At 63.8% G+C, this 54,079-nt stretch carries 66 protein-coding genes and 1 pseudogene (2 of these 67 running past the window's edge); 37 read left to right on the plus strand and 30 right to left on the minus strand.

Annotated features, from left to right (window positions below; genetic code table 11):
* Nucleotides 1–220 carry the 3' end of a DUF2867 domain-containing protein gene (locus AB4Z42_RS17015; protein ID WP_442010362.1) on the plus strand. The gene continues 368 nt to the left of window position 1, outside the view, so 220 of the gene's 588 nt are visible here — the last part of the coding sequence; its start codon lies off the left edge, out of view; it ends in the stop codon at nt 218–220.
* Nucleotides 220–690: a hypothetical protein gene (locus AB4Z42_RS17020; protein ID WP_442010363.1), complete on the plus strand. Its 471-nt coding sequence runs from the start codon at nt 220–222 to the stop codon at nt 688–690. Before AB4Z42_RS17015 ends, AB4Z42_RS17020 begins: the two co-directional genes overlap by 1 nt.
* Nucleotides 691–694: 4 nt before the next feature.
* Here the strand turns inward: AB4Z42_RS17020 and AB4Z42_RS17025 are convergent, their stop codons facing one another.
* On the minus strand, nt 695–1,330 hold the full coding sequence (locus AB4Z42_RS17025) for a hypothetical protein (RefSeq protein ID WP_442010364.1): 636 nt from the start codon (nt 1,328–1,330) through the stop codon (nt 695–697).
* A 223-nt stretch (nt 1,331–1,553) separates the two neighbouring features.
* Here AB4Z42_RS17025 and AB4Z42_RS17030 point away from each other — a divergent pair, with 223 nt between their 5' ends.
* A complete protein-coding gene (locus tag AB4Z42_RS17030; RefSeq protein WP_442010365.1) occupies nt 1,554–2,798 on the plus strand; it encodes a cytochrome P450 in 1,245 nt (414 codons plus the stop codon).
* Here the strand turns inward: AB4Z42_RS17030 and AB4Z42_RS17035 are convergent.
* The gene (locus tag AB4Z42_RS17035) at nt 2,791–3,090 is read right to left on the minus strand and encodes a hypothetical protein (RefSeq protein ID WP_442010366.1); all 300 of its coding nucleotides are present in this window, start codon (nt 3,088–3,090) and stop codon (nt 2,791–2,793) included. The two genes, AB4Z42_RS17030 and AB4Z42_RS17035, sit on opposite strands and share 8 nt — an antisense overlap.
* Nucleotides 3,091–3,244: 154 nt before the next feature.
* Between AB4Z42_RS17035 and AB4Z42_RS17040 the strand changes: the two genes are divergently transcribed.
* The 5 genes from AB4Z42_RS17040 to AB4Z42_RS17060 are packed head-to-tail and all read left to right on the plus strand — an operon-like array spanning nt 3,245 to nt 6,260.
* Nucleotides 3,245–3,979 (plus strand): helix-turn-helix domain-containing protein, encoded by a 735-nt coding sequence (locus tag AB4Z42_RS17040; protein ID WP_442010512.1) that lies wholly within the window; start codon nt 3,245–3,247, stop codon nt 3,977–3,979.
* Between the two features lie 42 nt (nt 3,980–4,021).
* Complete coding sequence (locus AB4Z42_RS17045; protein WP_442010367.1) at nt 4,022–4,441, plus strand: lipoprotein LpqH; 420 nt, start codon at nt 4,022–4,024, stop codon at nt 4,439–4,441.
* Between the two features lie 3 nt (nt 4,442–4,444).
* Entirely contained in the window at nt 4,445–4,819 is a 375-nt protein-coding gene (locus AB4Z42_RS17050; RefSeq protein ID WP_442010368.1) for a nuclear transport factor 2 family protein, read from the plus strand.
* A gap of 53 nt (nt 4,820–4,872) precedes the next feature.
* Complete coding sequence (locus AB4Z42_RS17055) at nt 4,873–5,595, plus strand: FadR/GntR family transcriptional regulator (protein WP_442010369.1); 723 nt, start codon at nt 4,873–4,875, stop codon at nt 5,593–5,595.
* Nucleotides 5,592–6,260, plus strand: coding sequence for a sterol desaturase family protein (locus tag AB4Z42_RS17060; RefSeq protein ID WP_442010370.1), 669 nt, complete (start codon nt 5,592–5,594; stop codon nt 6,258–6,260). Before AB4Z42_RS17055 ends, AB4Z42_RS17060 begins: the two co-directional genes overlap by 4 nt.
* A gap of 14 nt (nt 6,261–6,274) precedes the next feature.
* Here AB4Z42_RS17060 and AB4Z42_RS17065 read toward each other — a convergent pair whose 3' ends face one another.
* Entirely contained in the window at nt 6,275–7,012 is a 738-nt protein-coding gene (locus tag AB4Z42_RS17065) for a L,D-transpeptidase (protein ID WP_442010371.1), read from the minus strand.
* Between the two features lie 112 nt (nt 7,013–7,124).
* Nucleotides 7,125–7,619 (minus strand): annotated as a pseudogene (locus AB4Z42_RS17070) (Pr6Pr family membrane protein); the annotation flags it as partial.
* Nucleotides 7,620–7,657: 38 nt separating this feature from the next.
* Here AB4Z42_RS17070 and AB4Z42_RS17075 point away from each other — a divergent pair.
* From AB4Z42_RS17075 to AB4Z42_RS17090, 4 genes are all read left to right on the plus strand, one after another.
* The gene (locus AB4Z42_RS17075; protein WP_442010372.1) at nt 7,658–9,106 is read left to right on the plus strand and encodes a recombinase family protein; all 1,449 of its coding nucleotides are present in this window, start codon (nt 7,658–7,660) and stop codon (nt 9,104–9,106) included.
* Between the two features lie 369 nt (nt 9,107–9,475).
* Nucleotides 9,476–9,727: a hypothetical protein gene (locus tag AB4Z42_RS17080; protein WP_442010373.1), complete on the plus strand. Its 252-nt coding sequence runs from the start codon at nt 9,476–9,478 to the stop codon at nt 9,725–9,727.
* Nucleotides 9,728–9,879: 152 nt separating this feature from the next.
* Nucleotides 9,880–10,059, plus strand: a complete 180-nt coding sequence (locus tag AB4Z42_RS17085; RefSeq protein WP_442010374.1) for a hypothetical protein — start codon at nt 9,880–9,882, stop codon at nt 10,057–10,059.
* Complete coding sequence (locus AB4Z42_RS17090; RefSeq protein WP_442010375.1) at nt 10,056–11,459, plus strand: hypothetical protein; 1,404 nt, start codon at nt 10,056–10,058, stop codon at nt 11,457–11,459. The genes AB4Z42_RS17085 and AB4Z42_RS17090 overlap by 4 nt, the downstream gene beginning before the upstream one ends.
* Before the next feature lie 802 nt (nt 11,460–12,261).
* Here the strand turns inward: AB4Z42_RS17090 and AB4Z42_RS17095 are convergent.
* A complete protein-coding gene (locus AB4Z42_RS17095) occupies nt 12,262–12,738 on the minus strand; it encodes a hypothetical protein (protein WP_442010376.1) in 477 nt (158 codons plus the stop codon).
* Nucleotides 12,738–13,010 (minus strand): hypothetical protein, encoded by a 273-nt coding sequence (locus AB4Z42_RS17100; RefSeq protein WP_442010377.1) that lies wholly within the window; start codon nt 13,008–13,010, stop codon nt 12,738–12,740. Before AB4Z42_RS17100 ends, AB4Z42_RS17095 begins: the two co-directional genes overlap by 1 nt.
* A 295-nt stretch (nt 13,011–13,305) precedes the next feature.
* Here AB4Z42_RS17100 and AB4Z42_RS17105 point away from each other — a divergent pair, with 295 nt between their 5' ends.
* The 3 genes from AB4Z42_RS17105 (at nt 13,306) to AB4Z42_RS17115 (ending at nt 14,613) form a co-directional block, all read left to right on the plus strand.
* Nucleotides 13,306–14,058, plus strand: coding sequence for a hypothetical protein (locus AB4Z42_RS17105; protein WP_442010378.1), 753 nt, complete (start codon nt 13,306–13,308; stop codon nt 14,056–14,058).
* 125 nt (nt 14,059–14,183) lie between these two features.
* Complete coding sequence (locus AB4Z42_RS17110) at nt 14,184–14,381, plus strand: hypothetical protein (protein WP_442010379.1); 198 nt, start codon at nt 14,184–14,186, stop codon at nt 14,379–14,381.
* 4 nt (nt 14,382–14,385) lie between these two features.
* A complete protein-coding gene (locus AB4Z42_RS17115) occupies nt 14,386–14,613 on the plus strand; it encodes a hypothetical protein (RefSeq protein ID WP_442010380.1) in 228 nt (75 codons plus the stop codon).
* Nucleotides 14,614–14,632: 19 nt separating this feature from the next.
* Here the strand turns inward: AB4Z42_RS17115 and AB4Z42_RS17120 are convergent, their stop codons facing one another.
* Nucleotides 14,633–14,851 (minus strand): helix-turn-helix domain-containing protein, encoded by a 219-nt coding sequence (locus tag AB4Z42_RS17120; RefSeq protein WP_442010381.1) that lies wholly within the window; start codon nt 14,849–14,851, stop codon nt 14,633–14,635.
* 117 nt (nt 14,852–14,968) lie between these two features.
* Between AB4Z42_RS17120 and AB4Z42_RS17125 the strand changes: the two genes are divergently transcribed.
* The 6 genes from AB4Z42_RS17125 (at nt 14,969) to AB4Z42_RS17150 (ending at nt 18,935) form a co-directional block, all read left to right on the plus strand.
* Nucleotides 14,969–15,358, plus strand: coding sequence for a DUF2510 domain-containing protein (locus AB4Z42_RS17125; RefSeq protein WP_442010382.1), 390 nt, complete (start codon nt 14,969–14,971; stop codon nt 15,356–15,358).
* A complete protein-coding gene (locus AB4Z42_RS17130; protein ID WP_442010383.1) occupies nt 15,355–15,792 on the plus strand; it encodes a DUF2510 domain-containing protein in 438 nt (145 codons plus the stop codon). The genes AB4Z42_RS17125 and AB4Z42_RS17130 overlap by 4 nt, the downstream gene beginning before the upstream one ends.
* An 18-nt stretch (nt 15,793–15,810) precedes the next feature.
* Nucleotides 15,811–16,155 (plus strand): DUF732 domain-containing protein, encoded by a 345-nt coding sequence (locus AB4Z42_RS17135; RefSeq protein WP_442010384.1) that lies wholly within the window; start codon nt 15,811–15,813, stop codon nt 16,153–16,155.
* Between the two features lie 128 nt (nt 16,156–16,283).
* A complete protein-coding gene (locus AB4Z42_RS17140) occupies nt 16,284–16,604 on the plus strand; it encodes a DUF732 domain-containing protein (protein WP_442010385.1) in 321 nt (106 codons plus the stop codon).
* Nucleotides 16,605–16,651: 47 nt separating this feature from the next.
* Entirely contained in the window at nt 16,652–18,169 is a 1,518-nt protein-coding gene (locus tag AB4Z42_RS17145; protein WP_442010386.1) for a serine/threonine-protein kinase, read from the plus strand.
* Nucleotides 18,170–18,287: 118 nt separating this feature from the next.
* Nucleotides 18,288–18,935, plus strand: coding sequence for a DUF7255 family protein (locus AB4Z42_RS17150; protein WP_442010387.1), 648 nt, complete (start codon nt 18,288–18,290; stop codon nt 18,933–18,935).
* On the opposite strand, the gene AB4Z42_RS17155 is transcribed toward AB4Z42_RS17150, so the two are convergent.
* A complete protein-coding gene (locus AB4Z42_RS17155; protein WP_442010388.1) occupies nt 18,930–19,385 on the minus strand; it encodes a helix-turn-helix domain-containing protein in 456 nt (151 codons plus the stop codon). The genes AB4Z42_RS17150 and AB4Z42_RS17155 overlap by 6 nt on opposite strands.
* Before the next feature lie 1,329 nt (nt 19,386–20,714).
* Between AB4Z42_RS17155 and AB4Z42_RS17160 the strand changes: the two genes are divergently transcribed.
* Nucleotides 20,715–21,314 carry a recombinase family protein gene (locus tag AB4Z42_RS17160; protein WP_442010389.1) on the plus strand — a complete coding sequence of 200 codons (600 nt, stop codon included), beginning with the start codon at nt 20,715–20,717 and terminating at the stop codon, nt 21,312–21,314.
* A gap of 40 nt (nt 21,315–21,354) precedes the next feature.
* Here AB4Z42_RS17160 and AB4Z42_RS17165 read toward each other — a convergent pair whose 3' ends face one another.
* The 9 genes from AB4Z42_RS17165 to AB4Z42_RS17205 all read right to left on the minus strand — a co-directional run bounded on the left by AB4Z42_RS17165 (nt 21,355) and on the right by AB4Z42_RS17205 (nt 27,779).
* Nucleotides 21,355–22,527, minus strand: coding sequence for a TIR domain-containing protein (locus AB4Z42_RS17165; RefSeq protein ID WP_442010390.1), 1,173 nt, complete (start codon nt 22,525–22,527; stop codon nt 21,355–21,357).
* Between the two features lie 209 nt (nt 22,528–22,736).
* A complete protein-coding gene (locus AB4Z42_RS17170; RefSeq protein WP_442010391.1) occupies nt 22,737–23,030 on the minus strand; it encodes a hypothetical protein in 294 nt (97 codons plus the stop codon).
* Nucleotides 23,031–23,042: 12 nt separating this feature from the next.
* Nucleotides 23,043–23,696, minus strand: coding sequence for a DUF2510 domain-containing protein (locus tag AB4Z42_RS17175; RefSeq protein WP_442010392.1), 654 nt, complete (start codon nt 23,694–23,696; stop codon nt 23,043–23,045).
* Between the two features lie 101 nt (nt 23,697–23,797).
* Nucleotides 23,798–23,932, minus strand: coding sequence for a hypothetical protein (locus AB4Z42_RS17180; RefSeq protein ID WP_442010393.1), 135 nt, complete (start codon nt 23,930–23,932; stop codon nt 23,798–23,800).
* A complete protein-coding gene (locus AB4Z42_RS17185) occupies nt 23,929–24,183 on the minus strand; it encodes a hypothetical protein (protein WP_442010394.1) in 255 nt (84 codons plus the stop codon). Before AB4Z42_RS17185 ends, AB4Z42_RS17180 begins: the two co-directional genes overlap by 4 nt.
* A 111-nt stretch (nt 24,184–24,294) precedes the next feature.
* Nucleotides 24,295–24,573, minus strand: coding sequence for a hypothetical protein (locus AB4Z42_RS17190; protein WP_442010395.1), 279 nt, complete (start codon nt 24,571–24,573; stop codon nt 24,295–24,297).
* The gene (locus tag AB4Z42_RS17195; RefSeq protein ID WP_442010396.1) at nt 24,570–24,905 is read right to left on the minus strand and encodes a hypothetical protein; all 336 of its coding nucleotides are present in this window, start codon (nt 24,903–24,905) and stop codon (nt 24,570–24,572) included. The genes AB4Z42_RS17190 and AB4Z42_RS17195 overlap by 4 nt, the downstream gene beginning before the upstream one ends.
* Before the next feature lie 180 nt (nt 24,906–25,085).
* The gene (locus AB4Z42_RS17200; protein WP_442010397.1) at nt 25,086–26,414 is read right to left on the minus strand and encodes a DUF7159 family protein; all 1,329 of its coding nucleotides are present in this window, start codon (nt 26,412–26,414) and stop codon (nt 25,086–25,088) included.
* Nucleotides 26,415–26,825: 411 nt separating this feature from the next.
* Nucleotides 26,826–27,779 carry a threonine ammonia-lyase gene (locus AB4Z42_RS17205; protein ID WP_442010513.1) on the minus strand — a complete coding sequence of 318 codons (954 nt, stop codon included), beginning with the start codon at nt 27,777–27,779 and terminating at the stop codon, nt 26,826–26,828.
* 201 nt (nt 27,780–27,980) lie between these two features.
* Between AB4Z42_RS17205 and speB the strand changes: the two genes are divergently transcribed.
* Both speB and AB4Z42_RS17215 read left to right on the plus strand, forming a co-directional pair.
* Nucleotides 27,981–29,018, plus strand: coding sequence for an agmatinase (gene speB / locus AB4Z42_RS17210; RefSeq protein WP_442010398.1), 1,038 nt, complete (start codon nt 27,981–27,983; stop codon nt 29,016–29,018).
* 34 nt (nt 29,019–29,052) lie between these two features.
* Entirely contained in the window at nt 29,053–29,430 is a 378-nt protein-coding gene (locus AB4Z42_RS17215; protein WP_442010399.1) for a thiol-disulfide oxidoreductase DCC family protein, read from the plus strand.
* 95 nt (nt 29,431–29,525) lie between these two features.
* Here the strand turns inward: AB4Z42_RS17215 and AB4Z42_RS17220 are convergent, their stop codons facing one another.
* Nucleotides 29,526–30,065 carry a hypothetical protein gene (locus AB4Z42_RS17220; RefSeq protein ID WP_442010400.1) on the minus strand — a complete coding sequence of 180 codons (540 nt, stop codon included), beginning with the start codon at nt 30,063–30,065 and terminating at the stop codon, nt 29,526–29,528.
* An 8-nt stretch (nt 30,066–30,073) separates the two neighbouring features.
* On the minus strand, nt 30,074–30,697 hold the full coding sequence (locus AB4Z42_RS17225; RefSeq protein WP_442010401.1) for a TetR/AcrR family transcriptional regulator: 624 nt from the start codon (nt 30,695–30,697) through the stop codon (nt 30,074–30,076).
* Nucleotides 30,698–30,755: 58 nt separating this feature from the next.
* Here AB4Z42_RS17225 and AB4Z42_RS17230 point away from each other — a divergent pair, with 58 nt between their 5' ends.
* From AB4Z42_RS17230 to AB4Z42_RS17240, 3 genes are all read left to right on the plus strand, one after another.
* On the plus strand, nt 30,756–31,598 hold the full coding sequence (locus tag AB4Z42_RS17230) for an alpha/beta fold hydrolase (protein ID WP_442010402.1): 843 nt from the start codon (nt 30,756–30,758) through the stop codon (nt 31,596–31,598).
* 65 nt (nt 31,599–31,663) lie between these two features.
* On the plus strand, nt 31,664–33,121 hold the full coding sequence (locus AB4Z42_RS17235; RefSeq protein WP_442010403.1) for an MFS transporter: 1,458 nt from the start codon (nt 31,664–31,666) through the stop codon (nt 33,119–33,121).
* Nucleotides 33,118–33,357 (plus strand): hypothetical protein, encoded by a 240-nt coding sequence (locus tag AB4Z42_RS17240; RefSeq protein WP_442010404.1) that lies wholly within the window; start codon nt 33,118–33,120, stop codon nt 33,355–33,357. The genes AB4Z42_RS17235 and AB4Z42_RS17240 overlap by 4 nt, the downstream gene beginning before the upstream one ends.
* On the opposite strand, the gene AB4Z42_RS17245 is transcribed toward AB4Z42_RS17240, so the two are convergent.
* The 5 genes from AB4Z42_RS17245 to AB4Z42_RS17265 all read right to left on the minus strand — a co-directional run bounded on the left by AB4Z42_RS17245 (nt 33,354) and on the right by AB4Z42_RS17265 (nt 37,650).
* Complete coding sequence (locus AB4Z42_RS17245) at nt 33,354–34,238, minus strand: cyclopropane mycolic acid synthase family methyltransferase (RefSeq protein WP_442010405.1); 885 nt, start codon at nt 34,236–34,238, stop codon at nt 33,354–33,356. The two genes, AB4Z42_RS17240 and AB4Z42_RS17245, sit on opposite strands and share 4 nt — an antisense overlap.
* Before the next feature lie 431 nt (nt 34,239–34,669).
* Nucleotides 34,670–34,957: a putative quinol monooxygenase gene (locus tag AB4Z42_RS17250; RefSeq protein ID WP_442010406.1), complete on the minus strand. Its 288-nt coding sequence runs from the start codon at nt 34,955–34,957 to the stop codon at nt 34,670–34,672.
* Nucleotides 34,958–35,249: 292 nt separating this feature from the next.
* Nucleotides 35,250–36,146 (minus strand): cytochrome c biogenesis CcdA family protein, encoded by an 897-nt coding sequence (locus AB4Z42_RS17255; protein ID WP_442010407.1) that lies wholly within the window; start codon nt 36,144–36,146, stop codon nt 35,250–35,252.
* A gap of 13 nt (nt 36,147–36,159) precedes the next feature.
* Nucleotides 36,160–36,663, minus strand: a complete 504-nt coding sequence (locus AB4Z42_RS17260) for a protein disulfide oxidoreductase (protein ID WP_442010408.1) — start codon at nt 36,661–36,663, stop codon at nt 36,160–36,162.
* Nucleotides 36,664–36,771: 108 nt separating this feature from the next.
* Nucleotides 36,772–37,650: a TIGR03854 family LLM class F420-dependent oxidoreductase gene (locus tag AB4Z42_RS17265; protein ID WP_442010409.1), complete on the minus strand. Its 879-nt coding sequence runs from the start codon at nt 37,648–37,650 to the stop codon at nt 36,772–36,774.
* A 107-nt stretch (nt 37,651–37,757) separates the two neighbouring features.
* Between AB4Z42_RS17265 and AB4Z42_RS17270 the strand changes: the two genes are divergently transcribed.
* On the plus strand, nt 37,758–38,222 hold the full coding sequence (locus tag AB4Z42_RS17270; protein WP_442010410.1) for an SRPBCC family protein: 465 nt from the start codon (nt 37,758–37,760) through the stop codon (nt 38,220–38,222).
* Between the two features lie 3 nt (nt 38,223–38,225).
* Here the strand turns inward: AB4Z42_RS17270 and AB4Z42_RS17275 are convergent, their stop codons facing one another.
* Entirely contained in the window at nt 38,226–39,188 is a 963-nt protein-coding gene (locus tag AB4Z42_RS17275) for an alpha/beta hydrolase (RefSeq protein WP_442010411.1), read from the minus strand.
* Nucleotides 39,189–39,213: 25 nt separating this feature from the next.
* Here AB4Z42_RS17275 and AB4Z42_RS17280 point away from each other — a divergent pair, with 25 nt between their 5' ends.
* The 3 genes from AB4Z42_RS17280 to AB4Z42_RS17290 all read left to right on the plus strand — a co-directional run bounded on the left by AB4Z42_RS17280 (nt 39,214) and on the right by AB4Z42_RS17290 (nt 41,773).
* The gene (locus AB4Z42_RS17280) at nt 39,214–40,668 is read left to right on the plus strand and encodes a glycosyltransferase family 39 protein (protein WP_442010412.1); all 1,455 of its coding nucleotides are present in this window, start codon (nt 39,214–39,216) and stop codon (nt 40,666–40,668) included.
* Between the two features lie 71 nt (nt 40,669–40,739).
* The gene (locus AB4Z42_RS17285; protein ID WP_442010413.1) at nt 40,740–41,243 is read left to right on the plus strand and encodes a nuclear transport factor 2 family protein; all 504 of its coding nucleotides are present in this window, start codon (nt 40,740–40,742) and stop codon (nt 41,241–41,243) included.
* A 20-nt stretch (nt 41,244–41,263) separates the two neighbouring features.
* On the plus strand, nt 41,264–41,773 hold the full coding sequence (locus tag AB4Z42_RS17290) for a nuclear transport factor 2 family protein (protein ID WP_442010414.1): 510 nt from the start codon (nt 41,264–41,266) through the stop codon (nt 41,771–41,773).
* On the opposite strand, the gene AB4Z42_RS17295 is transcribed toward AB4Z42_RS17290, so the two are convergent.
* On the minus strand, nt 41,770–43,695 hold the full coding sequence (locus AB4Z42_RS17295) for a flavin-containing monooxygenase (RefSeq protein ID WP_442010415.1): 1,926 nt from the start codon (nt 43,693–43,695) through the stop codon (nt 41,770–41,772). The genes AB4Z42_RS17290 and AB4Z42_RS17295 overlap by 4 nt on opposite strands.
* Nucleotides 43,696–43,781: 86 nt before the next feature.
* Here AB4Z42_RS17295 and AB4Z42_RS17300 point away from each other — a divergent pair, with 86 nt between their 5' ends.
* Nucleotides 43,782–45,065 (plus strand): cytochrome P450, encoded by a 1,284-nt coding sequence (locus AB4Z42_RS17300; RefSeq protein WP_442010416.1) that lies wholly within the window; start codon nt 43,782–43,784, stop codon nt 45,063–45,065.
* 10 nt (nt 45,066–45,075) lie between these two features.
* Here the strand turns inward: AB4Z42_RS17300 and AB4Z42_RS17305 are convergent, their stop codons facing one another.
* Together AB4Z42_RS17305 and AB4Z42_RS17310 are read right to left on the minus strand one after the other, a co-directional pair.
* On the minus strand, nt 45,076–45,777 hold the full coding sequence (locus tag AB4Z42_RS17305; RefSeq protein ID WP_442010417.1) for an HAD family hydrolase: 702 nt from the start codon (nt 45,775–45,777) through the stop codon (nt 45,076–45,078).
* Nucleotides 45,774–46,211, minus strand: coding sequence for a hypothetical protein (locus AB4Z42_RS17310; RefSeq protein ID WP_442010418.1), 438 nt, complete (start codon nt 46,209–46,211; stop codon nt 45,774–45,776). The genes AB4Z42_RS17305 and AB4Z42_RS17310 overlap by 4 nt, the downstream gene beginning before the upstream one ends.
* A gap of 392 nt (nt 46,212–46,603) precedes the next feature.
* Here AB4Z42_RS17310 and AB4Z42_RS17315 point away from each other — a divergent pair, with 392 nt between their 5' ends.
* From AB4Z42_RS17315 to AB4Z42_RS17335, 5 genes are read left to right on the plus strand one after another with little or no spacing between them, the layout of a single operon-like run.
* Nucleotides 46,604–47,881: a glycosyltransferase gene (locus AB4Z42_RS17315; RefSeq protein ID WP_442010419.1), complete on the plus strand. Its 1,278-nt coding sequence runs from the start codon at nt 46,604–46,606 to the stop codon at nt 47,879–47,881.
* On the plus strand, nt 47,878–48,909 hold the full coding sequence (gene gmd / locus AB4Z42_RS17320; RefSeq protein WP_442010420.1) for a GDP-mannose 4,6-dehydratase: 1,032 nt from the start codon (nt 47,878–47,880) through the stop codon (nt 48,907–48,909). The genes AB4Z42_RS17315 and gmd overlap by 4 nt, the downstream gene beginning before the upstream one ends.
* The gene (locus AB4Z42_RS17325; protein WP_442010421.1) at nt 48,906–49,877 is read left to right on the plus strand and encodes a GDP-L-fucose synthase family protein; all 972 of its coding nucleotides are present in this window, start codon (nt 48,906–48,908) and stop codon (nt 49,875–49,877) included. The genes gmd and AB4Z42_RS17325 overlap by 4 nt, the downstream gene beginning before the upstream one ends.
* On the plus strand, nt 49,874–50,416 hold the full coding sequence (locus AB4Z42_RS17330) for a DapH/DapD/GlmU-related protein (protein ID WP_442010422.1): 543 nt from the start codon (nt 49,874–49,876) through the stop codon (nt 50,414–50,416). The genes AB4Z42_RS17325 and AB4Z42_RS17330 overlap by 4 nt, the downstream gene beginning before the upstream one ends.
* A 16-nt stretch (nt 50,417–50,432) precedes the next feature.
* A complete protein-coding gene (locus tag AB4Z42_RS17335) occupies nt 50,433–51,575 on the plus strand; it encodes a glycosyltransferase (protein ID WP_442010423.1) in 1,143 nt (380 codons plus the stop codon).
* A gap of 2 nt (nt 51,576–51,577) precedes the next feature.
* On the opposite strand, the gene AB4Z42_RS17340 is transcribed toward AB4Z42_RS17335, so the two are convergent.
* Nucleotides 51,578–52,816 (minus strand): lipase family protein, encoded by a 1,239-nt coding sequence (locus AB4Z42_RS17340; protein WP_442010424.1) that lies wholly within the window; start codon nt 52,814–52,816, stop codon nt 51,578–51,580.
* Nucleotides 52,817–52,856: 40 nt separating this feature from the next.
* Nucleotides 52,857–54,079, minus strand: the 3' portion of a protein-coding gene (locus AB4Z42_RS17345; RefSeq protein ID WP_442010425.1) for a glycoside hydrolase family 71 protein. It continues 229 nt past the right edge of the window; only the last 1,223 of its 1,452 coding nucleotides appear in the window; the start codon falls outside the window, past its right edge; its stop codon occupies nt 52,857–52,859.

Below are 54,079 nucleotides of genomic sequence, written 5' to 3' on the forward strand. Positions count from 1 at the left end.
GGTGTTGCACGTCGGATGGGTTCCCGATCGGGGGTCAGGACAATTTCATGGCCAGATGGCTGTTCTCGTGCGACCTAACGGTGCACTCGGTGCCGCCTACATGGCAGCGATCGCGCCGTTTCGTCATCTGATCGTCTACCCGCTGATGATGCGCGACATCGGGCGGGCGTGGCGTGAGGACTCAGCCGGTAGCGCCACCGCCGGACGCGAAATCCTCTGATGCGCACCGAGACCGGCGTCCAGCAGGTCACGCCATCACCCACGATGCGGACGGTGAGCACACTGGGCCGGGTCGACTACGAGGATGCGTTCGTCGTCGATGTCGAGGCGCCGCGCGCGCGATCCGCCGAGCAGTGGATCCGACGCGTTCTCGAAGGAGCACCGACGGCCGTCAGGCTGCAATTGCTGTCCGGCTGGTCCGCACTCGGCCTTGCGCTGAAGCGGCCCGGCGCCGACCGAACGGTGCTCGGCTGGCAGATCCGGGCAGAAGCACCGGATTTCGTCCTCCTGGGGGCCGCGTCGCGCGTAGGCATGCCCGCGGAGCTGTATTTGCGTCGTGAACCAGAACGCTTGCTGTTCTGCACCTTTGTGACCCACGAGAATCCGGTTGTCCGTGCGCTCTGGGCGCGGGTGGTGCCCACGCATGTACGGACGGTGAGCACGCTCTTGGCGCGTGCCCGCAACTGCTGAGCCCTCAGGGAATCGGCGGCGGCGCCGGAGCGGGTACCGGTGGAGCGGCGGCAGGCGGCAGCGGTTCACCGGGAGGTGGCGGTGGTGCCGCAGGCATCGGTTGCGCCGGATTGGCGGCGAGCCCCGCGGGTGGCGTGGCGTTGGCGTTCAGCGGCCGCTGGGTCAGCAGGAGCAGAGCGTCCTTACCGCTCACCTCTTGCGTCTGGACGGCGCGCCAGAGCTCGCGAAGGTAGGACCCGCTCCTGCTCTCCTGCGGGCCGACGGGGGTGATGCTGGTGCCGGGCGGCAGATTCTCGGGGCTCACCAGATGCGGGGTCTCCGCGGGCGGAGCGGCGTCGGCCGCGACCGGAACGGCGGCATCGCCGGTCACCGGCGCTGCGGGCGCTTCGGGCGGCGGCGCGGGCGCATCGGGAGCGGTCGGAGCCGGTGCGGCAACAGGGAGCGCCGGAGCGGCCGGAGCCGGCGGGGCGGCGGGGGGCGGTCCCGGGATGACGGGGGCGATGAGCGCGGGCGGAGGCGGAGGTGGGATGGGAACGCCAGGTTCGGCCTGCGCCGTCGACGCACCGGCGAGCAGCGCGGCGAGCGCTCCCAGGCCCGCGGTAGCCACCGTCGCCGCCGTCACCTCGATGTCGATCCTCACCCAAGCCCCCTTCCGCGTGCTGACCCGAATCCGGCCTACCGAGTGCTTCAGTTTGATGGCCAAAATTGTTACACCTGATTCCAGTGTGAACAACCGGTCAAGAACCCCTGCGGCGCGGGAACACGTTCCACTTCGGAGTATCTGTAACCGGTCGCAGCGGGCCCCAACTGTGGTGTAGCAATGAATTACCGGTACTAGACAACGTCATACAAGGGGTCCATCGATGCCAACTCCGAACCTTCCGCCCGGATTCGACTTCACCGATCCCGATATCTACGCGGAACGGCTCCCGGTCGACGAGCTCGCCCACCTTCGGAAGGTGGCTCCGATCTGGTGGCAGGACCAGGAGAGGGGCAACCTCGCGTTCGGCGACACCGGCTTCTGGGTGGTGACCAAGCACAAGGACGTCAAAGAGGTGTCGCGGCGCAGCGATGTGTTCTCCAGCAACAAGAAGACCGCGCTGCCCCGGTACCGCGACGAGGCCGACCCCGCATCGCTGGAGGCCGGCAAGGTCGTGCTGCTCAACCAGGACGCCCCGCACCACACCCACCTGCGCAAGATCATCTCGCGCGCATTCACCCCGCGCGCTATCGAGTCGCTGCGCGACGAGCTTCGCCTCCGGGCGCGTGACATCGCCAAGCGGGCCGCGGCCGAGGGATCGGGTGATTTCGTCGAGCAGGTGTCGTGCGAGCTTCCGCTTCAGGCGATCGCCGGGCTGATGGGGGTGCCCCAGGAAGACCGGATGAAGCTGTTCGAGTGGTCGAATCAGATGGTCGGCGACCAGGATCCCGAATACGGCAGGAACGATCCGACTGCCGCATCGGTCGAACTGATCATGTATGGCATGCAGATGGCCGCCGAGCGCGGCAAGAACCCCGGCGACGACCTCGTCACCAAGTTGGTGCAGGCCGACGTGGAGGGTCACAAGCTCACCGACGACGAGTTCGGCTTCTTCGTGATCCTGCTTGCGGTGGCAGGCAACGAGACCACCCGCAACTCCATCACCCAGGGCATGATGGCCTTCACCGAATTCCCGGACCAATGGGAGCTTTTCAAGCGTGAGCGGCCCGCGACGACCGCGGATGAAATCGTTCGCTGGGCAACGCCGGTCACGTCATTCCAGCGCACCGCGCTCGAGGACACCGAGCTCAGCGGCGTCCAGATCAAGAAGGACGACCGGGTGGTGATCTTCTACCGTTCGGCGAACTTCGACGAGGAAGTGTTCGAAGACCCCTACTCCTTCAACATCCTGCGAGATCCGAACCCACACGTGGGGTTCGGTGGCACCGGAGCCCATTACTGCATCGGCGCCAACCTGGCGAGGATGACGATCGATCTGATCTTCAACGCGATCGCCGACGAGATGCCCAACCTGACCCCCATCTCCCCGCCCGAACGGCTACGGTCGGGCTGGCTCAACGGCATCAAGCATTGGCAGGTCGACTACACCGGGGCCGGCGCTACCTGACCGGATAGTTGACCAACGAGCGCCAATAGTCTTCGGGGATATCGACATTCGCCCGCATAGCCATGGCGAGTCCGGTCGCCATGGCGATACCCAGCAGGCCGAGCCACAGGCCCGCGACCCCGATGGCGACCCACGCGACGGCGGTAAGCCCCGGCCACGGCGACAGCAGCACAAGCAACGGTGCGAAGAAGAACCCGACGCCGATGTACCACGACGACCCGGCGCGATCGGAGGTCAGCACGAAGTGCAGCCACCGCGGAATGGGGCGGTCGACGGATGATGCGGTTCGCATGGTCGCTCTCCTCAGCTTGGACTGTCACCGTCCACGGTCCCCGAGCCAGGTAAGCGGTGCAATTACCTGACGCGTAATGGCCGCCGCCCATGAGGTGCGCAACACTGGGCCGGTGACCACCGCCCACGTGCAGTCTCCGCCCTTCGGCACGTTGATGCGCGACTGGCGCCAACGGCGCCGGCTGAGCCAGCTCGATCTGGCGATCGAGGCCGACGTGTCGGCCCGCCATGTCAGCTTCATCGAGACCGGCCGGTCGAGCCCGAGCCGTGCGATGGTGTTGCGCCTCGCCGACGTGCTCGACGTTCCCCTTCGCGAACAGAATCAACTGTTGATGGCCGCCGGACTCGCCCCGGTGTACAGCGAGCGATCCCTGCACGACCCGGATATGGCCGCGGTACGCGACGGTGTCGAGCGCGTGCTGAATGCATACGACCCGTATCCCTGTGTCGTGGTGGACCGTGGCTGGCACATCGTGCAGGCCAACACGGGCTCCGGCGTGCTCCTGGAAGGCGTCGCACCGAGCCTGCTCGAGCGGCCGAACGCGCTTCGCATCGCGCTGCATCCCGAGGGGCTCGCTCCGCGGATCCGGAACCTGCCGCAGTGGCGACACCATCTGGTGGAGCGACTCCGCCGTGAGGCCTCGGTGAACGGGTCCGGTGAACTTTCGGCGTTGCTGGCGGAGATCGAGTCGTTTCCAGGCGGATTCGACGACACCCGCGATCTCGGCGGTATCGCGGTCCCGCTGGAGCTCTACACCCCGCAGGGCCAGCTGCTGACATTTCTCTCGACCGTGACGACATTCGGCACGGCCCTGGACCTCACCGCGGCCGAACTGTCCATCGAGGCGTTTCTTCCCGCCGATGAGGCGACCGCCGCCGCGCTGCGGTGAAACGCACGTGGCGGGCGGTCAACACCAATAGAGTCTGGCGACATGGACAACCGACTCGTCGCGGCAGCCGCCGTTGCGCTCGCCACCTTCGCGGCAGGCTGCTCGACACCGGCGCCCGCACTCGGCGGCACGAACGCGAAAGTGACCATCAACGGCAAGAGCACCGGCGATACGCATGCCGTGGTGTGCTCGCAGACCGGATGGATGTGGAACATCAAGACCCCGGGCGAGCCGACAGGGTTGACCGCATTCTTGAACACCGAGGACGGTGTCACGGTCCAGTCGGTCGACTTCCGCGATTTCTCGGGCTTCACGGGGACCTTCTGGGACGGCCGCCTCGGGAAGGCCGAAGTGACCGGCAGCGGCGGGAAGTTCACGATCGACGGTTCCGCCGACGGGTCGTTCAAGGACAATCCGAGCAATGCCGTGACGGCGACGTTCCACATCGAAGCCAACTGCTGACCGGTGGTGCATCCCTTTCGAAGCGCCATCGAAGCCAAAGACCTCGATGCCGCCGTCGCGCTTCTTCGCGAAGATGTCGTCTTTCGGAGCCCGGTCGTCTTCACGCCGTATGAGGGGCGCGAGGCGCTGCGCCAGATCCTGGCCGCGGTCATGGAGGTGTTCGAAGACTTCCGCTATGTGCGTGAGATCGGCGCCGACGGCGCGCGTGACCATGCGCTGGTGTTCGAAGCGCGAGTGGGCGACAAACAGGTCCAGGGCTGCGACTTCATCCACCTCGATGACGATGGCGCGATCGAGGAGTTCACGGTGATGGTGCGGCCGATGCAGGCCATGCTGGCGCTGGCTGACGCGATGAAGGCGCAACTCTCCGCAGGTTAGGTTACTGGTCTGACCACTTGACCTCTGGCCTGCCTCCTGGCACTGTGGGCGGCATGGCCCTTCAACCGGTGAACCGCCGTTCGGTTCCCGAAGACGTCTTCGAGCAGATCGTCGCCGAGGTACTCAGCGGCGAGATGCAGCCTGGCGAGTCGCTGCCCAGTGAACGCAGGCTGGCCGAGGTGCTCGGCGTATCGCGCCCCGCTGTGCGCGAGGCACTCAAACGCCTGACGGCGGCGGGCCTCGTCGAGGTGCGTCAGGGCGATTCGACCACGGTTCGCGATTTCCGTCGCCACGCCGGTCTCGACCTGCTGCCCCGCCTGCTCATCCGCGACGGCGAACTCGATGTCTCCGTGGTCCGCAGCATCCTCGAGACCCGGCTGCACAACGGTCCCAAGGTCGCCGAACTCGCCGCCCGGCGTCGCGAGCCCGAACTGGCCGGGATCCTCGACGACACACTGCGCGCACTCGCCGACGAGAAGGATCCCGTCGAACAGCAGCGCTGCGCCCTGACCTTCTGGGACCAGATCGTCGACGGTGCGGACTCCATCGCGTTCCGGCTGATGTACAACACGTTGCGCGCGACCTACGAACCGGCACTCCCTGCCCTCGCCGGCGTCATGGCCGACGAGGTGGGCCGCCCGCAGGCATACCGCAAACTCGCCGATGCGATCGCCGCGGGTGACCCCGAACGGGCCGCCAAGGCCGCACAGGATCTTCTCGAACCGGCAACCAGGGCGCTTCTCGTCGCCCTCGACGATCTGGGGAACCAGTCATGACGAAACCGACCGCCCGCAAGAAGCTCACGCTGGCCGGCGCGGCCAGGGAGTTCGTTAAGCACCCCTCCCCCTGGATGATTGGCGCCGTACTCATTGCCGCGATCATCGCGCGGGTCGTCGTCGGCGACTGGCAGCTCACCGACGCGGTGGTGCCGCTGGTGATGCTCGCGCTGTTTCCGTTCTTCGAGTGGATGATCCACGTGTTCATCCTGCACTGGCGCCCGAAACGGGTCGGTCCACTGACCATCGACCCGCTGCTGTCCAGAGAGCACCGCGCACACCACGTCGATCCACGCAGCATTCCCCTGATCTTCATTCCGTGGAAATCGCTTGCGACGTGGGTGCTTCCGCTCACCGTCGCCGTTGCGGTACTGGCGTTTCCGCGGCTGGGGATGGGCCTGACGTACCTCGTGTGCATCGGGGTGGCCGGCCTGGTCTACGAGTGGACCCACTACCTGATCCACACCGACTACAAGCCGAAAACACCTGTGTATAGGACGATTTGGCGGAATCATCGCAACCATCACTACAAGAACGAGCACTTCTGGTTCACGGTCACCAGTTCAGGCACTGCCGACCGCGTGCTGCGGACGTATCCGGATCCGGCCGCCGTCGAGAGCTCGCCCACCGTGAAGAACCTGCACGCCGAGAAGCAATCGGCGTAGCTCGAACGGCGTTGCTAGGCCTCGATGATGATCGGATCGCCGATCCGGACCATGTTGAAGTACCACTCCGCGTTCTCCGCGCTGAGATTGATGCAGCCGTGGCTGACGTTCTCGTAGCCCTGTGAACCCTCCGACCACGGGGCGCCGTGCACATACACACCACCCCAGGTGACGCGCACCGCGTCGTAGACGGTGAGCTTGTAGCCCTCCGGGTCGTCCAGCGGGATGCCGATGGTGCGCGAATCCATGATCACGGTTGATTGTTTCTCGAGGGCGGTGAAGTTTCCGACCGGCGTCGCGTGGCCGTACTTACCCATCGATGCAGGCATCTCCCGCAGGACCTCGCCGTCCTGGCTGACGGTGAAGGTGTGATTACTGATGCTCGCGACGCCGACCGTGGCTCCCCCGCTCTGGAAGTTGGTCTTCGCCCCGCCGACAGACACCGAGATGTCCGAGTGCGCAGGCCAGAACTCGGTCGGACTCCATTGGAGGACGTTGTCGCTGAGCCAGGTGAAGTTCCCGGCGGGCGTCTTCGGTGAGGTGATTTCGACGCTGCGCTCCACAGCCGTGCGGTCGGGAATCTTCCCCGCGAAGGTCACCGTGATCGGATGCGCCACGCCAACCGTCACGCCGGAAGGCGAAATGCTCACCACGTCCGTCGGAACGGCGACACCGGCGGTACTGGTCGCTACGGACCCTGAGAGGGCGGCCACCAGCATGCCCACCACGGCAACAAATCGCAATTTCAGCACACTTTCATCCTAGTTCGTCGGGCGGAGTGGACCGCGTAGCCGCAAGTTCCACGAGTCTCCGCATGTCGTCGAATCATCACCATCAATGATCGAATCCGCCGTTCAGAACGTTTCACACGGCGTCGATTCGCGGCGGCGTCGCGAGCCTGTTGACTGCCAGCAACGCGTAGCCGGCGGCGATCACGCAGCATCCCAGCACACAAACATTCAGCGCCACCGTGCCCACTCCGACGCTGTCGGGATCCAGAAAGTAATACGGCGCCCGCCGGCCGGCCGTGTTGAGAGCCACCACGGCCAGCACGACATACAAGGCGGGATAAATCAGCCAGGCCAGCGGATACCACCAATGGACCTGGCCCCGCCCACGCCCGACGAGGAGCCAGTCGCTCAGCGCAAGGACGGGTACGACCACGTGCAACAGGACGTTCGCGGCCGTGTAGCCCATGCTGTGGCCCGTCAACAGCAAGTTCCAGATGACGCCTGCGATCACGACGTACAGCACGACCGCTCCGCGCAGGCCCACCCGCGCATCGGCGCGGGGCGACACGAGTGTCCACAGGTAATACGCCGCGGCGAGGATGTTGGCCTGATAGGTGAAGGTGAAGACTGTAGTTTATTCATCACTGTCTGGTCTAGAGTGCTCATATGCCACGAGCAGCCATCTATACCCGCATCAGCAAAGACAAGACCGGCGAGTCTGCCGGAGTCGAGCGCCAGCTCGGATCTTGCCGGGAATTTGCCGACCGCCACGGCTACACCGCCGCCACGGTGTTCTCCGACAACGACATATCTGCGTACAGCGGCAAGACTCGCCCCGACTTCGAGAAGCTCCTCACGGCGATGGCCAAGGGTGAGTTCGAAGTCCTGGTGATCTGGCACATGGACCGACTCCACCGAAGCATGAGGGATCTGGAGCGCATCATCGACGCCGCCGAGGCGGGCAACGTGAAGATCGAGTCGGTCAACTCCGGTGATCTGAACCTGTCGACATCAGCCGGTCGGATGAACGCCAGAATCCTGGGCAGTGTGGCTCGCCAGGAAAGTGAGCACCACGGCGAGCGCCGCAGGGAAGCCAACAGGAAGCGGGCGCTGGAGGGCACGTGGTATTCCACTGGCATCCGGTGCTATGGATATGACCGTCAGGGTGAACCCCTGGAGCAGGAAGCCACCCTCCTCCGCCGTGCCGCCAAGGCCATCTTGGCCGGAAGATCCTTGTCGTCCATCGCTCGTGAGATGAACGAGGGTGGCCACCGGACCGTCAACGGCACGCCGTGGACCAACCTCAAGCTTCGTCGAGCTTTGATGACACCCAGGATCGCTGCGCTCAGTGTGCATCAGGACCAGATCGTGGCCCCCGGCAAGTGGGACCCGATCCTCGACGAGGCCACCTGGCGCGGTCTCTGCGCCTATCTGACGGACCCTTCCCGACGAGTCTCGGTGAGCTTCGATAGGAAGCATCTTGGGTCCGGTCTCTACATCTGTGGCTTCCGAAGACCAGAGGCCCCTGACGACATCTGTGGCCGCAAGCTGTCCAGCAGCTGGCCCCACGGCAAGGGCAGATCCATGGTCTACGTCTGCCGTCCTGATGTTCATCTGGCTCGGAACGCTGGCGAGCTTGACCGGTTCGTCGAGGAGGTCGTCTTCGATCACCTCGTGGACATCGGCATCGGCACAGATCTACGCCAAGCCGAGGACCAGATCGATGTCGGCGAGCTGCGCACCCAGCGTGACGCTCTCCAGGCCAGAAAAGACCAGCTGGCCACCCTGCTCCGCAAGGGCATCCTGGACATGGCTGCTGTCGAGCATGAGGCCGCGATCCTCACCGCCGAGATCGAAGCCTTGAACGCACAGATGGCCACGGCGGTACAGACCAGCCCCGCCACCTTGCTCCTGGAGGACGGCGAGGACCCAGAGGTCCTGGCCGATGACGAACTCCTCGCGAAGAGATGGATAGCGGCCTCCCCGGACATCCGGGGCAAGATCATCACCCAGGTCGTGGACGTGGTGGTCAATCCGGCACCACGCGGAACCCGGTTCGACGGTGATCTGATCGACTTCCGGTGGAAGTTTCAACCTATAGAAGTCTCAACATAGGTAAACAAGGTTCCTGTAGCGCCCATAAACACGCCCTTCTGGATCACACCAGCTCAGGGCGTGTTTTTGTCGTTCTTCACCCTATAGGGAACACCAAATAAGGTGTTGAAGAAGTAACACCGACTAGAACGAAATGGACACTGCCGCAAGGCATCTCGGAAATTAGTGCTTGCGCTCCGAGGCATGATTCGACTAAAGTCATGACTGGATCGCCGTGAGGCGTACCAGATCACGTGGGCCAGCTCCGTGCCGGTCGGTACCGCGTGGCGTGATTCAAGTGGCCGACACAGCGACTCTTTCAAGCTCACTTCAAGCTCACTCAAATTCGCCTGTGTCCCTTGTCCGTGTTTTCTCCGGAGGCCTTACCTCGTGCCCAGCACCACCAATGTCGCCACGCGCCGTGCCCGCGTAGGGGCGCTCACGCGCTTCAGGGACGCCGCCGATCCTGAGCTGGCTCTTGCCCGCACCCAGATGGGTGAGGAGAAGTTCATCGCCGCCGTCGAGCGTGCGCTCGCCAAGGCACCCCCGATCACTCCAGGGGTACGTCAGCGCATCATCGGCCTGCTCTCTGTCGCTGCCGATGGTGGGGCGTCCGTCACTCCTGACAAGGGGGCCGCGTGATGCACCTGGTCCACCTGGTGACCGAACCGATCCATGTGACCTGTCCTGCGCGAGAGGTCGCCCAGGAATGAACGAGGCCCCCGGCAGGACCAGGGGCCTCGACGTCCTCTCCACCCAGAAGAAGAACCACCTTCACTAGAAAGGCAACTCCAATGCTACGCCCCAGCAAGCTAAAGAAGAAGTACCGCACCCCACCGGAACGCCGGGCAATCCTGGACCGTCAGGCCGAGATCGGCGAGCAGCTGTACCGGCAGACGGTCGAGATCCGCCAGGACGCCTTGCTGCGCGTCTTGGAGGACGTCGCCGAGACCGTCAAGGGGTGGCAGCGATGAAGAACATCCTCGATCTCTACGAACCCTTCAAGGGTCGGCACAACCCGCTGCGTAACGGCTGGAGCACCGACATGGTCGCGGTCGTGGCCGCCAAGATTGACGTTTCGCTGCCGGAGGCCTTCATCGCCTGCTCCCTGGTGGCCGAGAAGCTCACCACCGGCATGCCGCTGCGGTATTCGCGATCCCAGCGCAACTACTCCTACTTCGAGACCTATGAAGCCGACCCGATGATGACCTACCGCAAGGTAATCCCCGCCGTCGGCCAGCTCATGGCCCTCGGCTACGCGAAGGGCCATAAGGGGCTGTGGGACTTCAAGAAGCAGTCGATCCTGGAGGCCACCCCGAAGCTGATGGAGCGCATCGGCTGGCTGGTGGACCTCACCAAGCGCCAGGGCGCAATCCTCAAGGACGAGATTGTTCTCCGGGACAAGAACGGCAAGAACGTCGGCTTCACGGACACCGCCGCGATCCGTCAGATGCGCATCGACATGAAGACCATCAACGCCCACCTGACCGATCAGCAGTACCTCCTCGACGGTGTCCAGATGTATATCCCTCCAGCCGCGAGAATCTTCAACCAGAACTTCCGTCGGGGTGGACGCCTGTACTGCCAGGGCAGCAGCTACCAGCAAATGTCTCCGGCCAAACGAGCAAACATCACCATGGTGGTCGACGGCGACGTGGTGCCCATGGTCGAGGAGGACTTCGACTCCTTGCACATGCGGCTGGTGTATCAGCGTGCTGGCCGGTCGATGCCCACCGGCGACCTGTATGAGGTCGATGGGTTCAGCCGCAAGCTGGCCAAGAAGGCCACCCTGGTGTCCCTGAACGCCGACGGTACCGAGGTCAACGCGATCACCCACATCCTGGAGAAGGACGAGGAGTTGGCCGACGAGAACGGGCTGTGCAAGCTTCCCAAGTGGGAGATCAAGGCTGCGGTGGAGAGGCTGATCGCCGCCATCAAGCGCAAGCATTACCGGGTGAGGGAGTTCTTCGGTACCGGTGTTGGCGCTCAGCTGATGCGTATCGACTCCGATATCGCGGTGAAGATCATGCTGACGATGATCGAGAAGACCGGTCGGTGCCCGCTGGTGGTGCATGACTCCTTCATCGTGCCGGTGAGCGATGCTCCTCTGCTGCGGTCCCTTATGGCTGATGCTCTAGCTCTAGCTCACCCTTCCCTGACCAGCCCTTCCCCTACCCCATCAGAGCAAGGGAAGGCTTCCACCTCCTCTTCCTATATCCACATGGTGAAACACCTTGATAACCAGGGAGAACGAGTCCTTGTGAAGACCTCTATGGGAAGCAGTAGCACGCACTGCGGGGTCGGTCTGGCGGTCCTGGACGGTGAGAGACCTCCGGAGGATGTGGATACCGGCAGGAGGGCACCTGATGGGTAGGCCCAGGCACCACAAGGGGCGCACCAAGGAGCTGAGCGACAGTCAACTGATCGCATTGGCGTGGAGAGAGCCGGGCAAGCAGCCGAACATCATCAGCCCTGGCTGCATCCGCGCCTGTTACCCCGGACGGTGTCCACGGTGCGAGAAGCCGATAGCGGTCGGCCAGGAGATACACCGGGTCCGTGATCACCACGGATACGTCCACCTCCGGTGCCGACGGCCAGCGGAGGTTCTGGAGAGCGGGAGACCACACACCGTCACGGTCCGCAGGATGTCGACGGTGCCCAACATCTGCGGGGAATGCCACCTTGAGCACGCCGGAGAATGCCCGTAACCCCGCACGGACCCACCGAAGCTCCGGTCATCAATGAGCGCCTGCACAAGGCTCAGCTCAACCTCAAGGGTGCCCAGGACCGCCAGGACGACGTTCTGACGGAGTTCTGGGCCACGGAGATGGATCAACCTCCTGGACGCCAAGCTGGTCGTCAGGAAGGCCGACACGGGGCCAGAGCAGGACGCTGATGCTCGCGGCTCCACCTCGGGTCTGTCGCCGGTGCAGGAAGCTGGCCGAGAAGAGTCAGCTGGTGGCAAAAGCTAAGGGACGCATACCTATCGATGTATCCCCATTTGTGAACACGATGGGTGTCGACGGCCAGCCACTGATGTCGAGCACATCACCCCTCTCGCCGAGGGTGGTGCTCGATACGAGTGGCGGCGATCTTCAATCCCTTTGTTGTGGAACGAATGGACACCACACGCAGAAGACCACACAGGACGCATTGCGTGGCAAGGCTCGCGCTCGCTAACGAGCTGGTAGTGGTGGCCGAGAAGAGACCAGGGCCTTGCGCAACGTCCTGATCTGGGTGATGAGTTCATCAAGCCACTCATCCGAAACCATGTGCGGTGCTTCATATTCGGTCTCGTTGATACGCCACCTCAATAGCCGTACTCGTTCCCGGGGGTCTTCACCGTCAACACCAATCCATGAGTGCAGCATCGCATTGCGCTTTGGTGCTATCTCAAGCAAAGCCTCATCGCCTCGGCGGAAGTAGCCACCAACCTCAGCGTCTCCAATTTTCGGAGCGAGGTCGATGAGCCACTCGCCCAGCTTCGTTGTGGTCTTACCGGTGAGCTTCGGGAATTGCGCATCGAAGTCCAACTCAGTTGGCAGCACAGGCTGAAACCGGACCAAATCGCCCTTCAGCACAGATTCCAGGTCCGCCACCAGGAACACCACCATGCCTATTCTTGCTAGATAGGGCTGGTCCGGTAGCTCCATCACGACCTCTCGACGTGATCCTGAGCTGCCTGCTTGGCCTCGTCGATGGTGCGGAAGATCCCGATCTCCTTGTTTGGGTCAGCCTCGGTGTCCAGGCTCAGCCTCCACCCGTCAGCCCCTGTCCCCTTCGGATCGACAGGCCAGATCTCGTAGCAGTCCTCTGACGATCCCGGATTGGCATACGCACCCGTGCCATCGATGTGGTGGTCCTGCGTGTCTCCCTTCTCGACGATGGAGTGGGTTGTGCCCAGCAGGAACCAGTCGAGAGCCATAGATCAACCGTAAGTGACAAGACCCAGCCCACTCCATCGATTGCCACATCCATGTGGTTACTCGCCGTGGTGGCGAAACCTTTACACGCACACATCCGCTCGGCTACTTCGTCGCCACCTCGACGAGCTTGGCATGCAGCCCATCGTCGAAGTCACCAGGTTGACCGGAGGAGATCACGAAATACCCCCAAGTACCGGAGAAGCCCCGAAACAACGCATGAGGCCCTGTGATGCAGTGCCTCTCGGTCTCTAAGTAGTGAGGCATCACTGGATACAAGCGCGAGCAGGAGAAGCCATGTCCCTACCCGAGGCAGTCCTCGACCGTGTCGACGAGACCGTCATGTCGACGGCGTTGATCTCCACCAACAGCTTTCACCTAGAACCACGCTGCCGAATCTGTCGCAACGACATTGTCCGCCAGAAGGTCAACAACCTGCTGGCAACCGGAGCCAGTTACGCCATGGTCGTGCGCGCTCTCGACGGCGACAACGCCAAGCTCGACCGCTGTGATCAGGTCACTGTCGATTCGGTGCGAAACCACTGCGGACGGCACTTTCCTGTGCAGAACTTCGCCAGGGCCACCTACCGAGAGATCCTCGAACGCCGTGCTCGGGAAAACCAGGTGGACTTCATCGAGGGTGTCGCGACGGCGATCACGCCAATGGCCTTCCTTGAGACGGTCATGGCCAAAAGCTATGCGGCTCTTGTGGACTCGGATACTTCCGTTGATGTGCATACCGGTATCCTCGCCGCAAGCAGACTTCAGTCCATCCTCGATGCCCGCGTCGAACAACCCAACTTGCTGCAGATCAGGGTGCAGCTCAACAAAATCGTTGACGCGGTGCGCTCCACGGTGCCACAGGAGATGTGGGCCGACATTCTGCAGGCGCTTGATGTGCCGACCGACCCGGTACGTGGCGATGACGTCATCGACTTCTACGACACGAACGACCACGCCCATGCCCTCGATCCCGGCGCTGAGGCTGACTTCGATGACGACCTTGGCGACCGGAACTCGTCCAGGGACGCCGAAATTCATCGACAGTGAGAGATGTTGACCAAGGCACAGTCATTGTGTCCTTCCACCTAAGTTCAAGGTGGTGGCCCGCATGACGGACTGGCTCAGCGCCAACCGGTGCCGGGCACAAGCAGTGCTTGGTCTCAAGGAGTGACATGGCCGATGATGGCTCCCGCTACCGCGTGGGCAATGAGATCTACACGCATGACGAGCTTCGCGCAGTGACCGAGGCTGACGTCGCAGATCTGCCGCCGGAGACCTGGCGCGACGGCAGGTTCGGCTTCGACGACTACCTAACCGAGTCCGTCCAGACCGGGACCATAGAGGTCGTCGATCCTGACGAGGAGGAGTGACCCGATGGCCAGCACAGACGAGGACAGGGCCGAGTTGGCCGCCGAGTTGGGCTTCTATCCGGCCACCCTGGACCCTGTCGACATCGAGCGCCACCGTCGGCTGAACGCCGCCGCCGACAGTGCGCAAGGCCAGGAGCGGATCGGGCAGAAGTACTTGCACCTGCGGGAGCAAAAGCGCCGGGACGAGGTTGAGGCGGACGGTCGTGTCGAAGTCGCTGATCTATATGAGTGAATCGGAAGCGCGCGTCAGTTCAGTGCTGGTCGTCGAGGAGCGTTCGAGGGTCGACACCGAGGAAGGCGGCGATCCTCTCCAGGGTCTGCAGTGTGAGGTTACGTTCGCCGCGTTCGACTGAACTGAAATAGGTGCGGTGAACACCCATGAGTTCGGCGAAACTTTCCTGGCTGTAGCCCTGCTCCAGGCGGTGACGGCGCAGATTCATTCCCACGATCCGCTGTAGCTGGCCCTCCATGTCGGGAATTGACGCTGCCCCGGCGCTACTTGAAGGTCTACAGACTTATAAGTAGCGTACGAGCTGGTTTAGGTTTGCTGGGAGTGACGCTCGGCCAAGCACGAACGGGGAGAAATGATGACCGGACCCGTCGGACCGCAGGGCTGGTATCCCGATCCCAGCGGCTCCGGTGGACGGCGGTACTGGGATGGCGGCAGCTGGAGCGCGTACGCGCCACCTAGATTCGGTGCTGCCCAGATCGCCTGGTGGCAAAGACAATCGACCGAGCACAAGGCCTTGCTGGTCGTCGGGGCCGTTGTGGTGGCCGGACTGCTGCTGTTTGGAGCCGTCACCTGCGCCAACCAGATGTCGGTACGCAGTGAATGCGAGAGGCAGGCCTCTCAAGAGGGGTATCGCGGTTCGGACAAGGACCACGCGGTCGAGCTTTGCGTGGATTACGAGAAGAGATTCGGGAGTGCCGTGACCGGTGCTCTGCTGCCACCAGTTCCGCCGGGCGTCCTCGCGTGACGACACCACCTGGCTGGTATCCGCCCCACGACGATCCGGCGACCGACTTGTATTGGGACGGAAGCCGATGGACGGGACAGGCCTGGTATCCCGATGCCAACGACTCGGACAGCCGGATGTTCTGGGACGGTTCGAAGTGGACCGGTCACCGGCGCTCTGCGAGTGAACCGCCGTTCATACCGAAGAAGAAGCCGGACTGGGCATTCCTCGGAGGGATGGCGCTGGGGGTCATCGCCGCTGCCGCAGCCGCATCGGGGAACGGTCAAGCCCGGCGTGCGTCGTTCGCACGCGATTGGGATCTCGGCGACGCACAGTTCAAGGCACAGCGTCGGCATGAGCAGTACAACAATTATCTACGGCTGCACAACCAGTGGGTTCAGACCAACTGGAATAATCCCAGCCCGCCGCCGCCACCGTTGCCGCCGACGTACTGATCGACAGGTGTAAGCCAAATGACGAGATCCGCCCGCTACCTCGCCGTATTGCTGGCATTGTCAACCTTTTTGGTCGCCGCTTGCGCCCACAACGAAGGCTCACGCGCACCAGCCCACGCCAACAACGAGGACGACTCGTTCGCCCAAATCTTGGAGAGTAAATACGGCATCACAGTAGACGGCGACACTGCTTCCGACATCGCCAACATCGCATGCGATTCGCCAACGCAAGGCGTTGGACTTTACGACGCGCAGCAGGAATTAGCACAGCGCCATCCGGAGATTAACCGCACAAACCCCAACGCTGTGGGTCTTGCCATGAGCGCAGCAGTGCTTGCGTACTGCCCCGACAGGTTGCCGTAGCCCTTCGTAGCGGACACGGACGACCGAGTCAGCATGGCGATCTTGAAAGTTTGCTGTGTACACTTCCGACGGGTCGGGGGAACCAGCAATTGCAGGGGGTCTTACTAGCCATGAAGGCTATTCGAGGTGTGACGGCAGCATTGAGTGCGGGGGGCGTCGTTGCAGTGATGGCTGTTAGCCACGCCGGTGCGGCGGCTGCCCAAAACGACGCTTCTGGCTATGTCGGAGCGCTCGAACGGGCTGAGCTGATTGTTCCTAGCGGTGACCCGAAATACCAGTTCACCGACGGCGATTCCGCCTTATTCACCGGGAACTGGGTGTGCCAGGAGGTTCAACAGGGGCGATCTCGGTACAGCATCGTTGACGACCTTGACCACAGCGACGGGATGCTGTTGTCCCCCAGTGACGCAGGGGTGATCTTCGACGCTGCCACCTCTTACCTCTGCTGAAGGGTCTGAAACGCTGAGGGTCGAGAAGTAGTGAAACGCATGCGCCCATGCCGCTGAGGATTGGGGACTCTTTCGCCGGATACCGGGTCCTGCGGCTGTTGGGGTCGGGAGGAATGGGCGACGTCTATGTGGTGCAGCATCCCCGTCTGCCCCGCCAGGAGGCGCTAAAGGTCCTCCGCTCGGACCTGTCGAGTGATGCGTCGTTCCGGGAAAGGTTTATCCGCGAGGCTGATCTCGCGGCGGGACTGCGTCATCCCCACATAGTCGGCGTGCATGACCGAGGTGAACATGAAGGTCACCTGTGGATCACCATGGACCATATCGACGGCACCGATGCGGCTCAGCTGATGCAGCAGCGATACCCGGCGGGCATGCCGTTTGAGATCGCTCTGTCAATCATCACCGCTGTCGCCAGCGCATTGGATTATGCCCACAAGAGAGGCCTCCTGCACCGAGACGTCAAGCCCGCCAACATCATCGTCGCCGACGCCGAAGGCGAGGAACCAAGTGTCTACCTCGCCGACTTCGGTATCGCCCGACCGCTTGACGACATCAGCGGCATAACGACGACGAACATGACCATTGGCACAGTCGCTTACGCCGCTCCAGAACAGCTCATGGGTGAGCAGATGGATGGGCGGGCAGACCAATACGCTCTAGCTGCCACCGGATACCACCTATTGACCGGCCTGCAGCTGTTCCCGAACTCCAATCCGGCTGTTGTTATCAGCAGGCACCTCAATACGAATCCACCCGCGCTCAGTGAGCGTCGCCCCGACTGCGCCGACCTCGATGATGTGTTTCGGCTTGCACTGGCCAAGGACCCCCACAAACGCTTCGTATCATGCTCCGCATTTGCGCAGGCATTAGTCGATGAAGATGTTGGACGAAGCGCAGCGTTCGCGAATGCCACTACGCGGGCGGCACCGAGACCACCTGGGTCCGCGCCCCCCACCGCTGACGAGTCGTCGGGTAAACCTGCGGCTGGATCTCGGCGTGGATTGGTTGTCCTGAGCGGTGTCGCCGCCATACTCCTGTTGCTGGGCGCTGCCGCCTTGGCGTGGCACCCATGGGATCGCCAACGATCCAACTCAGCAGCCGCGACGTCCACAAGCGTCCCATCGTCTACGGCACCACCTGGAACGGCGACGCCGCCGACATTGGCCTCGACTCCGCCTACAGTCCAGCCGATTACAACGACAACGACGACGCCCGAGATACCGCGAGCGGGTTTTTTCGGCGAGTGGGGCCAACATTCCATGGCCGTCACTCTCGTGCCCGACGGCTCTGCGTACTACAAGGTGTGGTCGGGCGTAGCCAACGGCGCTTCGTGGTCAGCGACGTGGTCACCGATGACGTCTTCGACGGCGATGATCGTTTTGACGATGCAGTCGGAGTCGCACGGCGAGATTGACTATCATCTGCACCGCTACCCCGGCGAAGCATTTACCTTCACTTTGCAGCCCGACGGATACGCGACGATCACCACGCCCTCCGGCCAACCCATGACACTATGCCCACGAGGTGCCGGTTTCCGGGACACAGAGGGACTATGCGGCGCTTAGGCTCAGGGCCGTCGCAGCGACGTTTAACTGACTGGTCGCCGTGGAGGTATTCAGCCGCGAGTCATCGAACAATATCTGAGAAGAAGAGCGGCGCTAGACACCAAGTAGCTTCGTAGACATGGGTATCCGACAGGACCGACTGGAGATCATCCTTCGTGACCTGGGCTATCAACCGACTGGGACCGCATCGCCGTCTCCCACCATCAAGAGCCTGCCGCCGTCGCTGCGCATTCCCATCATCGACTTGTACCACAGACTCGGTGGGATACTCGATACCCCGCGCTTGCGAACAGGAAAATGGGACATCGCCCTTCAGGGATTACTCGTCGAACTCGACGAGCACCAACACTTTCATCGCTATCGTGCCACGGCGCTAAAGCCGAAATGGGCGCAAGACCTTCCGTGGCGCTGCGACTACATAGCCCAATGTGCGAAGTACGAAAGCGTCTACACCGCTGAACGCCGAATCGGGTTCTGGACCAATCCCTCAGCGGAGAAGATGTTCGGAGCGGCTGGGCCGCTCGGCGATATTGAAGGGCCTGGTGCTCCACGTGGTCGGCAACGCGCCTGCTACGACGCCATGAAAGACATTCTCGCCGCCCGCGGCGTCATCCGGCTCGCCCGCTTGTCAGTCTATGACGAGGTCGGTGGCGGGGCGCTTCTTGGCAGGGCGCTCGAAGGCAAGGCCACACTGGACCGTGACGAGCTACACGCCCTCCTGATACGACGAACAGTCCCGCAAGCCATGGATCATCCATTGCTATAGCCGATTGTCGTATCGACCCTTGTGACGTCGGCGAGGTCCATATTCACCCAACTCCACCAGCGAGTCTCGTTCAATGCGAATCGTTTTGGGGCCAATACGTTTGGCTTTCAGGTCCCCAATAGAGATCATCTTCCGCACGGTACGTTCACTGATCTGGTAGTACTCGGCAGCTTGCTTGATCGTCACCCAGCTCGGAAGTTTCTCGTCCATCGCGCTGTACTCCTCGTCAGTCAACGGTTCCAGATCCAAGCCCGACCAGTTCAGTGAGTCTCGGTCGAACCGCAAGATCCGGCACGATGTGATGTAAGAGTCACCGCCCATCCTGCGGACACGCACACGCAGGCGGCCACCGTACATAGCGCTGAACATCTCGGGGACACTGACACCCAATTCAGCGGCGGCCTGACTACTCGTGAGCCATCGAGTCATGATGCGGAACAACTGCGTCAACACTGCGAGAGGAGGCGGCATGTTCGATAGGCACTGATGGCGTACGGGCATTCTGACATTGGAGATTTGACGCAAGCTTCATTGGCGCATCTCTTTTCCATGCCAGCCTTACGACGACGGTCTGACTGGCGGACTAGGCGGAGGTGCCGGTGGCGGGTCGGGTCGGGGTGCCGTATCAGGCGTATGCGCGGTATCCGTAGTAGGTGCGCTGTCGGGTGTAGATGCTCCGGTATCTCCTGTCGGACTTGGCCCAGGGGGAGCATCTGAAGTTGTGGTGGCGGAACAACAGCAGCACTGGGGCGGAGGAGGACTTTGGGCAGGACCCAAGTCGGCTTGGCAGCCAGCCACAACCGTGAGGACGAGTGCGCCGAGGAAGGAGAGCTGCTGAAGTTGAGAGGCTCCTTTAGCGTTCTTATTCGACGGATTGCGTTCCTCTGGTTTTGCGCTGGTTAGTGCGCCACCCAGTGCGAGAAGTACAAATAAACCCAACGCGATTGATAAAAGGTAAACACCCCATGCGACAGTCATCATGTGACGGGAAGCGTCATTCGCGCCGGTCGCGAAATCCTTATAGAAGGTTATCGTGAATGCGATTATCGCCGACGCTAATGTAATGAGCTGCTTCGTTACGTCTTGAACGAAATCGAACGCCTTCTCCAGGAGAGGGTCGGGGGCAGAACCGCCGGTGGGTGGGGGGGCGGGAACAGAACCGCCGGTGGGTGGGGGGCTGGAGCCAGTCTCGTCAGTGTGCAATTTAACACCAATACAACAGCGGGCAGAGGCGTTCCCTTATCTTCTCCCAAATATCTGCAGTTATTATGCTGATGCCGTCGGACTTGGCAATTGTTTTGATTCTATTTGCAAGTTCGTAGACATTTCGATCTGGGACGTCTTCGTATTCGCTCAACGCACGTACGACAAAGAGTTGAAATTCATTTGCACCGTCCGGGGCGAAGGAGATCCCGCTCCCCTTCAGAAATTCGAAGACCTCATCCGCGAGGCGCTGACTCTCCGGAGTGGGCCGAGACGGCAGTGGAGGCAGTGTCACTTTTCCCCCTGATACGTGACATGAGGACTTTAAGCAGATTAGTCGAACGCTTCGTTACGCGAACGACTTCGCAGAACATTCGATTCACGACTCGCGTTCGCCGAGCGCCTCTGATCGCTGGCTGAACGATGCACCGTTGAACGGCACACGGACCGGGTCTCGAAAACGACCACATATGAGACATCGGTAGAGTCGGGACCGCCTCGTCTGTCCATCGTGGTCGCGGTGTCTCAATAGTTAGTCTCGGAATAAACTGTCTCAGATGTGCGTTCAGACTTGTTGTGAGACAGGAACACTCGGCAGACTCCTCCGCTACTGGGACCCGGATCGGCTACGTTCGAGTCAGCACTGTGGCACAGACGCTCAATCAACAGGAGACTGCGCTCGAAGCCGCCGGAGTCACAAAGACATTTTCCGACACCATGTCCGGTGCACGGGACGACCGGCCCGGCTTGGCCGAGTTGATGACCTACATGCGTGACGGCGACACGGTGGTGGTATGGAAATTGGACAGGCTCGGCAGGAATCTCCAGCACATACTCGCGACAGTCAAGGAGATGACCGATAGGGGCGTCACATTAGTGTCGACATCTGACGGCATCGACTCGTCGACGCCCGCTGGCCGGATGATGATCGGCGTTCTGGGGTCTCTCGCGGAGTACGAACGAGCGCTGGCGAAAGAGCGGACGGCGCTGAAGCTGGCGGCATCTCGTGCCAATGGCACGAGGTTCGGACGGCCACGCAAGGTCGACGATGCCGACCATATCGCCACAGCCAGACGGATGAAGGCCGACGGCCACACAGCGAGGGACATCGCGAAGTACCTCGGGGTGAGTCGAGCGACGCTGTATCGCTACTTGGCAGAACTCGAGGCAGCATAGCTACATCATCGGCGAGGATGGCAGTCTGCCCATCTTCTCTCTACTCTGTGTCACTATTTTCGGCTCCGGGGGGGTCATCGTCCCATACACCGGATTCTTCGAAGCCCCTTACCCATTCGTCGTAAAGTGCCTGCACGTCGCCCATACGCTCTACGCCACGCTGCAGTTTCGATGCGGGCTTCCGCATCGCGCGACTGAGCGACGCGACTTCCTGCATCGCGTCGCTCGCGAATATGACACCCGCAAGTGCCTCATTAGCCGAATCTCGCATCTTACGAATGGAGTTGGCGAGGCTCAAGTACTCGGCTTGGTCGCTGGGCGACATTTCTGAATACGGGCGAAGGTGTATTATTGCATCTATCGCCTTATTCAATTCGATTACTTGCGAGGCGTATTCCGTTGACAGTTCAAGGTAACGCTGTGCGGGAACCTCCAGCTTAGTTGCGACCTTTTGCATGACCGCGAGCCGAGGACCGACCTTGGGATTCATTGCGGCCCTGTCTAGTTCAGGCTTGCTTGCAGTGCCTATCTCGCCAATTTCTGTGAGGCACTCACCCATCGCTTCGATTGTCTCGGCGAATACCGGCATGATGCTCTCGGCGTCCGCTATCAGATCCAAAGTCCCGGGCGCATCATCATCGGCATCGTCGCCGCCCTGGTCTGTCGGGCCGCCTTCGCCGGTTGTCGACACCACCGTGTCGGGCTTTTCTGCCACATCCTGCGAGATTCGGTGGATCTCTTCTGCGAGTTCATGAACTGCTGCGCGGTGCTCGCTGGAGAGCGGGTCAAGCAACCGAAGTTTGTGCCATTTGACGTATTGAGTCTTGGCTACCAATCGAATGACGGGGTCTTCAGCGTCCTTCGACAAGTAGGGCACGTCCGCGTACAGGATCGGCAGGAAGAGTTCATTGAGTCCGTTAGCTTCAGTCGCCTTGGTGGTGAAGTCGATTACTTCCTGCCTGCAAGCTTTGCTCTTGAAGAAGCGTGGGGTGATGATGGGTATGAAGAACGTCGTCCCGGCGATGCTGCTAGAGATTCGCTGCTCCCACTCCTCTCCCCAGTTGATTTCCGTGTCGACAAACAACGTGAGGTCTTCGCCAGTCAAGATCGAATACGCGCCCATGATGAGCTTGCGCAGATCCAGGATTGCGTTGTCGACGGCATCGTTGTCATCGTGGACGTAGCTCCAAAAGCCGACAGGGCCTCCCGTCATGACTTGCTGCTCCTTCCATGGTGTGCGGACACTTACCCCACCTATCGGTTCGGGTGTTTTACCTCGCTAGCGCGGCCCGATAAGAGCTGGCTACCAGCTCGCAGCTTCTTGAAGCACATTCGGTGGCGGCGTGCGAGGCTGTTATCGCGACAACCGGCACCAGAAAATCCATCACGACGAATACGGAACACGTTCTGGGCCAGGACACTTCACTGATCATGACATTTGACCTGCCATCTCCCGTTCATGCCTGACCAATACGTCTCCGCCACGTTGTCAATGAGACGGACGGCTTCGGTCTCAGACATATTGAACTGCTGCATCAGCCAGGCGACAGCCTCGTTGACCTCGAACGGCATCTCCCCGTTCGAAGCATCGAGATGACGCTGGTTCTCTGCGCAAAACGCCTCACCTGGCGTATCTGCGCGGGCAATCGGCACAGGAGTAAGGGCGATGAAACAACACAGTGCGGTTGTGCTCGCACAAGTCCTCATCCAAGTCATGTCAACTCCTGCCTACGGTTGGAACTCGGGGTGAATGAAGCCGGAGTCCCTTATTTCCCAGATCTTGTCCTTGTCCACGCCCTTGAAGTTGATCTGGTCAATCGTCGACTTCAGATAGGTGATGTTGATGACGACCTTGGTCTCGACATTGCCGTAGGCGTCCTTCATCGGGAAGCTGCCCCGGACGTTCACCTGAGATGCGTTGGGATAGACCTGTTTTGCGTATTCGAGGATGTCGATGGTCTCGAACCGCGCCCCGTCCTTGATCAAGCCCTCGGTCAAGTTGTCACCGATAGCGAACGCCGCAGTCACCACTTCCCCGTCCGGACCGGGAGCGGTAGTGAAGCTCGCGTCCGGTTTCTCGGGGCCAGCCGAAGTGGTCGGAGTGCGCGAGGGAGTACTGGAGCGAACCGACGAAGAAGTGCTGGAGCTGGAGTCCTTCTTGTCGTCATCACAGGAGTTGCCAATGAGGCCGATCAAGAAGATGACTCCAATGACGATCAGGACGGTCTTGAAACATCCCAGCGGCTTCTTTTGCGGGGGCGGTGCGGTCGCTACTGGTGCCGTGGGACCCCAGTTGGTCCCATCGAAGTAACGCTGCCCGCCGCCTGCCGGATCTGGATACCAGCCAGGCGCTGGTCGTGGTGGCGGTGGTGGAGAGGTCATCGATCCCCCTGTGCTCGAACGCGCGTTCCCCTTCGCGCATCGGCGATGATGGTAACCAGGCCCCGACCAAGATCACCAGGGCGGATTCGAGCTATCTGACATCAGGCGCGCTTCGATGACTGACCGTTGATGTCGGCGAACTCAGCCCTGGCGCGCTCCTCGGCCTTGATCTGGCGTTGCTGCTCGCGCAGGTGCGCAAACTTGGCCAGAGTCCTCTCGTCGCCCTGCTCGATCACCTCGGTGAGGGCGCGACCGGCACCCAGACGAACGCCGGAGGTGGACACCACAGTGCGGTGTCGCCGACAGGGTTCTCTGCCCACTGATGGGACTCCGACGCCAGGCAGGGTGTTCCGGGGGTTCGGGTGCCGACTCCGATGCCGTCGTCCATCTCCCAGTCGTCAGGAGTGATCGGGTCGGCTGCGGCCACCGGTGCTCCAGCCAGCATGACCGCGAACGCCGCGATGCCGCCGATGATGATGCTTTTCATATCTCCCCCTGCTACTCGTGAATCCTGCGCTCGGGGATCTCCACGAGACCCCGTCACGCTCCCCCATGTTGATGTACATATGCAGCTCGGTGGCCTCCGCCGGAGCGATGATCACCACGTGCTTGCGGACGTGAGTACCCGGCACCAGCTGGGTCTCAAGCCTCCGGTACGGCAGTCGCGCCGGACGATGTTGAAGTCCACCTCACCACCAGCATCCTCGACGCCCCACCACTTCGCAGCAAACAACTCAGATTCGGAAGCAGGGAACCGGAATGCCCTCGGGTCGACCTTGATGTCCAGCACGAAGCGCAACTGCTGCCCCGGCTTCAGCGGAGTCGCCGGGTCGTCGCAGACGACATCGGACTGGAGGGACGCCAGTTTCCAGGTCACGTCACACACCGGATCAGCGGGTTCTGCCGGGCACGGTCCTGCATCTCCTGGCCGACCTGGATCTGGACCAGGGTGGCCTTGCCGTCCGGTTCCGGGTTCAACTGCTCGGGCGGAGGCAGTGGAGCAGGAGGCGGTGCGGCCACCGGCATCGGTCCACTGCCGTCTGAGAAGAGCGCCCCCGTCACCGGCTTGTTGTGGGTGCAAGCTCCGATCAAGCCCAGGAGCAGGAAGAGACTGATGGCTGCCAGGAGGAAGGCAGGGTTCTTCTTGCGGGCGTGGCCGATCTCAGGCGGAAGCGTTTCTGCAGGTAGGGTGTGGTTGTTGATGGGCATGGGCGGAGATTCCTGTCGGTGATCGCGAGAGTGACGCGGATGCGACACTCTTCGTGACCAGCCGCCAGGTCACCCCGGATCGAGACGAGATCTCGACGGCGATCACCGCGGTCAGCACCGCCGCGGCTATCCCGATGCGCAGCACCAGGCGCAATATCGCGGGACCGGTGCCGGGCGACGTCACTGAGGCGGTAGAACGGGCGGCGCTTCCGGTGCAGGCACGGGGGCCTCAGGCGGTGGCACCGGCGCGCCAGGAACGGCGGCCTGCTGCGCGGCAGGAACCTCGTCGTTCCTGCCGATATTCGACAGCCGGTCCCTGAGCCGGCTCAGCAGGCCCGGCCGCTGTTCAGGCACCGGAGTCGGTTGCGCAGGCATCAGACCCGGCGCAGGTGGGACGGCCGCGGGAGGGAGCGCGTCGACCGCGGCGTCGGGCGCAGGCAGCACCGAAGCGTCCGGCAGCGGCGCCTCGACCGGGACACCGTCGACCGGCGCGGCCTCGGCGATGTCGACGGCGCCAACCGCAGGGTCGGCGATCTCGACGGGCGGAGCTTCCGGCAGGGGCGGCGGCAGTTGTTCCGCCGGAGCCGCAGGCGGGGCTTGCGGGAGGGCCGCGCGGGCCGCAGCCGCCGCGATCTGAGGAGAGGTGTTGGCTGCCGGTCGTGCCTCCGGCGAGGCGATGTCCCGATCGGGTGCCATCTGAAGGCTGACCGCAACCGACACCGACCCGACGAACGTCACCGCACCGACGACGAGCATGGCAAGCGGACCGGTCTGCGTCAGTCGACGGCGCTCGCGTGGCACGACCCGCTCGGGGGTCTGGCCCAGCTGGATGAACTCGGTGCTGTGCGCTGACGCGAGCGCCGCGCCGCGGGCCAGTGCGAGCTCGGACTCGGCGGGTACGAACACCGGCACCGACAGGATGTCCTCGAGCCGGGGAATGACCGCGTGAAGAGCGCTGCCGGACCCGACCACCACCAATGCCTCAGGCCGCCAGTCGGCCTTGGTGAAAACGGCGTTCAACCAGCGGAGCAACGCTTCTTCGGTGTCGATGGCATGGTTGATGGCCGTCTGAACGGCGCCGACACCGGCATGAACGATGAGCATGATCACCGTGTCGGGTTCGATCACGCACACCGCGGTGACCTGGTGGCCGATGACCTCGGCGATGCCCCATGCGAGGGCCTCCGTCGCCTCGGGCAGGCGTACCGGAACGACGTTGTCGAAACCGGAATCGCTCAGCGATTTCAGCAGTAAGGACGCCTCGTTGTCGGCGCCGTCGCTCCATGTCACGCCGATCGAGTGCAGACGCTGGCCGCGGGAGGCCGCGATCGCCTCGGTGCGCAGCACTGCCGCGGCGGCCTGCTCGGAGGCCTGGCGGGGTGTCGCATGCCGGCCGGAGACTATCTCGAACGCTTCCCGGTCGACGGTGGAGCCCTCGGCGTCCTGCCCTTCGACGAGAACGAGACCGACAGCGGACGGCGTCACCGATAAGCCGAGTACGGTGTCCACTCTTGCCCTTCTGAAACCATTCCGGACGTCCACCTGAAACCGCCGGGGACATCCACCTGTTCGGGGTGACCTTACAGGCGTCGGCGTGAGCCGGCTCACCGGGCTTTGTTGGAGCCACCGGGCCTACACATGCAGATCCGCATCGAAATGTGCTGTGGTACCGAAACCTACTGCAAGTCCTTCACCTGTGCCTTTGCCCGCAATACAGGCCCTTTCCATAGGTCACCGGAAATCGGGTCGAGTGGCACCGTGATTCCCATGACCGCTGCGGGACAAGGCGAAGGCGGGCCCGCCGGACGCACCGTGTTCGGCCATCCAGCGCAATCGGTTGGGTCGTCGGTATCGCCGTAGTGACGCCGGCGTGATCGTATTCGCGCCGCCCTGAATAAGCCGCCTCATGGAGGGTGTGCACTAGCTTTCGGGCCGGCCCGCCAGGATGTCCGTCAAGGCCAGTGGGTCGACGTTCCCACCGGAGAGCACCATGACGGTGCGGCCGGACGGAGTCTCGCCACGGCGATAGGCGGCCAGGGCGACCGCCCCACTGGGTTCGCTGACCAAATGCGCCTTCGTGGCGATTTCACGGACCGCGTCGCGAATCTCGTTCTCCGACACGGTGATCACACCGTCCAGCACCCTCTGCAGATGAGCGAAGGTCAACTCCGAGGGCTGTGAGCGAAGACCGTCGGCGATGGTGCGATTGCGGTCCTCGATCGACCAATCGACCCGATGGCCCTGTGCGAGTGAGTCAGCGGTGTCGGCGGCGAGTTCGGGTTCCACGCCGAAAACACGTGCCTGCGGGCACAGCGCCTTGATGGCCGTGCCGACCCCCGACGCCAGGCCGCCGCCACTGACCGGAACGAGCACGTTCTCGACCGCAGGCAGGTCCTCGGCGATCTCGAGACCGATCGTTCCCTGCCCCGCGATGATGTCGGGATGGTCGAACGGCGGAACCAGAACCCCGCCGGTCTGCTCGACGACTTCGGCGGCGACCCGTTCGCGCTGACCCGCCTCGCACAGCACCACCTCGGCGCCGTGGCCGCGGGTGGCGTCCACTTTGACGGCCGGCGTCTCCTTCGGCATCACGATGTGCGCCGGAACTCCGTATATCGCCGCCGCATACGCCACGGCCTGGGCATGATTTCCGCTCGAGTACGCGACGACCCCGCGGGTCCGCACCGACTCGTCGAGGTTGCCGATCGCGTTGAAGGCGCCGCGAACCTTGAACGCCCCGATCGCCTGCAGGTTCTCCGGCTTGATCCACAGCGGACGGTCGTCGTCGGCCCACAGCGCGGGCAGTAGTGGCGTGCGGACGACGAACGCGCGGATCCGCGTCGCCGCCGACCTGATGTCATCGATGGTCACCATGTCCACGCACCCCACGCCAAGATCGTATGCGTCGTGCAGCGTTGCTCACCCGAACTCCGCGAAGTCGCTGCGAGCCGGCCGGGCGGCCTATCGCCGACGCTGCGCCACGCGCTCACTTCGGTTGAGCGTCAAGCCCGTAACGCATCCGAGCGAGTCCTCCACTGGGCCCACGCCGAAGGCAGGGGACGGTACGGTCGACCCATGGGGCACGATCACGATCATCAGCGAGAGCTTCCACCCGGGATGGTCGAGCAGCTCGAACTGGCTTATGCCGGTGTGACTTCATTCGGGCACCGGCCGTTCCTCACCGAGGTCGAACAACTGGAGTCGTGGCGGCCCGATGTGGCGATCGTCGGGGCGCCGTTCGACGTTGGCACCACGAACCGGCCCGGCGCCCGCTTCGGCCCCCGGGCCATTCGGGCCACCGCCTACGAGCCGGGCACCTATCACCTGGATCTGGGACTCGAGATTTTCGACTGGCTCGAAGTCGTCGACTTCGGCGACGCGTACTGCCCCCACGGGCAGACCGAGGTCTCGCACAACAACATCCGCGAACGCGTACACGCCATCGCCTCGCGCGGCATCGTGCCGGTGGTCCTCGGTGGCGACCACTCGATCACCTGGCCGGCCGCGACCGCTGTCGCCGACGTGCACGGCTACGGCAACGTCGGCATCGTGCACTTCGACGCGCACGCCGACACCGCCGACGAGATCGAGGGCAACCTCGCGAGCCATGGCACGCCGATGCGTCGGCTCATCGAGTCCGGCGCTGTGCCGGGCAGCCACTTCGTACAGGTGGGGCTGCGCGGCTACTGGCCGCCGCAGGACACTTTCGAGTGGATGCAAGAACAACGCATGACGTGGCACACCATGCAGGAGATCTGGGAGCGCGGCTTCAAGGAAGTCATGCGCGACGCCGTCAGCGAGGCCCTGGCCAAGGCCGAGAAGCTGTACGTCTCGGTCGATATCGACGTCCTCGACCCCGCGCATGCACCTGGCACGGGCACACCCGAGCCGGGCGGCATCACCACCGCCGACCTGCTGCGGTTGGTGCGGCAACTCTGCCGCGAACACGATGTCGTCGGCGTCGACGTGGTCGAGGTGGCGCCCGCCTACGACCACGCGGAGCTGACCGTCAACGCCGCGCACCGGGTGGTGTTCGAGGCGCTCGGCGGCATGGCCGCACGCCGCAGGGATGCCGCCCCCGACGCCGCGCCGCCCGGGCCGCCTGCCCGGTAGGCCGCCCCCGCCGAGTGTGGAGGACAATGGAGCCATGTCCGGAATATTGTTCTTCGACGGCAATTGTGGAATGTGCACTCGATCGCGGAACTTCCTGCTGAAGCTCAATCGGACCGGTGAGCTGCACACAGAACCACTACAGACGCCGGGCACCGCAGAGCGGCTCGGTATTCCCGACTCGAGCCTGATGGACTCGGTGCGCTGGCTGGATGATGCCGGCAACGCGTACGCGGGCGCGGAGGCGGCCAACGCCGCAGTATCTGCCGCGCTCGGCACCCGAATTCCGCTGATGATTTACCGCGTCCCGGGCATTCGATCACTGGAAGAGGCGGTGTACCGCTGGGTCGCCGACCATCGTTACCGATTCCCCGGCACCACCCCGTACTGCGAGTCGCATCCTGTCGCCTGCTGATCCCGACGGCGAACGCGATGGACGTCCAGATACGCCCCGCGGTCGGATTGAAACATGGCTCGATACTCTTCTGCTGCAACGGAGCATCACCGACGTCACAGGCTGACTTCCGTCCACGCCGGGTTGTCGTTTCGATGGTCCTCGAGGTTGCGGCACTCACCGTAGAGACGCATGGTCGCAAAGGTCGGGTCGTCGAGGTTGCGCTGCAGCACCGCGGTGACGCCGCCCTTGGTGAGTTTGCGGCCGAAGTGCTCGGCCTGCGCGGGCGCGGCCGCCCAACCGCCGACGATCATGGCCGAGGCGACCTGGTCCAGATAACGCGCCCAATCACTGTGCGGCAGGGAAAAACTCATGTACATGGCCGCCTGATAGGGCGCCGCGTTCTGGGTTGCGCACGACACGAACATGTAGCCGCCGGTCACCTTCTGCAGGCGTGCTGCGGCGACGATCTGCCTGGCTGAACCGACGACCTGGCCGGCGGCCTGATCATTGGTCAATGGCACGGCGATCCGGTCGGCCGCGCTCCCCTGTCGATCGACCACGAGGACACCCGCCCCGAGAACCAACGACAGCACGAGCGCCGCCCACAGCAGTGCCTTCGACGGTCGCGAGCGGATCCAGCCGGCGCCGGTCATGACGAAAGCTACCCGCTCCCGGCGATCCCGCTGATCAATCGCTCACACACCGTGTCCATCTCGCTGCGCGCGCGTTCACGATCGATGGCACGGGACACGAACAGCGCCGCCTCGTCGAGCGCGCCGAGCAGCACATGGGCGGTGGGGCGCAACGGCTGCTCGGGAATGGCTCCTTCCGCGATCGCGTGGGCGAGCATCCCTTCGATGACCCCGAGACCGTATTTGACACCGACTGCGCGCCAGCGGTCCCATCCCAGGACCGCCGGGGCGTCGATCAGGACGATCTGCTGAACCTCGGGCGCCGAGCAGCCGTCGAGGAACAGGCGCGCAGCGACCCGCATAGCCTCCAGCGGATCAAGGGGCTGTCGCTCCATGATCTGACGGGCGATGTCCCCGACCAGATCGCGCTCGACCTGCTCATACACCGCCGCGAACAGGCCGACCTTGTCGTCGAACTGGTGATACAACGCCCCACGGGTGACCCCGGCTGCGGACACGATCGCCTGGGTGGAGATGTCGTTGAAACCCTTGTCGGCGAACAGCTTCCGGCCGGCGTCGATCAGCAACGCACGCGTGGCGGCGGTGCGCTCCGCCTGAGTGCGCCGAGTCGTCGCCGGATCGTTGACTTTCATACAGCCTGCACGTACCTTTCATACCAAATGTTTGTAAGTTATGGAAAGGATAGCGAACATGCCGCAGGTCGCACTTGATCAGGCCACCATCTCGTACCGCGTGTTGGGTCCGGAGGATTCGCCGCATCCGCCGGTGGTGTTCGTGCACGGCATCCTCGTGGACAGCCGGCTGTGGGATCGCGTGGCGGACGGTCTGGCCAGCCGCGGATTCCGGTGCTACCTGCCGAACTGGCCCTTGGGCTCGCACACGATTCCCGTCAACGAGGGCGCCGAGCTGTCACCGCACGCGGTCGCGACGATGATCCATGACTTCGTCGAGAAGCTGGGCCTTTCGGACGTGACGCTGGTCGGCAATGACACCGGCGGCGGGTTGTGTCAGTTGGTCGTCGACGCCTACCCGGATCTCGCGGGGCGCCTGGTCCTGACCAATTGCGATGCGTTCGACAAGTTCCCGCCGTTCCCCTTCACTCTCGTGTTCGCGCTGCTGCGTGGGCCGGTGTCCATCAAGGTGCTGTTCGAGCAGATGAGGTTCACACCGCTGCGGCATTCTCCGCTCGGCTTCGGCCTGCTGGTCACCCCGGATCCGCAACTGACGGCCTCGTGGCTGGAACCCGCCCGCACCGATGTCCGCATTCGCCGCGATCTGGCCCGGCTGCTGCGGGCGGTCGCCAAGACCGACCTGACCGACGTGTCGACCCGGCTGCACCGCTTCACCAAACCGGTCACCCTCGTCTGGGGTCAGCGCGACCGCGCTTTCACCCCTGCGCTCGGCCGAAGGCTCGCGGCGCTGTTCCCGGGATCGACATTGGTCGAGGTGCCCGACGCGCGAACCTTCGTCTCCCTCGACGCGCCGTCGGCGGTCATCGACGCGATCACCGCTGTGGGAGCCAACGCGCACTGAAAATTTACGTCGAGGATTATTCGGCGTAAGGCGGGTACTCCGTCTCCGACGACAGGAGGCGGCGCATGAGTGCGGATGTTTCAACCGAGACCGTCACGACGCAGGTGCCGAGCCGACTGGACCGGCTTCCGTGGTCGCGTTTCCACTGGCGGGTCGTGATCGGACTGGGCGGCGTCTGGGTGCTGGACGGCCTCGAAGTCACGATGGTCGGCAATGTCGCCGACCGGCTCACCGAACCCGGCAGCGGCATCGAGATGACCGCTGGCCAGATCGGCATCGCGGCCGCCGTCTACATCGCGGGAGCGTGCCTCGGAGCGCTGTTCTTCGGTCAGCTCACCGATCGCTTCGGCCGCAAGAAACTGTTCATCCTCACCTTGGTGGTGTACCTGACCGCAACGGTGGCAACGGCATTCGCATTTGCACCGTGGTACTTCTTCATAGCGCGGTTCTTCACCGGGGCCGGTATCGGCGGCGAGTACGCCGCGATCAACTCCGCGATCGACGAGTTGATCCCTGCACGCGTGCGCGGCCGTGTCGACCTGATCATCAACGGGTCGTACTGGCTGGGTGCGGCGGGTGGTGCGGCGGGCGCACTGCTGCTGCTGAACACGTCGCTATTCCCGCAGGACATCGGATGGCGACTGGCGTTCGGCATCGGCGCGGTGTTCGGGCTCGCGGTGCTCATCGTCCGCCGCAACGTTCCCGAAAGCCCGCGCTGGCTGTTCATCCACGGGCGCGAAGAGGAGGCCGAGCGGATAGTCGGTGAGATCGAGGACGAGGTGGCGCGCGACACCGAAGAGCCACTGGTGGAACCCGAGGGGTCGCTGACGGTCCGGCCGCGCAAGACGATCTCGTTCGTCGAGATCGCCAAGGTCGCGTTCACCCGCTATCCCAAGCGCGCGATCCTCGGCCTGGCGCTGTTCATCGGTCAGGCGTTTTTGTACAACGCGTTCACATTCAACCTCGGCACCCTGCTCAGCACGTTCTACGGCGTGGCGTCCGGCACTGTCCCGCTGTTCTTCGTGGTGTGGGCGCTGGCCAACTTCGCGGGACCGCTGCTGCTCGGACACCTGTTCGACACGGTCGGCCGGAAGGCCATGATCTCCCTGGCCTACCTGGGTTCCGCGGCGGTCGCAGTCGGTCTCACCGCGCTGTTCGCCTCGGAAACCGGCGGCGTGATCGTCTTCATCGCGGTGCTGTCCGTCTGCTTCTTCCTCGCGTCCTCGGGCGCCAGCGCCGCCTACCTGACGGTCAGCGAGATCTTCCCGATGGAAACGCGGGCGTTGGCCATCGCCTTCTTCTATGCGGTGGGTACGGCCATCGGAGGCATAACCGGGCCGCTGCTTTTCGGGACGCTCATCGAAACCGGCGATCGCAGCCTGGTGGCGATGTCGTTCCTCATCGGAGCGGCGGTGATGGCGGTCGGCGGCGTCGTCGAGTTGATCTTCGGCGTGAAGGCCGAGGGCAAGAACCTCGAGGAGCTCGCGGCACCGCTCACAACGGCCGATGAGAAGCCTGCGTGACGTTCGCGTGCCGGGTGTTCGACCACCAGCCGACGTTCCGCGCGGAGGGGCGCACCATGCGATGGGCGTGCGAGCGGTGCGGAGGGTCGAGCGGGGCCAAAGAATACGGTAGCGCCGCCGAGGCCAGCCGCTATGCCGCCGCCTTCAACAAGCGCGACGCTGACGACCTCGGTAAGCGGGCGCCGCTGATAGGCCTTCTGCCGCTGCGTATTTGGCGGCGGCTGCGCCGACGCTAGCCCTTGACCAGAGTGAACTGGCAGATATCGGTGTAGCCCTCGCGGAAGAGATCGGCACACCCGGTCAGGTACTTCATGTAACGGTCGTAGACCTCTTGCGACTGGACCGCGAGGGCCTCGTCCTTGCGGGACTCGAGCGCCTCGGCCCAGATGTCCAACGTCCGTGCGTAGTGCATCCGCAGCGGCTGGACTCGGGTGACCTCGAAGCCGACCTCGGCGGCGTGCTCCTCGACGTTCGATACAAACGGCAGCATCCCGCCGGGGAAGATCTCGTCCATGATGAACTTGAAGAACTTCAGCTTCGTCATGGTCAGCGGCAACCCGCGCTCGGCGAACTCCTCGTCGCTGGGCTTGACGATCGTGTGTAACAGCATGACGCCGTCTCTCGGCAGGGCGGCATAGGCCATCTTGAAGAAGTCGTCGTAACGGTCCGCGCCGAAGTGCTCGAAGGCGCCGATCGAGACAATGCGGTCGACCGGTTCGTCGAACTGCTCCCACCCTTGCAGCGACACCCGCTTGGTGCGCGCACTGGGCGACGCGGCGAACACCTTCTCGACGTGCGCCTTCTGGTTCTCGCTCAAGGTGAGGCCGATGACGTTGACGTCGTACTTCTCCAGAGCGCGGTTGAGCGTCGCGCCCCAGCCGCAGCCGATGTCGAGAAGCGTCATCCCCGGCTTCAGACCCAGCTTGCCGAGCGACAGGTCGATCTTCGCGAGCTGCGCCTCTTCGAGCGTCATGTCATCACGCTCGAAGTACGCGCAGCTGTAGGTCTGCGTCGGATCGAGAAAGAGCCGGAAGAACTCATCCGAAAGGTCGTAGTGCGACTGCACGTTCTCAAAGTGCGGCTCGAGGCCCTGGTCGTCGCTGGTCGTTTCTGGCAATTCTTAGCCTCTGACGTCTTTGTTTCGAAGTATTGCGAAGGGTCCGCGGCGGTGCGGGCGCCTTCCCCGTCGTCCGCAGTTTACGCACATTACATATGACAACCGGCATCGGCCTCACCAGCGAATCCGGCCCCGCGCGCCGGATTGGCTCGTTGACGCCAGCGAATATTACCCGTCCGTCGTCACCGTTGATGATCGACCTCGTCGCTGCGGGTGTCGAAATTTAGCTAGCCGGTCTATCAACCGGTCGTGAAAATGCCGCCGACCTCGTGAATTCGAGCGGTTCGGCGATCGGTCGCGGGCTTATTGCGGGTGTGCTCCCCCAGTGGAAGTTGCGGTTCGTGGTCGATACAGGGCGTGTCCGAGGGGACCGGCCGCAAACGCAACGTCAGGAAGTCGTCACATCCATCTCGGTTCCCTGCGGCGTTTCGTCAGCTGAGATTCCTCGTCACGCTCACGTCGTATTCGGCGACCGACGCTGTGATGATCGCCGCGCCCTGTTCGCCGTCGACACCACTGCCGCGGAACGCCTCAACCGCGGCCACGGACTCCCACCGCTCCAGAATGTTCACGCGTCCGGGATCGATGAGGTCGGCCGACAGCGCGAAGTCCAGACAACCCGCGGCCGCCCGGCCGTCCCGGACCACGTCAATGCACCCGGACAAGTACTCGTCACGCTGGGAGGGATCGACGATGAGATGGCCGGCGACGATAACCATTGGGTCCTCCTGTCCCGAGCCCGCCTATCAGTAGTAAGCATGACGGTACGAACCTGCGGGATGCGTCAGAACTGCTCGACACCGTCGGAACCGATGCCTCACGGGCGTACGGGCAGCCGTACGAAACCGCCGACGGAACAATGGTCCTTCCCGTAGCCAGGGCACGCGGCGGGGCGCTCGGTGTGTTCGTCGTCAAGGACGGCAAGGCGACCTGGGTCCCCGCGGTCGACGGCACGGCCATCGCGATGGCGGCATCCCGTCGGGATCATGTCGGCTGCGTTCGCCGGCGTGGCTATGGTCCGCCGCCCGCCGTGGCCCGATCTGTACGGCGACGTCTCGCGACGCTAGACCGCGCGCGATACGCCACTACGAGCGCGACACCGATCAGCACGGCCAACGCGATCACCCACGGCCACGCCCCGTGCTGATGGACCCAGCCCGCGGCGGCACCCTGGAGACGGCCCGCGGCGGCGATCACCGGATCGTCCGGGTCTCCGCCGGCGGTGAACAGCCGCACCTCGTAGAGACCGTAGTAGCCCACGTAGAGGCCGACCAGCACCAGCAGAGCACCGCTGATCCGGTTGAGGTACGGAAGGATTCGCCGCAAGCGGTCGACGACGGCCGAACTCGCCAAGGCGGCCGCGACCGCCAATGAGCCGACCACCAACGTGAACCCGGCGCCGTAGGCGACGTAGACGAGCGCCCCCGCGAGACGCGAACCACCCTTGAACGCCATACCGGTGACCGCGAGGAAAGGGCCGACCGTGCAGGACAACGACGCGACGGCGTAGCTGAGCCCGTAGCCGAACATCGAGCCAAGGCGCGCGGTCGGCGCCCAACGCGTGTGTGCCGCGGGAATCAGCGCCGTCATGTCCCGTCCCAGGAGCAGCCAAATCCCCACGGCGACAAGGCCTGCACCGATGACCACCGTGACGTATGGCAGATTGCGCTGCACCGTCGACGCCGCGGCGACCGTCAGCAGTCCGAACGTGCCGAACACCGCGATGAAGCCCAGCGCCATCGCCGCTGTCGCTGCGGCAGCCCGGGGCAGAGCGGTGAGCCCGTCACGCTGCTCGGCCTCGCCGCGGACCACGAGGGCCAGATACGCCGGCAGCATCGCAAACCCACACGGGTTGAGCGCGGCAACCAACCCGGCCGCGAACGCCAGGCCGATCAACTCATGGTCCACGCGCGGCGGCGGCCTAGGCGAGTGCCGCTACCCGATCCGACAGCTCCTGGCGTGGCATCGCCGAGGTCGGATTGTTCACGAACGACGACGACCCGTCGGCCCGGTAGAACACGTACGCGGGCTGCCACGGGACGTTGTACCGCGCCCAGATCGAGCCGTCGGCGTCGTCGAGATTCGTGAAGTTGAGGTTGTATTTGGACACGAAGGCCTGCATGGCGCCGACGTCCGAACGGGCCGCGACGCCGACGAACGTCACGCCGGGGTTGGCCGCGGCGACCTGGCTGACATTCGGCGCCTCGGCGTTGCAGAACGGGCACCACGGCGTCCAGAACCACAGCACCGCCGGTTTACCCATCAGGCTCGCACCGGAGAACGGCGCCCCGGTAAGCGTGGTCCCGGTGAAGTCCAGGCGGTCGTCGGCGATCGCCGAGGGCGGACTGACGAGTCCCAACGCCAGCACTGCCGCCAATCCGGCCAACGTCACCGACCGGGCAATCCGCAACAATCGAAGCCTCATTCCGATCTCCTCCCGGTCATGGCGCAGCGAACGTATGGCCCAGTGGATGTCCTGGCCACATACTTCTAAACACGACACCACGACCGTGGCGGTTCACCTCGACCGAGGTCAGTTCTGCCTCGGGAGAAGTTCAGCCACGAAACGGTCGATGAAGTCGGGTGTCCGCGCTCCTGCGGGCCGGATGACGAACTTGGTCAGTCCCGCGTCGACGTAGGCGTCGATCTGACGATGAAGGCCCGACCAGCCGGCAGCTATCAGCTCTGTGGGTTCCAGGTCAGGTCGACGGCGCCTGGCCGCGGCCGCCAGCTCGACGGGGATGTCGCCGTCGCAGACCGCGATGTTGATGCCGTAATGGTCGGGTTCGATCGCGCGTCTTGCCCGCTCCGCCGCCCGTTGGATCTGTTCGCGTCCGTCACGGGCTTCGGCAGGAGTGAGGAAGCTACCCAGCCATCCGTCAGCGAGCGCACCGATCCGCCTGAAGCCCGCGGGGGCCGAGCCGCCGAGCCAGATGTCCATCGGCTTGAGCGGGCGCGGTGCGACACCGACCGAGCTCGCCGAGAAGTAGTCGCCTGCGAACGAGACATCGTCCTGCTCCAGAGCGGATCTCAGCAACTTGAGCGACTCATCGAAAACGGCGGCGCGCGCTCCGTCGGGGACCACGAAGATCTCACGCTCAGCCGGAATGGCGGATCGCAGGCCGAACACTGGCAGCACGCGCTTGGGGGCCAGTGCCGCCAGAGAGGCCAACTGCTTGGCCACGAGTACGGGGTGCCTGCCCGGGAGCACCGCGACGGACGTACCGACCTTCAGGTTGTCGGTTCGCGCCAGCGCGTGTGCCATGCCGATGAACGGATCCACCGCATTGCTGTAGACGAGTTCGGAGAACCACAGCGAATCGACGCCGGTCGCCTCCAGATGATCGACGATGGCCGGTAGCTCGTCCGGCGCGGTTTCCGCACCCAATCCGATACCGAAGCGAATCTTCAACCGCGCCTCCTGGGCTCCGCCGCCAATGCTACGGACTGTGTGATCGAGGCCTTGCTACCGTTGCACCGCGCGTGACAGCCAAGGCGTTTACCGAAACAGGAGTAGCCATGGACGGATCGGTGACGGTGTCGATGAAGGCACCCGCGGACAAGGTCTGGAATCTCATCGCCGACATACACAGCACTGGCAAGTTCTCACCTGAGGTGATGGAAGCGGAGTGGCTCGGCGGGGCGACAGGGCCTGCGCTTGGCAACCGCTTCCGCGGTCACGTCAAGCGCAACGAAATCGGACCGGTCTACTGGACGACATGCGAGGTCACCGCGTGCGAGCCGGGACGCGAGTTCGGTTTCGCGGTTCTGCTCGGGGGCAAGGCGGTGAACAACTGGCACTACCTGCTCACACCGGTGGACGGCGGAACCGAGGTCACCGAATCTTTCCGGCTCGACGATTCGCTCGCAATGAAGCTCTTCTCGATATTCGGCGGGCAACTGCGTCGCCGCCGCAACATCCGCGATATGCGCAAGACGCTGGAGCGGATGAGAGAAGTCGTTGAGGAGCCGGCCGTCCGCTGACGTTCAGAGAGCACGCAGACGCCGCACACGATCGCTGATCGCGCGCCGCGACACCGCGGCCTCGCGGGCGAGTGCCTCGAACGCATGCGGACAGCCCGGGTACACGTGGAGCTCGGTCGGCACACCCGCATCGGCGAGACGCCGGGCATAGGTGATGTCCTCGTTGCGGAACACGTCGAGGTCGCCGACGTCGATGTAGGTGTCGGGCAGACCGGCCAGATCGTCGGCACGGGCAGGTGCCGCATACGGCGACACCTGCGCGCCACCGGCGTTGTCTCCCAACAGCGCACCCCAACCGGTGAGGTTGTCGTCGTAGGTCCACGTCAGGAACGGCTGCACCTGCGGATCCGGTGTGGCGGGTCGATCGTCCAGCATCGGATAGATCAGAAGCTGTTGCGCGACCGCAGGACCACCGCGGTCCCGTGCCATCAGGGACACCCCCGCCGCAAGACCGCCGCCTGCACTGTCACCCATCACGGCCACGCGGGCCGGGTCTACTCCGAGGTCCCCTGCATGCTCGGCAAGCCAGACCAGCGCGCCGTAACAGTCCTCGACGGGTGTCGGATCCGGATGCTCGGGGGCCACCCGATAGTCGACCATCAGCATCGGGACGCCCGAGGCCGCCACATACTCGCGCACCGCGAGGTCATACAGGACGCCGACGTGCTCGAGGCCGAAGATCATGCCGCCGCCATGTAGGTAGAGCGCGGCGCTGCCAGGTGTGTCCGCGCCGGACGGGTGATACCAGGTGAGATCCAGCGCCGCGCCGTCCGAAGCGGTCATGGAGTGCTGCGCGCCGTCGACACCGGCGGTCGGCGCCCGACGGGCGGCCACCAGATCGAACATCCGGTGACCGCTGACGCGGCGCGATTCGACATCGCCGACAGGTGCGGGCTCGGACTCTCCGACGGCCGCGAACAAGGGCGCCATTTCGGCGAGCACCTGCTGGTCGATACCGAGTGTCATGGCTGCGACAGTAACGTGGATGCACGTGACGACGACGAGGTTCCAGACGCCTCCCGATCGACACATCGCACCGTTCGCCGCAGGGGTGGTGCTGCCGATCGCCGGCGTGATGGCCGTTTTGCACTGCGCCGCAAGCGCTTTCGGAGGTGGCTTTTGGTTCGACGAGGTGTACATGCTGGCCATCGGCCGCAATCACCTCGACTGGGGTTCGGCCGACCAGCCGCCTGCCGCCCCGCTGTTGGCCGCATGGATGGACGCCGTCGCACCCGGTTCGATGATCGCGTTGCGAATCCCCGCCGTGCTGGCCACCGCCGGAGCGGTCGTCATCGCGGCCCTGATCGCCCGTGAGCTCGGATGTGACCGCCGCGCACAGGGTTTCACGGCAGTAGCGCAGGCGACCACGCTGTGGGCCACGCTCACCGGGCACTGGCTCACGCCCTACGCGCTCGAACCGGTGCAGTGGCTGCTGCTGATCTGGTTGCTGGTCCGCTGGATCCGGGTGCGCGACGATCGGCTGCTGCTGGTGTTCGGCGCGGTAGCGGGAATCGCCGCGCTGACGAAGTTCCAGGTGCTGCTGCTGTGTGCCGTATTGCTCGTCGCAGTAGCGGCCGTCGGTCCCCGCGAGCTGTTCCGCAGGCCGATGCTGTGGGCTGGCGCGCTGATCGCCGTGTTGATCGCCGCGCCGACGATGGTGTGGCAGAACGCCAACTCATGGCCACAACTGCGCATGGCATCGGTTGTGGTGGGTGAGGCCGAGGCGTTGTACGGCGGTAGGCCCGGTATTGCCGTGCAGCTCATTCTGTACGCCGGTGCGGCGGGCGCGCTCGTGCTGTACGGGCTGTGGCGCGCCTTCCGTGACCCGGGACTGCGCGACTATCGCTTCCTCGGTGTCACGTTCGTCGTGCTCTACGTCGTGTTCGTGGCCACCGCGGGCCGGCCGTATTACCTGGCGGGGCTGTACGCGCCGCTGGCCGCGGTGGCTGCCCTTGCGATGCAACAGCGCCGTGAGCGAGGCACGGTGCGCATCCGATGGTTGTACTGGCCCGCCACAGCGCTGAGCGTGGCGGTGGCGCTAGGCGCTTTGGTGCTTTCGGTGTTCCTCGTCCGGGACGACACCGGCCAGCGGATCGCCGCGCGCACCGCCGATGCCTATCACGCGCTGCCAGAGTCGCAACGCGAACGAATCGTGGTGATCGGCCAGTCCTACATCGTTGCCGCGTATCTCGACGGGTACTCCGACCGCTACTCGCTGCCGAAGGCGTTCAGCACCAATAGGAGCTACGGCTACTTTCCCCCACCCCCCACGGACAGCGACTCCGCCCTGTACGTGGGTAGCGGCACCGACGACATCGGGCCCTACTTCTCCGACGTCCGCAAGGTCAACGACATCAGCGAGGACATGGCCGTGTATTTGCTGACGGGACAACGGCAGTCGTGGGACCAGATCTGGCGGCAGGCGCGGAGTTTGAAGGTCACCTGAATCCCCTCCCAGGCACCGTCCCCGTTTGGTAGAACAGGTTCTAGTTTTCCAGCGAGCCGAAGGAGTCTCAGATGGGCAAGTGGTCACGCGAGGAACTCGAGGAAGCATGGGGCCGCTACCAGGAATCCGTCGTCGACGTCGGTAGGACGTGGGACTGGTCCAGTTACGCCGACCACTTCACCGAGGACGCGAAATACGTCGAGCATGCCCTCGGCAACATGGAGGGCCGGGAGACCATCCGCGAGTGGATCGTCTCGACGATGAACACCTTCCCCGGCAGCGAGATGCCGACCTACCCCGTCGAGTGGTACTCGATCGACACCGACAAGGGCTGGGTCATCTTCAAGAACATCAACACGATGCGGGATCCGGGCGACGGCAGTGTGCACGGGGCCGGCGTCATCACCGTGCTGGAGTACGCGGGCGACGACAAGTGGAGCTACGAGGAAGACGCCTACAACCCGATGAACTTCATGGTCATGATCCAGCAGTACATCCAGCGCAGCCACGAACTCGGCACCATCTCCGACGATGCCCGCACCTTCGCCAAGAACATGAACTGGGAACTGACGTAACCGATCACGACGGAGGAAGCATGGCTACTGCTGAATGGTCCCGCGAGGAGATCGCAGCGACGTTTGAGCACCACCAGCAGCTCGTCGTCGAGATCGGCCAGTCATGGGACTGGGCGCGGTACGGCGAACTGTTCACCGAGGATGCGACCTACGTGGAACATCTCTACGGCAAGATGTCCGGCCGCAGACAGATCAGCGAGTGGATCGCGTCGACGATGGACACGTTCCCCGGTAGCGAGATGCCGTTCTACCCGGTTACCTGGTACTCGATCGACACCGACAAGGGTTGGGTCTTCAGCGAGATCATGAATCGGATGAAGGATCCCGGGGACGGCACCATCTTCGAGGCGCCGTGCATCACGATCCTGCGGTACGGCGGGAACGGGATGTGGCACAACGAGGAAGACGCCTACAACCCGACGAACTTCCTGCCGATGGTTAAGGGCTACATCCAGCGCAGCCACGAATTGGGCACCATCTCCGAGGACGCCAGGACCTTCGCCAAGAACATGAACTGGGAACTGATCTAACGGATCACGAAGTCCTCGGGATCGGGTTCGCGGGTCCAGCCCCAGTAGTCGACGAGACGCCACGGGCTCAGCGTGTGAATCTCGCCGAAGCTGTTCTTGAAGAACGAATGCTTGATGGTCGGCTGTGACCACACCATGTTGGCCATCTCCGCCTGGCTGCGTTCGTGCCAGTCCTTCGTCTTCTCCACCATCGGCTCCATCGTGGCGTGTCCGCCATCGATGAGCAGCTCCAGACATTCGCTGATGTAACGCATCTGGCACTCGGAGTGGAAGATCAGGCTGCCACCGCTGGCGAGCCAGGTGCCGGGGCCGTTCATGCAGAAGAAGTTCGGATAGTCGGGAATCGTGATGCCCAGATACGCCGACGGCCGCTCTCCCCACCGCTCGGACAGAATCTCGCCGTTGCGCCCGCGAATAGTCATGGGCCACAACATCTTCGTATGCTCGAACCCGGTGGCGTACACGATGACGTCAGCCGGATACCGCGTGCCGTCCTCGGTGACGACCGCATCGGCTTCGATGTGGTCGATACCGGTGCGCACCAGCTCGACGTTGTCGCGGGTCAGCGTTTTCAGCCAGCTGCCGTTGTCCTGCAGGGTGCGCTTGCCGGTGGCCGGGTAGTCGGGCACGACCTTGGCCGCCAGATCCGGATCGTCGCCGACCTGACTGGTGATCCATTCGGTGAACATTATTCGCGTGATCTCGCTGATCTCGCTGACGGCCTTCTGCGGCTCCGGGTAATCGGGGTCGACGCGGGCCGCGTCCAATCCCTTGTCACAGCCGGGCCAGAAGATCAGGAACCGGTACCACCGGCCGTAGAACGGCAGGTGACGGAGCGCCCACTGGACGCCGGGCCCGACCTTTTCGTGGTAGTTCGGATTCGGGAACATCCACTGAGCCGTGCGCTGAAACACGGTGAGCCGGTTGATGTCCGGCGCGATGGTCGGGGCGATCTGAAATCCGCTGGCGCCCGCGCCGATCATCGCGACCTGCTTGTCGCGTAGATCCACCGAGTGATCCCACGCGCTGGAATGGAACGCCGGCCCGGCGAAGTCCTGCTGACCGACGATATGCGGGACGTGGGGCCGATCGAGTTGTCCTACGGCGCTGATGACCGCGCGCGCAGAGAGTTCCGTGATCGCGCCGTCGCGATCGCGTGCCCGGACCGTCCACGTCGACGTGGCGTCATCCCACGCGGCCTCGGTCACCTCGGTCTCCCAGCGGACGTGAGGCGCTATGTCGTACTTCTCCATCACGCCCTGGAAATAGGCTTGCAGCTCGGGCTGTTCGGCGAAGAAGTGCGTCCAGTGATCGGTCGGCTCGAAGCTGTAGCAGTAGAAGTGATTGCCGACGTCGACCCGCGCCCCGGGGTAGGTGTTCTGGTACCAGGTGCCCCCGACGCCTGCGTTCTTCTCCACGATGGTGAACGGAATGCCGGCCTCCTTGAGCCGGATCCCCGCCAGCAGCCCGGATTCGCCGCATCCGATAACGACAACTCCGAAGTCCTCTCGCGCGGACTCCGCTACCGCGCCCGTCGACCTGGCGTCGCGGCCGTCGAGTTCCATTTCCTCGAGCACCATCGGCACGTACTCGGCGGGCACCTGTTCGCAGACCAGCCACTGCATCATCTCGTGCAGCAACTCGGCGCTGACGGGTTCGGGCTCCGGGCAGCCGCGGTCGCGGTAGTCGGCGATGATCTCGAGCGCGATCTTGCGGACCGCCGCCTTGTCCTCTTCGGACATGTATCCCTGCACCTCGTTGAGGAACAGGCCCGCAGGCTTCAACTCACCGCGGATCAACTCAGGGTCGCCGGACATGTGCACGAGCGACAGCATCAGGGTCGGGATGCTGACGTCGAGCAACGCTTCGGCTATCTCGTCATCCGTCGCCGTAAAAGGTTGTCCGGCATGTGGGTTACGCACCCAACGGTGCTACCACGCCAAAACAACAATTGGAACATGTTTCAGAAATCCGTGACGGCGGCCCGGGGTGAACCTACTCTCGATGAGTGGGCATTGCGACGCGCGTGAACGGCACAGCTCCCCCGGACGTGCCGCTGTCCGAAATCGACCTCGCCGACTGGAAATTCTGGGTCCTCGACGACGATATGCGCGACGGAGCGTTTGCCACGCTCCGGCGCGAGGCGCCGGTCTCGTTTCATCAGCCGCTGGAGACACCCGGCGTCGAGCCTGGTCCCGGCCACTGGGCGCTCAGCCGGTTCGAGGACGTCCACTTCGCCAGCCGTCATCCCCATATCTTCAGTTCCAGCCCGGGCATCACCATCAACGACGCCAACTCCGACGTGTCGGAGTTCTTCGGCTCGATGATCGCCATGGACGACCCCAAGCACCTGCGCCTACGCAACATCGTCAGCAGGGCGTTCACTCCACGCGTTGTCGCCCGCACCGAAGTATCGGTGCGCGAGCGGGCACGCCGCCTGGTCGAGAAGATGATCGCCGATCATCCCGACGGCTCGGGTGAGGTGGTGGCGGAGCTGGCGGGCCCGCTGCCGCTCCAGGTGATCTGCGACATGATGGGTCTCCCCGAGGAGGACCACCAGAAGATCTTTCACTGGACGAATGTGATTCTCGGGTTCGGCGACAAGGACATCGCCACGGACTACGAGGAGTTCGTCAAGGTCGCGATGGACATCGGTGCGTACGCGACCGGGCACGCCGAGGATCGCCGGGTCAACCCGCAGGAGGACCTGACGACCGCGCTGGTACAAGCCGAGGTCGACGGTGAACGGCTGACATCCGCCGAGATCGCCTCGTTCTTCATCCTGCTGGTGGTCGCGGGCAACGAGACCACCAGGAACGCGATCAGCCACGGAGTCCTCGCGCTGACGAGGTATCCCGACGAGCGCGAGCGATGGTGGGCGGACTACGACGCGCTTGCACCTACCGCCGTCGAGGAAATCGTGCGATGGGCGTCGCCGGTCATCTACATGCGCCGCACGCTGACCGAGGATTGCGAATTGAGCGGGACCAAGATGTCAGCGGGCGACAAGGTCTCCATGTGGTACTGCTCGGCCAACCGCGATGAGGACAAGTTCGAAGATCCGTTCCTGTTCGACATCTCCCGCACCCCCAACGCGCACGCCGGTTTCGGTGGCGGCGGTGCGCACTTCTGTCTGGGCGCCAACCTCGCGCGTCGCGAGATCAGCGTCGTCTTCGACGAGTTGCACCGCCAGATACCCGACATCGCCGCGACAGAGGAGCCCCGGCGGCTGTTGTCGCCATTCATCCACGGGATCAAGCGGCTACCGGTGTCCTGGACACCACCGAACTGAGCCTCGGGGACTAACGGGCTCCCACCAGGTTGGCGAGCGCTGCTATCGGGGTGTCGTCAAGGTGCTGACACAGGTGCAGGGGATCGTCGAACACCTGGTGAGCCCCGGCCTCCTCGAGTTCGCACTTCGACACTCCGCCGCTGAGCAGGCCGATGGTGACGACACCCGCGCGCTTGCACGCTTCGACGTCCCATACCGAATCGCCCACGAAGACGGCGTGCGCGGCATTGACGCCTGCGCGGTCTAGTGCGATGTTGACGATGTCGGGACGAGGCTTGGCGGTGTCCACATCTGCCGACGACGTCATCGCGGACACCAGATGGTCGCAATCCAGTACGTCGCGCAGAATATCGAGTTCGTCCTCGGGCGCCGAGGTGGCCAAAACGACTTGCACGCCCAGCTTTTCGACGGCCTCCAGTAGTCCGCGTGCACCGGGCAACGGGCGCAGCAGCGACGCGAGCTCCTTGTAATACCGCGAGTTCAGGTCCTTGGCTCGCGCGCGGGTGTCGTCATCCGCGTCCTCGGCGAGTGTCGCGACGAGTGTGTCGCCGTCCATACCGATCGATCGGTGGATGCGCCACGCGTCGACGTGGACCCCGACCTCGGCGAATGCGCGATACCAGGCATGGACATGCAGGTAGTTCGAGTCGACGAGGGTGCCGTCGATGTCGAACAGCACCGCCGCGGCGGTCTCCTGTTTGCGGCGGTTCACGAACGCAGGTGCTGCTCGTGTGAGGACGGCCGCTCCTGGGGTGCGGCGGTCTCCGCCCGGACCTCGTCGGTCTTTCCGGGTGCGGGCTCTGCGGTGCTCCCCTTCGGATCCAACTGGTCGACCCGTTCCCGGTGCGCGTCCAGTTCCTCGCGAGAGGTGTTCAAGGCGTCGCGGTGGGACTGCGCGGTGTTCTGCAGGCGCGCGGCCTCGGCGGCCTTCGCCTCCGCCTCTGCCTGAGCGGCCTTGGCCTTCGCCTCGGTCTCGGCGGCAACGGCTTCGCGCTTCTCGAGATGCTCGGTCCGATGCCCGATCTCGCCGCGCAGTCGTTCGGCTTCGGCGCGCCGGCGCGAGTTGCGTATGGTCCACCCGACGAACGCGATGACGACGATCGCCACAACGGCGATAATGATCCAGACCATGGCATTGCCGTCCATGTCGGCTCCTTCGATCGGCTCCCGGGTCACGACGATTGACGAACCCGCTAATTCTGCGGATGCCCGCCTGCCGAGGCGCCTAAACGAAGTGGTCCTCGACGGCCGCCCGTCGACGTCGTCTGACGCACGGCGTCCCCGACGCCCGCCCGCGGCTCTTACCGGGTGTCATCCGCTCCCGTCGATACCCGACACAGCCCTCATGTTCGATATTTGCCCAATCTGCATGCCTGCGTATCATTTCCTGTGCGATGAAGATCACGTTTGAAGATCAAACGCCCAAGATAACGCCATAATTGACGCGTCGCTCAAGTTGGCAACTTTCCGATGTTGCAATAAGCTAGCAAATGCTTCATTCTTTGCGGAACGAGAATTCACGAGAGAGGGTTCGCCAGGTGGGGGTCGATTCGCTTCGAGTGCTGGTACTCGGACTCAACTACGCTCCCGAGCCGACCGGAATCGCGCTCTACACCGCCGGACTCGCGCAAGGACTCGCGGACAGAGGGCATCGGGTGCGGGTCCTCACGGGACTGCCGCACTACCCCCAATGGCGGGTGTCACCTGGCTACTCGTCGGGGTCGGACACCGGCCCCGACACCAACCCCCGGGTGAGCCACCTGCGGCACCATGTGCCGTCGCCGCCCGACATGCGTGGTCGCATCGCCATGGAACTGTCCTATGGCCGCAGAATCGTGCGAGCAGGCTGGGATGAACCCGACGCGGTCGTCGCCGTCACCCCGGCCCTGCTGGCGACCGCGGCAGCGATCGCCAGGGCCCGCACGTCCCGGCGCCGCCCGCCGGTCGGCGTCTGGGTTCAGGACCTTTACGGACTCGGCGCTGCCGAGACCGGCGCAGGCAATGGGCTGGCCGTCGGCGCGATCAGCCGTGTCGAAAAGACGGTCCTGCGCTCAGCCGATCAGGTGGCCGTCATCCACGACCGGTTCAAAACCCACGTGGTGGACGCACTTGGTGTCCGCAGTGACCGGGTCAGCGTCATCAGGAACTGGACCCATCTGCGGCCCCTGGACCGAGCGGTCCGTGCTCAGGCCCGCCGCAGCTTCGGCTGGGCCGACGACGAGATCGTGGCACTGCACGCGGGCAACATGGGTGCCAAGCAGGCTCTCGAGAACGTCATCATCGCCGCGTCGACCGCCGAATCCCTCGCGAGACCAGTGCGATTCGTGCTTCTCGGCGACGGCAATCAGCGAGCCAAGCTCGAGCAGCTCGGCGCCGGGGTCCCGAATCTGGAGATGATCGCGCCGCTGGACGACGCGCGGTATCGCGAAGCGCTGCTCGCCGCCGACGTATTGCTGGTCAATGAGAAGGCGACCGTTGGCGACATGGCGGTGCCCAGCAAGATCACCTCGTACTACACCTCCGGCAACCCGGTCGTCGCGGCAACCCGTGCCGACAGCATCACCGCCGCGGAGATCGAGACATCCGGCGGCGGACTCGTGGTGCCACCCGAATCTCCTGCCGATCTGCTGGCCGCGGTCGAGAAACTCGGTCGCGACAAGGCACTGGCCCAACGGCTCGGTCAGGCCGGCATGGATTTCTGCACCCGCACGCTGTCCCAGACCACCGCCATGGACCACTACGAGCGTTGGATCCATCGACTCGCCAAGACCGCAACCGGTCGCCGCACCGACACACAAGGAGTACTCCAGGCATGACCAAACGCGCTCTCATCACAGGCATTACAGGCCAGGACGGCTCCTATCTGGCCGAGCTGCTGCTTCGCAAGGGTTACGAAGTGCACGGTCTCATCCGCCGCAGCTCGACCTTCAACACAGCCCGCGTCGACCACCTCTATGTCGACCCGCACGACCCCGATGCCAAGCTGTTCCTGCACTACGGTGACCTGAGCGACGGCGTACGGCTCGTCACCTTGCTGGCCAAAATCAACCCCGACGAGGTGTACAACCTGGCCGCCCAATCGCACGTGAGGGTCAGCTTCGACGAACCCGAGCACACCGCGGACACCACGGGCGTCGGTACGATCCGTCTGCTCGAGGCGGTCCGGATGGCCGGACTCAACTGTCGCTTCTATCAAGCCTCGAGTTCTGAGATGTTCGGCGCCACACCGCCTCCCCAGGACGAGGAGACACCGTTCTACCCTCGCTCCCCCTATGGTGCGGCCAAGGTGTACTCGTACTGGATAACCAAGAACTACCGCGAGGCCTATGGAATGTTCGTGGTGAACGGCATCCTGTTCAACCACGAATCACCGCGCCGCGGCGAAACATTCGTCACCCGTAAGATCACCCGGGCCGTCGCGCGCATCGCGGCCGGACTGGAGCAGCATGTGTACATGGGCAATCTCGACGCGGTACGCGACTGGGGTTACGCACCCGAGTACGTCGAAGGCATGTGGCGAATGCTGCAAGCGGACGAACCCGACGACTACGTTCTCGCCACGGGCGAGGCGTATACGGTGCGCGACTTTCTGGCCATCGCGTTCGAACATGCCGGGCTCAACTGGGAGGACCACGTGCGGTTCGACGACCGCTACCTGCGTCCGACCGAAGTCGATTCGCTGATCGGGAATGCACTCAAAGCGGAACGGAAGTTGGGCTGGAAGCCGCTGGTGCACACACCTGAACTCGCCCGCATCATGGTCGACGCAGACCGTGAGGCCCTCAAGCACGCGGGAGGCAAGTGGATCGATGCACCCGATCTGCCGACCTGGCCGATTTCATGATTGACGACAATCAGTCCTTCACCCTGGACCGCGGGGAAACCATCTACGTGGCCGGCCACCGGGGACTGGTGGGCTCGGCGATCTGGCGGACGATGCAACGCCGCCGCGGCTTCTACAACCTCGTCGGGAGCACTTCCGGCGAACTGGATTTGACCGATCGACATGCGGTGTTTCGCTTCATCTCCGATCTGCGACCGTCGGTTGTCATCTTGGCCGCGGCCAAAGTCGGTGGAATCAAGGCCAACAACGATTTTCCGGCCGACTTCCTGTCGGAGAACGTCCAGATACAGACCAACGTGCTCGATGCCGCGGCCGCGATCCGGACACCGCGTCTCCTCTTCCTCGGCTCGTCGTGCATCTACCCCAAGTTCGCACCGCAACCGATCACGGAGAGCGCCCTGCTCACCGGTCACCTTGAATCAACCAACGACGCGTACGCGATCGCGAAGATCGCGGGCATCCTCCACGTCCAGGCGGTTCGCCGCCAGTACGGGTTGCCGTGGATCTCGGCCATGCCGACGAACCTCTACGGTCCTGGCGACAATTTCTCACCGGCGGGCTCACATGTACTCCCGGCACTCATCCGGCGCTACGACGAAGCGCTCGCCCAAGGCGTACCCGCGGTGACGAACTGGGGGTCGGGAACTCCGCGGCGCGAGTTCCTGCACGTAGACGATATGGCCGATGCCTGCATTCACCTGCTCGAGCACTACGACGGACCCAGTCAGGTGAACGTCGGCACGGGCAAGGACATCACCATCGCCGCGCTGGCCGAAATTGTGGCCGAGGCAGTCGGTTTCACCGGTGACACTCAGTGGGACGTGTCCCAGCCCGATGGAACTCCGCAGAAACTGCTGGATGTCAGCCTCCTGCGGAGCACCGGGTGGGAACCGAGAGTCGGCCTGCGCGAGGGCATCCGATCAACGGTCAAGTGGTATCGCGCCAACCGGGGCGCCGTACGCGCATGAGTGAGGCGAATTGGTCCCTGCGCGGCTTCACCGGCGCAAGCTACGACAAGGGCCGAGGCCCGCTCACACAGATTCTCTGGTTCTCGGTGTCGGGATTACTGCTGACACATTGGTGGTGCCCCAACGTCGTGCGGTGCACGGTCCTACGCTTGTTCGGAGCCAAGATCGGCCCGGGGACGCTCATTCGTCATCGCGTGCGTATTCACTGGCCGTGGAAGCTTGTGGTCGGTTCCGATACCTGGATCGGCGAAGGTGCGTGGATCCTCAATCTGGAGCCGGTGACCATCGGTGACGACGTCTGCATCTCCCAGGATGCGCTGCTGTGTACCGGGAGCCACGACCGACGTTCGCCCACATTCGAATTCGACAACGCACCCATCCGGATCGAAGACGGCGCGTGGATTGCCGCGCGTGCGACTGTGCTTCGCGGTATTTCCATCGGCAGGAATGCCGTCGTCGGCGCCACCGCTTTGGTGACGTCCGATGTCCCACCCGACACCGTGGTCCTTGCTCCGCAAGCCGTGACGATAGACCGTTGATCGGAGGACTGCTCCCGTGCGCATCCTGCATGTCGTGACACTGGTGTCACCGGATTCGGCATACGGCGGTCCGGTGCGCGTGGCGGAGAACCAATGCACCGAGTTACTCAACCGCGGCCACGACGTCCACATGGCTGCAGGTGTCCGTGGCTACGAATCTGTGCCCGATACCGTCGGTGCAGTACCAGCCCACCTATTTCCCGTCCGGACGACGATTCCCCGGGTGGGGTTCGCGGGACTGCGCGCCGCCGGCCTCGTGCAATGGGTACGCGACCACGCCTCCGAATTCGACGTCGCGCATGTGCACCTGGCCCGTGACTTCGTCACGTTGCCTGCAGCCCTTGCCCTTCTGCGCTCCGGCACACCGGTGGTGGTGCAGCCGCACGGAATGATCGACGCCAGCGACCGGCTGCTGGCCAAGCCGCTGGATCATTTCCTCACCAAACCGGTCCTGCGCGCAGCCTCATCCGTCTTCCACCTGACTCCGCGAGAATTCGACGACCTGGCCGGTGTGGCCGGGGATTCCATTGCGCTGCGCGAACTGCACAACGGTGTTCCTGAGGCGAGCGATTGCGACGATACCGGCCGGACGCGTGACGACGAGGTGCTGTTCTTGGCCCGCCTGCATCCGCGCAAGCGTCCGACGACGTTCGTTCGGATGGCAGCCGCGCTCGTCGAGGCCGGGATCGATGCGCGCTTCACATTGGTCGGGCCGGACGAGGGTGAAGGCGCTGCGGTTGCGAACCTGATCGAGCAGTCGTCTTTGCAATCCCAGGTCACCTACGAAGGTGCACTGAAGCCGGAACAGTCGATTTCGCGGATGCGACGCGCCAAGGTGTACGTGCTGCCGTCGGTCGACGAGCCCTACCCGATGAGTGTGCTCGAGGCGATGTCGGTCGGCCTTCCCGTGGTGGTCACCGACACCTGCGGACTGGCCCCGCTGATCTCCGAATCCCGATGCGGTATCGTCGTCGGGTCCGACGACATCGACTCCCTCACCGCGGCGGTCCGCACCATTCTCGAAACCCCCGGGCTGGCCGGCGAGATGGGTGAAAACGCCCGCCGCACAGTGACACAGCGACTGGGCATGTCGGCCGTGGCCGATCTACTTGAGCAGAACTACTGGCGCGCGATCGACGCGCGCGCCGTAGCCCGCTGAGGTCAGACCTCGCCGCAGGTGTCGACAGGCGGCGTGCCTTGGAGCCGCTCCGTCAGCCACTGTGACAGCCGCGGTCCGCCGTTGAGGTTGCCGTGGCCTTCGCCCGGCCGCACGATGAACTCGACGACATCTCCCATGCCACATGCCTTCTCGACAGCCGACCGCACCCACGGCGCGCGTACGGTCTGATCATCGGCACCGGTGATCACCAGCATCGGACCTGAAGCAGGGCGCTGTGGCAACGAGTATTCGGAAAGGGCCTGCTCTAACTTATCAGCGGCCCCTTCCGAAACAGGTTGGCTATCCGGTCCTCTGAGCTCTGCGGCGGCTGCCGTTCGTCGCGCGAGAAGCGGGCCCGCGCATGCCAGCCACACGTCGGTGTTGCGAGCCAACGCTCCGTGCAGATAGTCGTCAGGGTTGAGGTCACCGTGGGTGGCGCGCAGACCATAGACGACCATCGGCAACAGCACCTGCTGCTCCTTGCTGAGCCATCCCGACTCGGCCAGCGTTGCCATTTTCGACATGTCGACCACGGGGGCCATCGATGCGGATCCGAGGAAGTCCAAACCTTCTCCGTATTCGGAGGCGTACTCGTTGGCCGCCCAACTAGCCTGGCCGCCTTGCGATATTCCCACCGCGAACCACTTCGACGACGTGGTCGGGACGAGTTCGCGCGCGGCCCGCACCGAGTCGATCATGTTGAAGGCCGCAGTCCTCGGTTCCAGAAATGGATGGGTACCGGCGAGACCGAGCCCTTCGTAGTCGGGCAACGTGACGACGAACCCGAGCGATACCAGGGATGCGACCACCAGGTCGTAGCCCAAGAGATCCGGGTACCCCGACGGGCCGCATCCATTGCCAATCCCGGTCATGCCGTGACCGTAGGCGATGACGGGCCAACCACCCTGCGGCGGTATACCCGCGGGCACGACAACCGTTCCCGAGACGTCTCGCTCTCCCCCATCCACGCCGGAGACCGACCGGTACACGACCTTGAACTGAGAACTGCCGATGTCGGCAAGCGGTTTTGAAAGCGCCGCGACACTCTCCGAATTGACGACCGAACCGCGCAACCGCTTGACATCCGGCGAAATCTCGATGTTCTGCTCGCCTGAATGCACTGCCGTGCCGGCCTGACGCGTATCGGGCTCGGTTGTGGAGCACGCCTGAAGCGACGCCATCGCCATGCCGACGGCGAGCACCGTCGCCAACACCCGAACGGGTTTCTTCTTTACGATCACGATTGTCTCCCTGGTCGATTCGAAGCGCTCAGTCACGGCCTCAGCCCGCTTCGGACATGGTGTAGGTCAGGTCTTGCACAGCCGGTGTCGTGGTGATCCGGCGCGGAGAAACGAAGTCCAGCACAGAGTGTCCGTTCCGGGACACCTGAACGCTGACTTCGGCGTCAGGTCCGTCGATCGTTCCGATGGTCGCCACACACGTGTTGATGCCGACTTCGCCGTCGCAGGACGTCTGCTTGTCACCGACGTCGATGGTCACGGTGGCCGGAGCAGTCAGGATGCTCACCGCCTCCACGCTGTCTCGGCCGGGCACACTTCCCGCACGCAATGCCGCCACCGCCTTCTGCTTCGGATAGGAATCGTTGCCGACCAACTGAGTTCGATGAGTGAGGAAGACTCGATCGACGGCGGCCGGAGGTGGTTGTCCGGTCTTGAACACCGCGATGAGGTATGCGTTGAGCTCCAACAGCGCCGTCCCGTGCTGGACCGACGGCGCGAACGCCGTGCCTTCACCAAAGTCGTTCCACGTGATCAGCTGCACCCAGTCCGCGTCGCCGTTGATCGCGATCTGCCAGGTGTTCCGCAGGTTCGTCGTGTTCTCGGCCTCGTCGTAGATCTTCTGGACCGGACGGTAGTCCTGCATCGAAATCGGCTGCATCCATATCAGATTCAGCGCACGCGCCCGCGTGACGGGAGCCAGCGGGAATCCGGTCACGGGGTTGAAGGCGGGGTTGCGGCCGCCCCATGCCGACATTCCGTACGAGAAGTCATGGAAGGCGTCGATCAGGTCCAGACGGGCTTCGAGAAATACCGGCACCAGCGCGACGCCCAATCCGTGCTTGCCTTTCATCTCGTCGATGAACGACCGCCACATCTCCGGTGACCAGTTCTCAGCGTAGAAGGGCGACACCACGATTCGACCGTCCTGGAGCCGGAACGCCGCCGGACTCGCTGCCAGGGCGGCCATCTCGTCGGCGAGCTGGGCAGGCGTCAGATATTTCAGTTCACCGTGCATATCGGGCATCAACATGATCTTGAAGTTCGGATCGACCGATTGGGCAGCGCGCAGCAGCATCGCCGGCACGTCGGACACCCAGTTCTGGCTCGCTGCCGGCGTCAGGATGTCCACGCTGAAGCCATCGATGCCCGCCTCGGACGCCTGCGTGACCTCCTGCATCAGGTCCAACTCGCGCCAGTTGGCCTCCGACCGCGGCGCACGAGGCATCGGCCGATCGCGAAGCATGCCTCCGACTTCGGAATACT

The sequence above is a fragment of the Mycobacterium sp. 2YAF39 genome (assembly GCF_052114565.1).
GTDB lineage: Bacteria > Actinomycetota > Actinomycetes > Mycobacteriales > Mycobacteriaceae > Mycobacterium.

Excerpts from the sequence above, each read along its gene's own strand:
- AB4Z42_RS17230 (WP_442010402.1), top strand. The coding sequence starts at position 30,756 with ATGCCGCAGGTCGCACTTGATCAGGCCACCATCTCGTACCGCGTGTTG.
- AB4Z42_RS17105 (WP_442010378.1), top strand. The coding sequence starts at position 13,306 with ATGTCCCTACCCGAGGCAGTCCTCGACCGTGTCGACGAGACCGTCATG.
- AB4Z42_RS17215 (WP_442010399.1), top strand. The coding sequence starts at position 29,053 with ATGTCCGGAATATTGTTCTTCGACGGCAATTGTGGAATGTGCACTCGA.
- AB4Z42_RS17145 (WP_442010386.1), top strand. The coding sequence starts at position 16,652 with ATGCCGCTGAGGATTGGGGACTCTTTCGCCGGATACCGGGTCCTGCGG.
- AB4Z42_RS17090 (WP_442010375.1), top strand. The coding sequence starts at position 10,056 with ATGAAGAACATCCTCGATCTCTACGAACCCTTCAAGGGTCGGCACAAC.
- AB4Z42_RS17175 (WP_442010392.1), bottom strand. The coding sequence starts at position 23,696 with ATGACCTCTCCACCACCGCCACCACGACCAGCGCCTGGCTGGTATCCA.
- AB4Z42_RS17225 (WP_442010401.1), bottom strand. The coding sequence starts at position 30,697 with ATGAAAGTCAACGATCCGGCGACGACTCGGCGCACTCAGGCGGAGCGC.
- AB4Z42_RS17110 (WP_442010379.1), top strand. The coding sequence starts at position 14,184 with ATGGCCGATGATGGCTCCCGCTACCGCGTGGGCAATGAGATCTACACG.
- AB4Z42_RS17100 (WP_442010377.1), bottom strand. The coding sequence starts at position 13,010 with ATGGCTCTCGACTGGTTCCTGCTGGGCACAACCCACTCCATCGTCGAG.
- AB4Z42_RS17135 (WP_442010384.1), top strand. The coding sequence starts at position 15,811 with ATGACGAGATCCGCCCGCTACCTCGCCGTATTGCTGGCATTGTCAACC.
- AB4Z42_RS17085 (WP_442010374.1), top strand. The coding sequence starts at position 9,880 with ATGCTACGCCCCAGCAAGCTAAAGAAGAAGTACCGCACCCCACCGGAA.
- AB4Z42_RS17165 (WP_442010390.1), bottom strand. The coding sequence starts at position 22,527 with ATGACGGGAGGCCCTGTCGGCTTTTGGAGCTACGTCCACGATGACAAC.
- AB4Z42_RS17040 (WP_442010512.1), top strand. The coding sequence starts at position 3,245 with ATGCGCGACTGGCGCCAACGGCGCCGGCTGAGCCAGCTCGATCTGGCG.
- AB4Z42_RS17095 (WP_442010376.1), bottom strand. The coding sequence starts at position 12,738 with ATGGAGCTACCGGACCAGCCCTATCTAGCAAGAATAGGCATGGTGGTG.
- AB4Z42_RS17055 (WP_442010369.1), top strand. The coding sequence starts at position 4,873 with ATGGCCCTTCAACCGGTGAACCGCCGTTCGGTTCCCGAAGACGTCTTC.
- AB4Z42_RS17170 (WP_442010391.1), bottom strand. The coding sequence starts at position 23,030 with ATGACTTGGATGAGGACTTGTGCGAGCACAACCGCACTGTGTTGTTTC.
- AB4Z42_RS17260 (WP_442010408.1), bottom strand. The coding sequence starts at position 36,663 with ATGAGGCTTCGATTGTTGCGGATTGCCCGGTCGGTGACGTTGGCCGGA.
- AB4Z42_RS17330 (WP_442010422.1), top strand. The coding sequence starts at position 49,874 with ATGAGTGAGGCGAATTGGTCCCTGCGCGGCTTCACCGGCGCAAGCTAC.
- AB4Z42_RS17045 (WP_442010367.1), top strand. The coding sequence starts at position 4,022 with ATGGACAACCGACTCGTCGCGGCAGCCGCCGTTGCGCTCGCCACCTTC.
- AB4Z42_RS17235 (WP_442010403.1), top strand. The coding sequence starts at position 31,664 with ATGAGTGCGGATGTTTCAACCGAGACCGTCACGACGCAGGTGCCGAGC.
- AB4Z42_RS17150 (WP_442010387.1), top strand. The coding sequence starts at position 18,288 with ATGGGTATCCGACAGGACCGACTGGAGATCATCCTTCGTGACCTGGGC.
- speB (WP_442010398.1), top strand. The coding sequence starts at position 27,981 with ATGGGGCACGATCACGATCATCAGCGAGAGCTTCCACCCGGGATGGTC.
- AB4Z42_RS17285 (WP_442010413.1), top strand. The coding sequence starts at position 40,740 with ATGGGCAAGTGGTCACGCGAGGAACTCGAGGAAGCATGGGGCCGCTAC.
- AB4Z42_RS17185 (WP_442010394.1), bottom strand. The coding sequence starts at position 24,183 with ATGAAAAGCATCATCATCGGCGGCATCGCGGCGTTCGCGGTCATGCTG.
- AB4Z42_RS17250 (WP_442010406.1), bottom strand. The coding sequence starts at position 34,957 with ATGGTTATCGTCGCCGGCCATCTCATCGTCGATCCCTCCCAGCGTGAC.
- AB4Z42_RS17205 (WP_442010513.1), bottom strand. The coding sequence starts at position 27,779 with ATGGTGACCATCGATGACATCAGGTCGGCGGCGACGCGGATCCGCGCG.
- AB4Z42_RS17030 (WP_442010365.1), top strand. The coding sequence starts at position 1,554 with ATGCCAACTCCGAACCTTCCGCCCGGATTCGACTTCACCGATCCCGAT.
- AB4Z42_RS17310 (WP_442010418.1), bottom strand. The coding sequence starts at position 46,211 with ATGGACGGCAATGCCATGGTCTGGATCATTATCGCCGTTGTGGCGATC.
- AB4Z42_RS17195 (WP_442010396.1), bottom strand. The coding sequence starts at position 24,905 with ATGCCCATCAACAACCACACCCTACCTGCAGAAACGCTTCCGCCTGAG.
- AB4Z42_RS17020 (WP_442010363.1), top strand. The coding sequence starts at position 220 with ATGCGCACCGAGACCGGCGTCCAGCAGGTCACGCCATCACCCACGATG.
- gmd (WP_442010420.1), top strand. The coding sequence starts at position 47,878 with ATGACCAAACGCGCTCTCATCACAGGCATTACAGGCCAGGACGGCTCC.
- AB4Z42_RS17035 (WP_442010366.1), bottom strand. The coding sequence starts at position 3,090 with ATGCGAACCGCATCATCCGTCGACCGCCCCATTCCGCGGTGGCTGCAC.
- AB4Z42_RS17275 (WP_442010411.1), bottom strand. The coding sequence starts at position 39,188 with ATGACACTCGGTATCGACCAGCAGGTGCTCGCCGAAATGGCGCCCTTG.
- AB4Z42_RS17220 (WP_442010400.1), bottom strand. The coding sequence starts at position 30,065 with ATGACCGGCGCCGGCTGGATCCGCTCGCGACCGTCGAAGGCACTGCTG.
- AB4Z42_RS17115 (WP_442010380.1), top strand. The coding sequence starts at position 14,386 with ATGGCCAGCACAGACGAGGACAGGGCCGAGTTGGCCGCCGAGTTGGGC.
- AB4Z42_RS17270 (WP_442010410.1), top strand. The coding sequence starts at position 37,758 with ATGGACGGATCGGTGACGGTGTCGATGAAGGCACCCGCGGACAAGGTC.
- AB4Z42_RS17120 (WP_442010381.1), bottom strand. The coding sequence starts at position 14,851 with ATGGAGGGCCAGCTACAGCGGATCGTGGGAATGAATCTGCGCCGTCAC.
- AB4Z42_RS17075 (WP_442010372.1), top strand. The coding sequence starts at position 7,658 with ATGCCACGAGCAGCCATCTATACCCGCATCAGCAAAGACAAGACCGGC.
- AB4Z42_RS17325 (WP_442010421.1), top strand. The coding sequence starts at position 48,906 with ATGATTGACGACAATCAGTCCTTCACCCTGGACCGCGGGGAAACCATC.
- AB4Z42_RS17290 (WP_442010414.1), top strand. The coding sequence starts at position 41,264 with ATGGCTACTGCTGAATGGTCCCGCGAGGAGATCGCAGCGACGTTTGAG.
- AB4Z42_RS17125 (WP_442010382.1), top strand. The coding sequence starts at position 14,969 with ATGACCGGACCCGTCGGACCGCAGGGCTGGTATCCCGATCCCAGCGGC.
- AB4Z42_RS17060 (WP_442010370.1), top strand. The coding sequence starts at position 5,592 with ATGACGAAACCGACCGCCCGCAAGAAGCTCACGCTGGCCGGCGCGGCC.